The sequence below is a fragment of the Clostridium sp. Marseille-Q2269 genome, from assembly GCF_943736985.1.
Classification (GTDB): domain Bacteria; phylum Bacillota; class Clostridia; order Clostridiales; family Clostridiaceae; genus Clostridium_F.
The window spans coordinates 1-57671 of the sequence record NZ_CALSFS010000002.1 but is presented as its reverse complement, the minus strand read 5'-3'; the positions used below and the strand labels follow the sequence as shown (position 1 = coordinate 57671).

At 28.6% G+C, this 57671-nt stretch carries 43 protein-coding genes, 1 pseudogene and 4 riboswitches (1 of these 48 running past the window's edge); of the genes and pseudogenes, 13 read left to right on the top strand and 31 right to left on the bottom strand.

What is annotated here, in order from left to right:
• Positions 1-211, top strand: partial view of a hypothetical protein gene (locus NGI68_RS04205; protein ID WP_286010079.1) — the end only. Its footprint begins 389 nt before the window's first position; the window shows 211 of its 600 coding nt (coding positions 390-600); its start codon lies beyond the left edge, outside the window; its stop codon occupies positions 209-211.
• Here the strand turns inward: NGI68_RS04205 and rlmD are convergent.
• Both rlmD and NGI68_RS04195 read right to left on the bottom strand, forming a co-directional pair.
• Entirely contained in the window at positions 114-1499 is a 1386-nt protein-coding gene (gene rlmD, locus NGI68_RS04200) for a 23S rRNA (uracil(1939)-C(5))-methyltransferase RlmD (protein ID WP_251860243.1), read from the bottom strand. The genes NGI68_RS04205 and rlmD overlap by 98 nt on opposite strands.
• A 124-nt stretch (positions 1500-1623) precedes the next feature.
• On the bottom strand, positions 1624-2025 hold the full coding sequence (locus tag NGI68_RS04195; protein ID WP_251860242.1) for a DNA-binding protein: 402 nt from the start codon (positions 2023-2025) through the stop codon (positions 1624-1626).
• Positions 2026-2434: 409 nt separating this feature from the next.
• Here NGI68_RS04195 and NGI68_RS04190 point away from each other — a divergent pair, with 409 nt between their 5' ends.
• The gene (locus tag NGI68_RS04190) at positions 2435-3187 is read left to right on the top strand and encodes a sulfite exporter TauE/SafE family protein (RefSeq protein ID WP_251860241.1); all 753 of its coding nucleotides are present in this window, start codon (positions 2435-2437) and stop codon (positions 3185-3187) included.
• A 266-nt stretch (positions 3188-3453) separates the two neighbouring features.
• Here NGI68_RS04190 and ribH read toward each other — a convergent pair whose 3' ends face one another.
• The 5 genes from ribH to NGI68_RS04165 form a co-directional block, all read right to left on the bottom strand.
• The gene (gene ribH / locus NGI68_RS04185) at positions 3454-3918 is read right to left on the bottom strand and encodes a 6,7-dimethyl-8-ribityllumazine synthase (protein WP_251860240.1); all 465 of its coding nucleotides are present in this window, start codon (positions 3916-3918) and stop codon (positions 3454-3456) included.
• Between the two features lie 119 nt (positions 3919-4037).
• Positions 4038-5243 carry a bifunctional 3,4-dihydroxy-2-butanone-4-phosphate synthase/GTP cyclohydrolase II gene (locus NGI68_RS04180; protein WP_251860239.1) on the bottom strand — a complete coding sequence of 402 codons (1206 nt, stop codon included), beginning with the start codon at positions 5241-5243 and terminating at the stop codon, positions 4038-4040.
• Between the two features lie 169 nt (positions 5244-5412).
• Positions 5413-6063, bottom strand: coding sequence for a riboflavin synthase (gene ribE, locus NGI68_RS04175; RefSeq protein ID WP_251860238.1), 651 nt, complete (start codon positions 6061-6063; stop codon positions 5413-5415).
• Between the two features lie 15 nt (positions 6064-6078).
• Positions 6079-7179 (bottom strand): bifunctional diaminohydroxyphosphoribosylaminopyrimidine deaminase/5-amino-6-(5-phosphoribosylamino)uracil reductase RibD, encoded by a 1101-nt coding sequence (gene ribD, locus NGI68_RS04170; RefSeq protein WP_251860237.1) that lies wholly within the window; start codon positions 7177-7179, stop codon positions 6079-6081.
• Between the two features lie 246 nt (positions 7180-7425).
• Positions 7426-7544: riboswitch (FMN riboswitch) on the bottom strand.
• A 61-nt stretch (positions 7545-7605) separates the two neighbouring features.
• On the bottom strand, positions 7606-9042 hold the full coding sequence (locus tag NGI68_RS04165) for an aminoacyl-histidine dipeptidase (protein WP_251860236.1): 1437 nt from the start codon (positions 9040-9042) through the stop codon (positions 7606-7608).
• Positions 9043-9563: 521 nt separating this feature from the next.
• Here NGI68_RS04165 and NGI68_RS04160 point away from each other — a divergent pair.
• Complete coding sequence (locus NGI68_RS04160) at positions 9564-10457, top strand: MBL fold metallo-hydrolase (RefSeq protein ID WP_251860235.1); 894 nt, start codon at positions 9564-9566, stop codon at positions 10455-10457.
• A gap of 859 nt (positions 10458-11316) precedes the next feature.
• Here NGI68_RS04160 and NGI68_RS04155 read toward each other — a convergent pair.
• The 17 genes from NGI68_RS04155 to NGI68_RS04075 all read right to left on the bottom strand — a co-directional run bounded on the left by NGI68_RS04155 (position 11317) and on the right by NGI68_RS04075 (position 36459).
• On the bottom strand, positions 11317-11721 hold the full coding sequence (locus NGI68_RS04155) for an HNH endonuclease signature motif containing protein (protein WP_251860234.1): 405 nt from the start codon (positions 11719-11721) through the stop codon (positions 11317-11319).
• Positions 11722-12019: 298 nt separating this feature from the next.
• Positions 12020-13261: a phosphoribosylamine--glycine ligase gene (gene purD, locus NGI68_RS04150; protein ID WP_251860233.1), complete on the bottom strand. Its 1242-nt coding sequence runs from the start codon at positions 13259-13261 to the stop codon at positions 12020-12022.
• 97 nt (positions 13262-13358) lie between these two features.
• Positions 13359-14858 carry a bifunctional phosphoribosylaminoimidazolecarboxamide formyltransferase/IMP cyclohydrolase gene (gene purH, locus NGI68_RS04145; RefSeq protein WP_251860584.1) on the bottom strand — a complete coding sequence of 500 codons (1500 nt, stop codon included), beginning with the start codon at positions 14856-14858 and terminating at the stop codon, positions 13359-13361.
• A gap of 199 nt (positions 14859-15057) precedes the next feature.
• The gene (gene purN / locus NGI68_RS04140; RefSeq protein WP_251860232.1) at positions 15058-15678 is read right to left on the bottom strand and encodes a phosphoribosylglycinamide formyltransferase; all 621 of its coding nucleotides are present in this window, start codon (positions 15676-15678) and stop codon (positions 15058-15060) included.
• Positions 15679-15815: 137 nt separating this feature from the next.
• Complete coding sequence (gene purM, locus NGI68_RS04135; RefSeq protein ID WP_251860231.1) at positions 15816-16811, bottom strand: phosphoribosylformylglycinamidine cyclo-ligase; 996 nt, start codon at positions 16809-16811, stop codon at positions 15816-15818.
• Between the two features lie 167 nt (positions 16812-16978).
• The gene (gene purF, locus NGI68_RS04130; RefSeq protein ID WP_251860230.1) at positions 16979-18421 is read right to left on the bottom strand and encodes an amidophosphoribosyltransferase; all 1443 of its coding nucleotides are present in this window, start codon (positions 18419-18421) and stop codon (positions 16979-16981) included.
• A gap of 95 nt (positions 18422-18516) precedes the next feature.
• Positions 18517-19221, bottom strand: a complete 705-nt coding sequence (purC, locus tag NGI68_RS04125; protein ID WP_251860229.1) for a phosphoribosylaminoimidazolesuccinocarboxamide synthase — start codon at positions 19219-19221, stop codon at positions 18517-18519.
• Positions 19221-19700, bottom strand: a complete 480-nt coding sequence (gene purE, locus NGI68_RS04120) for a 5-(carboxyamino)imidazole ribonucleotide mutase (protein WP_251860228.1) — start codon at positions 19698-19700, stop codon at positions 19221-19223. The genes purC and purE overlap by 1 nt, the downstream gene beginning before the upstream one ends.
• A 91-nt stretch (positions 19701-19791) precedes the next feature.
• A riboswitch (purine riboswitch) is annotated at positions 19792-19893 on the bottom strand.
• Between the two features lie 409 nt (positions 19894-20302).
• Positions 20303-22858 (bottom strand): selenium-dependent xanthine dehydrogenase, encoded by a 2556-nt coding sequence (xdh, locus tag NGI68_RS04115; RefSeq protein ID WP_251860227.1) that lies wholly within the window; start codon positions 22856-22858, stop codon positions 20303-20305.
• Between the two features lie 193 nt (positions 22859-23051).
• The gene (locus NGI68_RS04110) at positions 23052-24269 is read right to left on the bottom strand and encodes a YgeY family selenium metabolism-linked hydrolase (protein WP_251860226.1); all 1218 of its coding nucleotides are present in this window, start codon (positions 24267-24269) and stop codon (positions 23052-23054) included.
• A gap of 22 nt (positions 24270-24291) precedes the next feature.
• Entirely contained in the window at positions 24292-25620 is a 1329-nt protein-coding gene (gene ssnA, locus NGI68_RS04105) for a putative aminohydrolase SsnA (protein ID WP_251860225.1), read from the bottom strand.
• A gap of 33 nt (positions 25621-25653) precedes the next feature.
• Entirely contained in the window at positions 25654-28671 is a 3018-nt protein-coding gene (gene ygfK / locus NGI68_RS04100) for a putative selenate reductase subunit YgfK (RefSeq protein WP_251860224.1), read from the bottom strand.
• Positions 28672-28720: 49 nt separating this feature from the next.
• Positions 28721-29917, bottom strand: a complete 1197-nt coding sequence (gene ygeW / locus NGI68_RS04095; RefSeq protein WP_251860223.1) for a knotted carbamoyltransferase YgeW — start codon at positions 29915-29917, stop codon at positions 28721-28723.
• A 400-nt stretch (positions 29918-30317) separates the two neighbouring features.
• A complete protein-coding gene (hydA, locus tag NGI68_RS04090; protein ID WP_251860222.1) occupies positions 30318-31709 on the bottom strand; it encodes a dihydropyrimidinase in 1392 nt (463 codons plus the stop codon).
• A 48-nt stretch (positions 31710-31757) separates the two neighbouring features.
• Positions 31758-33146 carry a nucleobase:cation symporter-2 family protein gene (locus tag NGI68_RS04085; RefSeq protein WP_251860221.1) on the bottom strand — a complete coding sequence of 463 codons (1389 nt, stop codon included), beginning with the start codon at positions 33144-33146 and terminating at the stop codon, positions 31758-31760.
• 41 nt (positions 33147-33187) lie between these two features.
• Positions 33188-34399, bottom strand: coding sequence for a diaminopropionate ammonia-lyase (gene dpaL, locus NGI68_RS04080; RefSeq protein WP_251860220.1), 1212 nt, complete (start codon positions 34397-34399; stop codon positions 33188-33190).
• Between the two features lie 290 nt (positions 34400-34689).
• A complete protein-coding gene (locus NGI68_RS04075) occupies positions 34690-36459 on the bottom strand; it encodes a sigma-54 interaction domain-containing protein (protein ID WP_251860219.1) in 1770 nt (589 codons plus the stop codon).
• Positions 36460-36833: 374 nt separating this feature from the next.
• Between NGI68_RS04075 and yqeC the strand changes: the two genes are divergently transcribed.
• From yqeC to NGI68_RS04025, 10 genes are all read left to right on the top strand, one after another.
• Complete coding sequence (gene yqeC / locus NGI68_RS04070) at positions 36834-37571, top strand: selenium cofactor biosynthesis protein YqeC (RefSeq protein ID WP_251860218.1); 738 nt, start codon at positions 36834-36836, stop codon at positions 37569-37571.
• Between the two features lie 11 nt (positions 37572-37582).
• Positions 37583-38161, top strand: a complete 579-nt coding sequence (gene mocA / locus NGI68_RS04065; protein WP_251860217.1) for a molybdenum cofactor cytidylyltransferase — start codon at positions 37583-37585, stop codon at positions 38159-38161.
• Between the two features lie 16 nt (positions 38162-38177).
• The gene (yqeB, locus tag NGI68_RS04060) at positions 38178-39014 is read left to right on the top strand and encodes a selenium-dependent molybdenum cofactor biosynthesis protein YqeB (RefSeq protein WP_251860216.1); all 837 of its coding nucleotides are present in this window, start codon (positions 38178-38180) and stop codon (positions 39012-39014) included.
• Positions 38996-39805, top strand: coding sequence for an XdhC family protein (locus tag NGI68_RS04055; RefSeq protein WP_251860215.1), 810 nt, complete (start codon positions 38996-38998; stop codon positions 39803-39805). The genes yqeB and NGI68_RS04055 overlap by 19 nt, the downstream gene beginning before the upstream one ends.
• 23 nt (positions 39806-39828) lie before the next feature.
• On the top strand, positions 39829-40374 hold the full coding sequence (locus tag NGI68_RS04050; RefSeq protein ID WP_251860214.1) for a nucleoside-triphosphatase: 546 nt from the start codon (positions 39829-39831) through the stop codon (positions 40372-40374).
• Positions 40368-41336: a FecCD family ABC transporter permease gene (locus NGI68_RS04045; RefSeq protein WP_251860213.1), complete on the top strand. Its 969-nt coding sequence runs from the start codon at positions 40368-40370 to the stop codon at positions 41334-41336. Before NGI68_RS04050 ends, NGI68_RS04045 begins: the two co-directional genes overlap by 7 nt.
• A complete protein-coding gene (locus tag NGI68_RS04040; protein ID WP_251860212.1) occupies positions 41333-42121 on the top strand; it encodes an ABC transporter ATP-binding protein in 789 nt (262 codons plus the stop codon). The genes NGI68_RS04045 and NGI68_RS04040 overlap by 4 nt, the downstream gene beginning before the upstream one ends.
• A gap of 18 nt (positions 42122-42139) precedes the next feature.
• A complete protein-coding gene (locus tag NGI68_RS04035) occupies positions 42140-43195 on the top strand; it encodes an ABC transporter substrate-binding protein (protein WP_251860211.1) in 1056 nt (351 codons plus the stop codon).
• A 113-nt stretch (positions 43196-43308) separates the two neighbouring features.
• Positions 43309-43638 carry a hypothetical protein gene (locus NGI68_RS04030; RefSeq protein WP_251860210.1) on the top strand — a complete coding sequence of 110 codons (330 nt, stop codon included), beginning with the start codon at positions 43309-43311 and terminating at the stop codon, positions 43636-43638.
• Positions 43639-43752: 114 nt separating this feature from the next.
• Positions 43753-44325, top strand: a complete 573-nt coding sequence (locus tag NGI68_RS04025; RefSeq protein ID WP_251860209.1) for a GDSL-type esterase/lipase family protein — start codon at positions 43753-43755, stop codon at positions 44323-44325.
• Positions 44326-44488: 163 nt separating this feature from the next.
• On the opposite strand, the gene NGI68_RS04020 is transcribed toward NGI68_RS04025, so the two are convergent.
• From NGI68_RS04020 to mnmA, 7 genes and pseudogenes are all read right to left on the bottom strand, one after another.
• Positions 44489-45085 carry a YdcF family protein gene (locus NGI68_RS04020; protein WP_251860208.1) on the bottom strand — a complete coding sequence of 199 codons (597 nt, stop codon included), beginning with the start codon at positions 45083-45085 and terminating at the stop codon, positions 44489-44491.
• A gap of 535 nt (positions 45086-45620) precedes the next feature.
• The gene (locus NGI68_RS04015) at positions 45621-47060 is read right to left on the bottom strand and encodes an NCS2 family permease (RefSeq protein WP_251860207.1); all 1440 of its coding nucleotides are present in this window, start codon (positions 47058-47060) and stop codon (positions 45621-45623) included.
• A gap of 83 nt (positions 47061-47143) precedes the next feature.
• Positions 47144-47243, bottom strand: a riboswitch (purine riboswitch).
• Between the two features lie 328 nt (positions 47244-47571).
• Positions 47572-48952: pseudogene (locus NGI68_RS04010) on the bottom strand (alanine/glycine:cation symporter family protein).
• Between the two features lie 109 nt (positions 48953-49061).
• A riboswitch (glycine riboswitch) is annotated at positions 49062-49222 on the bottom strand.
• 523 nt (positions 49223-49745) lie between these two features.
• Entirely contained in the window at positions 49746-52028 is a 2283-nt protein-coding gene (helD, locus tag NGI68_RS04005) for an RNA polymerase recycling motor HelD (protein WP_251860206.1), read from the bottom strand.
• 273 nt (positions 52029-52301) lie between these two features.
• Positions 52302-53363: an NAD(P)-dependent alcohol dehydrogenase gene (locus NGI68_RS04000; protein ID WP_251860205.1), complete on the bottom strand. Its 1062-nt coding sequence runs from the start codon at positions 53361-53363 to the stop codon at positions 52302-52304.
• A 218-nt stretch (positions 53364-53581) separates the two neighbouring features.
• On the bottom strand, positions 53582-55480 hold the full coding sequence (locus NGI68_RS03995; RefSeq protein WP_251860583.1) for a sigma-54 interaction domain-containing protein: 1899 nt from the start codon (positions 55478-55480) through the stop codon (positions 53582-53584).
• Between the two features lie 261 nt (positions 55481-55741).
• A complete protein-coding gene (gene mnmA / locus NGI68_RS03990) occupies positions 55742-56803 on the bottom strand; it encodes a tRNA 2-thiouridine(34) synthase MnmA (RefSeq protein WP_251860204.1) in 1062 nt (353 codons plus the stop codon).
• Positions 56804-57671 lie beyond the last annotated feature (868 nt).

Below are 57671 nucleotides of genomic sequence, written 5' to 3'. Positions count from 1 at the left end.
GGTATATGATAAAATCAGCGATGAAGAGAAAAAATCTCTGATTTCTTCGTTAATCAAAGAAATAGAGATTTTCCCATGTGACGAGGCTGAATTGCCTTTGAAGTCTATTTTATTCAATTTTCCTGTTTATAAGGACGGTGGGGGTTTTTGTGGGACAAAAGTACGCACGTCTCCACATGAGGGGTATGTGGAAACATATCCATGCCCTTAACTTTTTCTAATTTATATCCATTGTCTATTAAATATTTTAAATCTTCTACCAAAGTTTTAGGATTACAAGACACATATATTATTTCTTTTGGTTGAAATTTAACTACATATTCTAAAGCCACTGGATGTACACCTGGTCTTGGTGGGTCCAATATAATTATATCTGGTTTATATTTTACATCTTTTATTACTTTTGCAACATCTCCAGCTATAAATTCACAATTATCTAAACCATTTAATTTTGCATTTTCATTTGCAGCTTTCACTGCTTCCTCTATTAATTCTATACCTACCACTTTTTTAGCTCTTGGTGCAACTATTTGGCCTATGGTTCCTGTACCACAATAAAGATCAAAAATCACTTTTGAACTAGCATCACCTAAGAAATCTTTTACTATGCTATATAATTTTTCTGCTCCTTTTGAGTTTGTTTGAAAAAAAGCTTCTGGGGCTATTTTAAATTTTAATCCTAACAACTCTTCTATTATATAGTCTCTTCCATATAGTATTTCTAATTTATCTACTTGCACCACATCAGATAAAGTATCATTTATAGTATGAAGAATACCTTTTATTTCACCTTCATAATCTTCATTTAATAATATATCTACTATTTCTTTAAAATCAAATTCTATCTGAGATGTGGTTACTATATTTACTAATATTTCCCCTGTATTTTTGCCTTTTCTTATAACCAAATTTCTTAGAAAACCTTCATGACTCATTACTCTGTATTTAGGTAATTCCTTTTTATTAAAATAATTAATCACAACTATTAATATATTTCTAAAATCTTTATCCACAATTTCACAATTATCTACAGTTATAATAGAAAAGTTTCTATTTTTAACATGCATGCCTAATGTAAGATCTCCACCTTTTTCCATATCCCCAAAGGTGAATTCCATCTTATTTCTATATTCATATTCTTCTGGACTTTTCTCTACACCTAAAAATTCAAAACCTTCTATGTTTTTATTTTCAAATAATTTTAATAATTGTTTTTCCTTAATTTCTAATTGTTTATCATATGGTATATATTGTGTTGAACATCCTCCACATTGGCCAAAGTGTGGACATTTATTTTCTATAGCATAATCTACATTTTCAATTATTTCTAAAAGTTTAGCCTGAGCATATTCTCTTCTTTTTTTAGTTACTTTTGCCATAACCTTTTGTCCCGGAATTGTTCCCTTTATATAAACCGGTACACCGCCTTTTTGTGCTACGCCTGTTCCTGGGAATTCCGTTTCTTCTATAAGAAATTCATACTCATTACCTTTTCTCATATGTTTATTTTCATCCTTTCAGATCTAATTTATTTTAAATATTATATTTGTATTTGAAAAATTTTTCCATATTAAAAAGAATAATTAAGAGCCAATTTATAGTTACTCTTAATTATTTATGACTCTATTTATTTTTTCTGAAAAATTTAGATTTTATATATGGGTAAAATAAAGATACTATTAAATATACTATAAATAGCATTCCCCAAGCATCTACTACATATAATCCTATTATATACCTTAAAATTAATCCTAATACTGCTAAAACTCCAATAGATACTACAAAAGTTCCTAAAGTATTTTTTATTCCTTCTTTTAAGTATTGTGAAAATCTAAGCTTATCTGTTGAATCATTATTATCTTTTACTGTTTTAATATTTTCTTGTTTATCTTCTTTTATAGAATCATCTATATTATCTGTTTTACTTTTTTCTTCATTAACTTGTTTTGTTTCGTTTTCTCCCTTTTCATTTTTTGTATTTTCTGCTGCTTCTTTTGAAGCTTTTGTTTCATCATTATTTAACATATATTATTCCTCCTCATATTTTACAACTAAGTCAAATTATATTATGCTATAGTATTGTTCTTATGTAAATACGTTATATTCATATAAATTATATGTTTTTAATAAGTTATTATTTTTTTAATAAAAAATCTATATTTCTATAAATTTTAGATTTTATAGTATTTTTATCCTCTTTTTTATTACAATTATTTTATTTATAGTTTATACTATATAAGGATGATTTTTAATTTTACATATAAAATATTAAAATTTATATATATTTATGTTTAATCCATTTAATATTAAGCACAATTGTTATTATAACATATAAAGGAAAGATGAACATAAAAAAATATAAAACATACCTATATAACTATTGAGTTATTATTTTATTTTTATAATTAATTTTATAGATTGGAGATGGATCCTTTTGTTTACTATTTTACTTCTATGTTTTGCAGGATTTTTAGCTGCAATCATAGATGCCATAGCTGGCGGTGGAGGACTAATTACTATACCTGCATATTTAATGGCAGGAGTTCCACCTCACATGGCTTTAGGCACAAATAAACTTTGTGCTACCTGTTCTTCATTAACAAGTTGTTTTAATTTTGCTCAATCAGGAAAGGTTAATTTAAACATATTTAAAATATTAGCTCCCTTTTCATTGGTAGGTGCTATATTAGGTGTAAATGCAGTAATGGGTATTAACGCTAAATATCTAAACATTATAGTTCTTATTTTATTAGTTATAGTAGCACTATTCACTATATTCTGTAAAAATATAGGACTAAAGAATAATTTCCATGGTCTAAATAAAAAAAATATTCTATTTGGAATACTTTTATCTTTCTCTATGGGTTTCTATACAGGGTTTTTTGGTCCTGGTACTGGGGCCTTTATGATGATTGGATTGATTGGAGTTTTTAAATTTGATTTCATAGGAGCTAGTGGAAATTCAAAATCATTAAGTGCTATAAGCAATCTAGCATCTTTAATTCTATTTGCTATTCATGGCCAAATAAACTACAAACTAGCTATACCTGTATCCTTATCCATGATAATTGGTGCTAAACTTGGAACAAAAATGGCTCTAAATAAAGGTTCTAAAATAATAAAACCAGTTTTTACTACTATTTCACTTTTAATAGCTATAAAAGTATTGTATCAAACCATTATATAAAATATTGTTCCAATAATTATACATTAATACATTAGTCTGATTTATTAATAAATAATAAATCTTTATTGTTGAGCTCTAGATAAATTATAATTTAAATGTATAAAGCAAACTGTTAATGAGTATTAAAATAATAAAGCATATATAAGTTAAAATGCAATAAATTTTAACTTATATATGCTCTTTTTTATAATAATTATAAAATTTTTAATTAGCTGTTCTTTAATTAACTTTATATTTCAAAACAAAATTTAGCTAATGTTCTATAGTTAATCCAAAGTCTTCAATAAATTAGCCATTTCTATAGCTGACATAGCTGCATCATATCCCTTGTTTCCTGCCTTTGTACCTGCTCTTTCTATAGCTTGCTCTATAGTATCTGTGGTTAACACTCCAAATATTACTGGTACTTCTTTATCTAAGGATACGTTGGCTACACCTTTTGAAACCTCACTAGATACATAATCAAAATGTGGTGTTGCTCCTCTTATTACTGCACCTAGACAAATTATTGCATCATATTTATCCTGTGATGCCATGTTTTTTGCTATTACAGGTATTTCAAAAGCCCCAGGTACCCAGCATATTTCTATATTTTCATCTTCTCCCCCATGTCTTTTTAAACAATCTATTGACCCTGCCAATAATTTTGATGTTATAAATTCATTGAATCTTGATACTATTATTCCTACTTTTATATCCTTAGCTATTAATTTTCCTTCATATATTTTCATTTTTATTTCCCCCTAATTTTTATTAAGTTTAATGAGATATTTACCTAATAAATAAAACTTTATTTATATAAATATTACTTTTCAAATTTAATTCAAGTCATATAATTAAATTATTATATCTATACTACATCAATTAAATGTCCCATCTTTTCTTTTTTAGTTTTTAAATATCTATGATTATCTTTTTGGCATCCCATATCTATAGGAACTCTATCTACTATTTCTATGTCATAGCCTGAAAGACCTGATATTTTTTTAGGATTATTAGTCATTAGCTTTATATTTTTCACACCTAAATCTTTTAATATTTGTGCTCCTATACCATAATCTCTTAGATCTTCTGGAAATCCTAGTGCTAAATTTGCTTCTATAGTATCCATCCCTTCATCTTGAAGAGCATAAGCTTTTAATTTATTTAATAAACCAATTCCTCTACCTTCTTGCCTCATATACACTAAAACTCCTTTTCCTTCTTCTTCTATTTTAGTAAGAGCTTTAGCTATTTGCTCTCCACAATCGCACCTTAAAGAACCAAAAACATCTCCTGTTAAACATTCTGAATGAACCCTAACAAGTACTGGTTCTTCTCCTTTTACATCTCCTTTTACCAAAGCTACATGTTCTTCTCCGGTTATTAAATTTTCGTAACCTATAACTATAAAATCCCCATATTTAGATGGAAACTTCACTGGTTTTAGAGCTTTAATTAATTTCTCCTGTTTACTTCTATATTTAATTAAATCTGCTATAGTTATTATCTTTAAATTATGTTTCTTTACAAATTCCATAAGCTGTGGAACTCTTGCCATAGTTCCATCTTCATTCATTATTTCACATATGACTCCTGCTTCACAAAAACCTGCCAATCTTGCCATATCTACTGCAGCTTCTGTATGACCTGCCCTAACTAAAACCCCTCCATCTTTAGCTGCCAATGGGAAAACATGCCCTGGCTTTAAAAAATCTTCTTTTTTTGAATCTAAATCAATTATTTTTGATACAGTAAAGGCTCTATCAAAAGCAGATATACCTGTAGATGTTCCTACAGCATCTACTGATACTGTAAAAGCAGTTCCAAAATTATCTTTATTTTTATTTACCATTTGATATATTTCTAGCTCTTCTAGTTTAGATTTTTTTACTGGAGTACAGATGAGCCCTCTTCCCTCTTTGGCCATAAAATTTATAGCCTCTGAAGTAACCTTTTCTGCTGCCATTAAAAGATCTCCTTCATTCTCTCTATCTTCATCATCCACAACCACAATAATTCTTCCTTTTTTCACATCTTCTATAGCTTCCTCTATACTATTAAATTTATAATTCATTTGAATTCCCCCTAAACGTATTATTGAATTTTTATATTCTTCTTACACAAGATGGTAATTGTATTTATATATCTACTGCTCGCTTTAACTTTATAATGATTATCACATTTCATAAATATTTCATTTAAAGTTTATTAATTTTAAATTATTTATTACTAAATAGCTTATATTACAAAAATCCTGTTCTAGTTAGCAAATCTAAACTTATATTGTTGTTGTGAGTTTCTTCTTTTTTTGAATGAATAAATTTATATACATATTTGCCTAAAGCATCACATTCTATGTTTAATATGCTACCTATCTTTTTGTCCATTAATATAGTTTCTTTTTTAGTATGAGGTATTAATGATACTGTAAAACTTTTTTCTTTTATATCTACTAAAGTTAAACTTACTCCATCTAATGCTATAGAGCCTTTAGGCACCATATATGTTAATAAGCTTTCTTTTGTCTTTATTTCTAATAAATTAGCAATACCTTCTTTTTTAATACTTATTATTTCTCCTATGCCATCTATATGTCCATAAACTATATGTCCCCCTAAGGGCTTGTTTAAAGTTAACGCTGTCTCTAAATTTACTAAACTATTTTTTACTAAAGTACCTAAACTGCTTTTCTTTAAAGTTTCTGGCATAACATCTGCAGTAAAGTTATTATTATTAAAATTAGTTACCGTAAGGCATACACCATTTACAGCTATACTATCCCCTAAATTTAGGTCAGTTACAACCTTACTTCCCTCTATGGTTATATGCAGAAAATCCTGTCCTTGTTCTATTTTTAATACTTTCCCAATTTCTTCTACTATACCAGTAAACAATCTAACACCTTCTTTTTACTCATGTAAATAACCTTCAATAAGTATATCCCGTCCTATTTTTTCAATTTTCAAGTTATTTAAATTAAATGAATCTTTTAAATCTTCCACTCCAGTTCCACCTATCATAGATTTTGAATCCTCTCCTCCTATTATCTTTGGAGCAATAAAACACATTACTTTATCCACTATGTCTTCCTTTAATGCAGAAAAATTTAAAGTGCTTCCTCCCTCTAACAAAATACTGTCTATTTCTTCTTTTCCTAAAAGTTTCATTAGTTTTTTTAACGGAACTTTACCTTCTTCATTTTCTTCAAGCTCTAAAATTTTAACTCCTAATTTTTTTAGCTCATTTTTTTTACATAAATTATTATGACTTTTTGTAGTTGCTATATAGATATTTCTACCATTAATGGTTTTTATTATTTTAGCTTCTAATGGAATTCTAAGCTTAGAATCTATTATTATTGCCTTAGGATCTTTTCCACCATCTATTCTAGTTGTTAGCATGGGATTATCTTTTAGAATTGTCCCTATTCCAACCATTATTCCAGATAAATCATTTCTTATGTCATGTACTTTATATCTTGCTTCTACTCCTGTTATCCATTTAGACTCTCCTGTTTTTGTAGCAATTTTACCATCTAATGTAGAGGCTGTTTTTAAAACCACAAAAGGTTCTGTTTTTGTTATATATTTAATAAATACTTCATTTAGTTTTTTACTGTCTTTTTCCATGATTCCTGTTATAACTTCTATATTATTTTCCTTTAAAATATCTATTCCTTTTCCTCTAACTAAAGGGTTAGGATCTTCCATAGCTATTAGAACCTTAGTTATACCTGCCTTTACTATGGCCTCTGCACATGGGGGTGTTTTACCATAATGAGAACACGGTTCTAATGTAACATACAAAGTAGCCCCTTTAGCTTTTGCTCCTGCTTCTTTAAGTGCATAAACTTCTGCATGAGGTCCTCCAAAATATTTGTGATAACCTTTGCCAATTATTTTATTATCTTTAACAATTATGGTCCCAACTTTAGGATTAGGATTAACTTTCCCATCACCTTTTTTAGCTAAGTCTAAGGCTTTTTCCATATAAAAATTATGATCATCCATTTTAAACACACCACCTTATACAACTAATAACTCATATTAAATTGTGCAATTAATTAAATTGTTTATATTATACTAGTATAAATTTATCTATTTTAATATTGAAATTTGATTTGGTATACCATTTTTAAATTAGTAAAATTTTGTAAGATATAGTGTTTATACAATTTTTTATAAAATAAAAAATCTCTAGAGTTTCCTCCAGAGATTTATATGCGAAACAAAATAATAACATAAAAATTATTATTTATAATCCTATCTTTCATCCAGACTTTAACTGTCGGTTTCGGAGTTTCACCGAATCATGCTACAAGTAGCTCGCGGACTTTACCGCCGGTGGGGAATTACGCCCCGCCCTGAAGGATTTATGTTATTAAATTTTACAATTTTAATATACTCTTTTTACTTATCTATGTCAACAATTAATTTTTATTTTATGTTTTTTAATAACTCTACTAAGAATTTCCATATTCTTTCTACTGAAGATATGCTTAAGTGTTCATTTGGTGTATGAACATCATATAAATTTGGTCCAAAGCTTATCATATCAGTATCTTTCATTGTACCTTTAAATAGTCCACACTCTAATCCTGCATGTATTGCTGATACTTCTGGTTTTTCATATAATTTAGTATATATATCAACACATAAATCTTTTATTTTAGATTCTGGATCAAACTGCCATGCTGGATATTTGTCTTCCTTAGTACATTTTGCATTTATTAATGAACATAAAGCTTCTATTCTATCTACAATTTCTAATTGTAAGCTACTTACTGAACTTCTAACAGATATTGTAATTTTAATTTCATCTTCCTTGTTTTCAACTACACCAATGTTTAAACTACTTTCAACTAGACCATCTATATCCTTACTCATAGTTTGTACTCCATAAGGAACCAATGTTAAGAAACTTATTATGCTATCTGTTACTTTTTTAGTAAATTGTTTTTCTTTGTTTTCTATATTTTCAACTACAACTTGTATATTTGGATCCTCTACTCTAAATTCATTTTGGAAGTCTTCTTGTAGTTTATTGAAGAGTTCTTTAACTTCATCTAATTTATTTTCATCTATTGATAATACTGCATTAGCATGTAGTGCAATAGCATTATGTTTTGAACCACCATTTATTGAAACAATGTTAAAATCTATTTTTTTCTTTAATTCATATAATACTCTACCCATTAACTTATTAGCATTAGCTCTTTGTTTAATGATTTCCATACCTGAATGTCCACCATTTAAGCCTTTTATTTCTATATCTATACACTTTCCTGTAACTTTTTCGTATTCTGTAGGTATAGAAACTATAGGATTCACTCCCCCAGAGCAACTAGCTAAAAATATTCCTTCTTCTTCTGAATCAATATTTAATAAAATTTTGCCTTTTAATTTAGATGTATCTAACCCCATAGCACCATTCATGCCTGTCTCTTCTGAAGTTGTTGCAAGAAGTTCTATACTAGGGTGTTCTATATCCTTTGAATCTAATACAGCTAGTCCATAAGCAACAGCAATACCATCATCTCCACCTAATGTTGTTCCTGTAGCATATAGATGATCTCCTTCTATTCTTAACTTTAAAGGATCTTTTTCAAAATCATGATCACTTTCCTTAATTTTTTCGCAAACCATATCCATATGTCCTTGAATAATTACAGTAGGAGCATTCTCATAGCCTTTTGTAGCTGGTTTTCTTATTATTACATTTAAAACTTCATCTTGAATAACTTCTAAATTTCTTTCCTTTGCAAAATTAACTAAATAGTCACTTATTCTTTTTTCGTCCCCTGAACCATGTGGTATTTTAGTTAATTCCTCAAAAAAATGAAATACTGATTTTGGTTGTAAATTTTCCAACATAATAATATATCCTCCTTTTAAAATTAAATTTGAAAATTACCTTGTTGGTGAAATCTATATCTATTTAATGTTAATACGCCACTAACCTCATTCTACTAAATATATAGTTAAATTACAACTTATTTAACCTAATATTGTCTGTTTTTCACTATTTTATAAATAGTTCTACTATTATTGTTGTTTTTTCATTTATAAGGTTACTTATACAAATTTATTATGTTATCTTGTTGTGCTAGTTAAATTGAGCTTACATAATAATATTTTGCACATTAACCCAAAGCTAAATCAACTGACAGTAATATTCACTCAAAGTTTAACTTAGCAAAATATGATTCCTAGAGCTACTTTAACTATCGCAATAGATTATGTTATTATTATTTTGAAAGGCTTATATTTTAGATTTAAAATGAACATATTAATAAACAATTTTTTAAAATTGTGTTAATCTAAAATATATCTAATAATATATATATTACTAATTAATTATTTAATAACAATTATTTTACCAAGGAAGTGATCTTATGAAACTTACTAAAATTAAAGGAAACTCTTACTACATAGACTTTCCTACCAATATTGGAGTGTATACTTTTAAAAATAAAAATTGTTTATTAATTGATACAGGTAAAAATAAATATGATGGAAAAAAAATAGAGGAAGTTTTACTTAAAAATGGTCTTCATCCAAAATATATAGTAAATACACACAATCATCTAGACCATTGTGGAGGAAATATTTTATTTAAAGAAAACTATCCTGGATGCATAACTTATACGTCTTTTAAAGAAAAATTGTTTATGGAAAATCAAAATTTAAATGTTGCTATGCTATTTTCAGCATCACCAATAAAGCTTTTACATAAAAGCCACAAAAATATAGATGTTGATTACATATTAGATTATGGTATAAATAAAATTAATGATGAAAAATTTGAAATTATAAGTCTTAAAGGGCATTCTCCAGAACAAATAGGACTTATAACCCCTGAAAAAGTATGCTTTTTAGGTGATAGTATTTTTAGTGATGAAACAATAGAAAAATACTCATTTCCATATTATTATGATTTAAAAGAATCTATAGAAACCTTAGATATAATAAAAAATATAGAAGCTGATTATTTCGTTATAAGTCATTGTAATAAAGTATTAGAAAAAAATGAAATTCTCAATCTAGTAAATAAAAATAAAGAGAATATAAAAAATAATATAAATATAATTTTAGATCTCTTAGATGAACCTTTAACCAAAGAGGATATATTAGAAAATCTAGTAATACTAGAAGAATTAAAATTAAGCTTTAACCAATATCACTTATATTTAGGAGCATTAAGTGCATTTATAACTTATCTTTTTGATAAGAATCTTATTAATTATTCCATAGAAGATGGTAAGCTTTATTATTTTAAAAAATTATAAGTAAAACTACTAAATCATATGTTGTACAACATAATAAAATTACGACTTAACACCTTTTAAAGCATAAAAATTAAAACAGGGAATATTTTTAGTCAATAGATGGCTATAAAAATAAAGAATACTAATATTTGTATCCTAAGATTTAAGCTAACGGTCTAATGCCACGTCCTGTGGCAACTAGTCCTAAGTAAACGTCCTGTTTACTTTACGCTTAAATCTTAGTTTACAAATAAAGTATTCTAATTATTTTTCTAGATATCTATTTTTCCTAAAAGTATTCCTTGTTTTAATCCATTTAAAGACTGTTATATAAATTTTCAGTTTCATATAAATATTTTAAATTTAAATATAAAACAATTGGCGTAGCCAGGAAATTGATCATACGAATTTTTATTGCTAATGCATAAATATTTAGTATAAAAATTAACATATGTAAATTTTATGAATGATATACTTACTCCGCATGCTACGCATGAATTTTCTAACGAAAATTTTTTTAAAGCCCTTTCTTTTAATGAAAAAATAATTGCAGATTTTACGTAACAAAGAGGAGTAAAATCCTCCTTTTGCACTTCCTATTCCACAGAAAATTACGTTTAAATAGTTATACTATCTTTCCTTAGATTAAAAAATTGGGATATGTGGTGTAAAAGGCATTTGAACAAAATTAGAGATTCTCATTTGTTTTCCCAAAATATATGTATATTCCAAATTATTGTTTGAGCGTTCAGCGAGTTATAATTTGAAATTATATATTTTAAGGAAAAACAAATTAGAATCTCTTATTGAAGTGAATTGCCTTTCAAGCCACATATCCCTTTTTTAATCTAAGGTAGTAACCTTTTACGTCGCAATTTTCTTATATTACACCTAATGCTATAAATTCTTGGCAATGAAATAAATTGTACTCATTATAATGTTTTTTTCCCATAAGTTTATATATTATATCTTTAGATTTATAACCTTCTTTATATAATTTCAAATCTTGTACTATTTTTTTGCATTTGTTTTTATTTATATTTAATATATGCTGAATACTATTGAAAGAATAATATTCTTTTATAAATAACTTTTCCAATGTATTTTGTAATTCTAGTTTATAACTTACATCTATATTATGATCTTTATGAGGACTGTGTTTTCCTCTATGATGTCTTCCACATAAATATTTATAATTTATTTCTAAATCCATTCCGCCTTCACATTTATGAATTATATGATGTATTTCAGCTCCTTCTCTGCCACATACCTCACATTTGGGCAAAATATCTTCACTCCTTATAAATAAAATATCTTAATAATATTATACCATAAATAGCATTATAGATAATTTGAAATTAATTGTATTTTTGTAAATTGAATTCAATTATTTTATCTAGTGTTTTCAGATTATAATTTCTAATATTCTTTATTGAAGGCTTTTAACAATATTAATTTAAGTTCTTCAAATGAAATAAGATATGAACATGGTATAAGTTATTTACTAGTTAAACTTAATTTTTTTAAAGCTAACAGCAGCAGATACATATAAACAAAACTCCTTTATATGTATCTGCTCTTTATTATTTACCTATATCTTTTCTGTAATATATACCTTCAAAATCGATCTTTTCCATATTTTCATACGCCTTATTTATACTTTCATCTAAAGTTTTTCCTATGGCTTGAGTACACAATACTCTTCCCCCATTAGTTACTATGTGGTTATGTTCTAATTTAACGCCTGCTCCAAATACACCTTCTAGATTTTCTATTCCTTTTATTAAAAATCCTTTTTCATAATTTTCAGGATATCCTTTAGATACTGCTACAACACAAGTAGAATATGCTTTTTTCCATACTATATTTGTAGATTTTAATTCTTTATTCATTGCTTTCATTATTAAATCCAATAAATCACTTTCCATTAAAGGAAGAACAGCTTCTGTTTCTGGATCTCCCATTCTTAAATTATATTCTAAAAGATATGGTCCTTTTTTAGTTAGCATTATTCCAAAAAAAATTATACCTGAAAATTTCAGTTGCTCTTTCTCTAATCCCCTTAATGTTGGTTGTAATATATTTTCATTAAAATCTTTTAATACCTCTTTTGTACAATAAGAATTTGGAGCAACAACTCCCATGCCACCCGTATTAGGGCCTAGTCCTCCATCATATATTTGCTTATGATCCTTTGAAGATATAAAAGGTATTATAGTTTCTCCATCTGTTATAGATAATATTGAAGCTTCTGGCCCCTCTAAAAAATCCTCTATAACAACTTTTTTACCTGCTCCTTTAAATTTGTCTTTAATCATAAATTCTTCTAAGGTCTTCTTGCTTTCTTCAAAAGATTTACTTATAACAACACCTTTTCCTGCTGCTAATCCATCTGCTTTTATTACAACTGGATGCTCAACGCTTTCTAAGTAATTTAAAGCTTCTTTTTCTTCTTGAAACACTTCATAAGATGCAGTTTTTATATTATATTTTTTCATAAAATCTTTTGCAAATGCCTTGCTTCCTTCTAATAAAGCTGTTTTTTTATCTGGTCCAAATATGTTAAGTCCATTTTCTTTAAATAAATCTACTATTCCTTCCATTAAAGGAATCTCTGGTCCTACAATAGTTAAATCTATGTTATTTTTTAAAGCAAATGTTAACAGTTCTTCAGTATCAGAGATATTAACATTTTCACACTTATACTCTAGCTCAGTGCAACCATTCCCAGGAGCACAAAATATTTTTTCCACTAAAGGATTCTTACCAATTTTCCATGCTATAGCATGCTCTCTTCCCCCTGAGCCAATTATTAATATTTTCATGCTTTTTACCCCTTTAACATATTTAATTCTTATGCATTAATTTATACAACACTTAGACAAGTCATTTAAAAATACACTTATATAGAAATATCTAAATCTAATGTTTAAAGTGTCTTATTCCTGTGAATACCATAGCAATACCATTTTCATTGCATTCCTTTATAGATTCTTCATCTCTTATAGATCCACCTGGTTGAATTATAGCCTTTATTCCCCATTTTGCTGCTTCTTCTACTACATCTTTAAATGGGAAGAAAGCATCTGAAGCTAAAACTGCACCATGTCCTGCTCTATCTAAAGCTTCTTTTGCTGCCCATATTCTATTTACTTGGCCTGCTCCAACACCTGTTGCCATGCCATCTTTAACTACTACAATTGCATTAGATTTTACATACTTAACTACCTTCATACCAAATATAAGATCTTTCATCTCTTTATCTGTTGGATATTTCTCTGTAACTACTTTTGTATCATCTAATAATTTATTGTCTCCCTGCTGCACTAGTATTCCACCATCTACTTTTGCCATATCCTTTTCCTCTGTAGATTTTTCTTCACATTTTATAACCCTTAGATTTTTCTTTTTCTTTAATACTTCTAGAGCTTCTTCATCAAAATCCGGTGCTACAACTATTTCTAAAAATATCTTTGAAAGCTTTTCTGCTGTTTCTTTATCTACAGTTGTATTAAAAGCAACTATTCCACCGAATATAGATACAGGATCACATTCATAAGCCTTAGTGTAAACTTCTTCTAATGTTTCTCCTATTGCCACACCACAAGGTGTATTGTGCTTTAATGCACAACAAGCTACTTCTTCAAATTCACAAACAGTTTTCCAAGCTATATCCATATCTTTTATGTTATTATAAGATAGCTCTTTCCCATTTAATTTTTCAAAATTTTTCATGGGGTATTTTCCAACAGTAGATGTGTAATAAGCTGCTGTTTGATGCGGATTTTCTCCGTATCTTAAATCCATATTCTTTTTATAAGATAGAGTTAAATATTCTGGGTATTCCTCATCTAATAAGAAATTACTTATAGCTGCATCATAAGCTGACATTAGATTAAAAACTTTCCCTGCTAATTTTTTTCTAGTTTTTATACTAACTTCATTACTTTCTTCTATCTCATTTATTACATTTTCATAATCCTTTGTATCTGTTAACACTACTACATCTCTAAAATTTTTAGCCGCTGCTCTTATCATAGTAGGTCCACCAATATCTATAAATTCTACTTTTTCGTCAAAATTTAAATCTTCCTGTACCTTATTAAAAAATGGATATAAATTAACCACTACCATATCTATAGGCTTAATTCCTTTTTTCTCTATGACCCTCATATGTTCTTCATTATCTCTTATGGCCAATATACCTCCATGAATTAAAGGATTTAATGTTTTCACTCTTCCATCTAACATTTCGGGAAAATTTGTTACTTCTTCTATATCTATTACTTTTATTCCATTTTCTCTTAAATGTTTGTAAGTTCCACCTGTAGATATTATTTCTACACCTTTATTCTCCAAAAATTTTGCTAAATCTAAAACACCTGTTTTATCAAATACACTTATTAATGCTCTTTTTATCAATTTAACTCCCCCAATTTTAATGGTTTTATTATTTATATTTATTTCATAAGGAATTGCCACCAATACATCATCTTTTAAAGAAAACATATAAGTGGCACTATTTTAATGTGTAAATTGCAAACTTTAATATATAAATAATCCAATTATCCTAATAAGATTTTCATTCTTATATGTTAAAGTAATACTTTTAAATTTTATATTATAGGCCTTTATTTATTAAAACTTTTCTTCCTTGCAACTTTACTGTTCCTTCACTTATAAGTTTTACAGCTTCAGGTAATGCTATATGTTCTTTTTCTAAAACTCTTCTTTGTAATAATTCTGGTGTATCATCTTCAAATACTGGTACTGATTTTTGTATTATTATAGGGCCACTATCTGTACCTTCATCTACAAAATGAACAGTGCATCCAGATAATTTCACTCCATATTCTAAAGCTTTCTCATGCACTTTTATGCCATACATTCCATTTCCAGAAAAGCTTGGTATTAGTGAAGGATGAATGTTTATTATTTTATTTTCAAATTTATTTATTAAATCCCCATTTAATATAGACAACCATCCTGCTAAAACTATTAGATCTACCTTTCCATATAAACATTCACATATTTTATTAGATAGACCATTTTTATATACTTTTCTATCTAAAATTAAAGTTTCAATTCCCTTTTTTTCTGCTCTTTCTATAGCATAAATATTAGGTCTATCTCCTATAAATATCTCTATTTTACAATTTTTTATGTATCCATCTTCTATTTTATCTATTATAGATTGAAGATTGCTTCCACCTCCAGAGGCAAGCACTGCAATTTTAAACATGTTATTCTCCTCTAATATAAATAAAAATTTTTCTATATATTCTATAAATAATTAATTCCCCAACTAATTATTTTAAAACTAAATATAATCTACTCCAAATTTTTATTATAAATTGTTTACCTATGTGCTATGATTTTTTAAATCAATTCCACAGATTTATTTCCTTTTTTAACATACCCTATTTTATAAGCCGTTTCTCCCATTTCTATCAGATCTTTTATTATATCTTCAGCATCTTTTTCATCTACACACAGTACAAAACCAATCCCCATATTAAAAGTGTTGTACATCTGATTTTCTTCAATCCCTAGGCTCATTAGATAATTGAATATGCTTGGCATTGGGTAAGATTTTTTATTTATAACTGCTGTAAAATCCTCTTTAAACATTCTTGGTATGTTTTCATAAAAACCTCCCCCAGTTACATGAGCCATACCTTTTACATTATATTTCTCTAAAAGTTTTATTACAGGTTTTACATATATTTTTGTAGGAGTTAAAAGAGTACTGCCTATTTTTTCTCCTTCAAAATCTTTATGTAAATCTTCTACTAGTTTTCTTATAAGAGAATATCCATTGCTATGTGGTCCTGATGATGCTATTCCTATTAATATATCACCATGTTGTATTTTGCTTCCATCTATTATTTCATCTTTTTCTGCTAATCCTACAGCAAAACCAGCTATATCATATTCCCCATCTTTATAAAATCCTGGCATTTCTGCTGTTTCTCCACCTATTAATGCACATTCTCCTTGTACACACCCATTACTAACCCCTTCTACGAGCTGACCTGCAACTTCTGCCTCTAATTTTCCACAGGCAATATAATCCAAGAAAAATAATGGCTTAGCTCCATGACATAATATGTCATTTACACACATAGCTACACAGTCTATACCAACTGTATTATATTTTCCCATTCTAAATGCTATATCCAATTTAGTTCCAACCCCATCAGTACCTGATACTAGAACAGGATTTTTATACTTAGGAAGTTCAAACATACCTGCAAAACTTCCTAAATTATTTAGTACTCCTTTTGTAAATGTCTTTGAAGCATGTTTTTTTATAAGATCTACAGATTTATAGCCTTCTTCTATATTAACTCCCGCTTCTTTATAAGATACCATGAATAACATTCCCTTCTTTGTATTACTAGTTATTCTACAAATTTAAAAAACTATGTTAAATTTAGTATAACTTTGAGATGATTAAAAAATAATCATTTAAATATAAATCAATTTTAGTGCCACCCATTAATCAGTTTTTTTACGCAAATTTACACTACTTAAATTATCTATTCCAAACTATCTTTAGCCATTTCTATAGGAGCTGATATAGGATATATACCATTAAAGCATCCCAAACAAAAACCTTTATCTTTATTAAGTGTTTCTACCAATCCTTCCATGCTTATATATGCTAAGCTATCTGCCCCTATTTTTTCTCTTATTTCTTCAGCACCTAGATGAGCTCCTATTAAATCCTTTCTATAAGGAGTATCTATTCCAAAATAACATGGATATTTAACCATTGGTGATGATACTCTAAAATGTACTTCTTTTGCTCCAGCTTTTCTTAATATTTGTACCAATCTTTTACTAGTAGTTCCCCTAACTATTGAATCATCTATTATTACTACTCTTTTTCCATCTACATTTATTTTAAGTGGATTTAACTTTACAGATACAGCTCTTTCTCTTAATTCTTGAGAAGGTGATATAAATGTTCTTCCTACATATTTATTTTTTATGAATCCTATACCATAAGGTATTTGGGAAGCCTCTGCATAACCAACTGCCGCTGCTATACCTGAATCCGGAACGCCTATAACTATATCTGCTTTAACTGGGTGTTCTTTATAAAGCATTCTTCCTGCTCTAACTCTTGATTCATAAACATTTATATCATCCATAGTACTATCCGGTCTTGCAAAATATATATACTCAAAGGAGCATGTCTGGCATTTTGTCTTTTCTGCAAACTTAATTGAATTTATTCCACTGTCATCTATAATAATTATTTCCCCAGGTTCTACATCTCTTATAAATTCTCCCCCTATGCAATCAAAAGCACAGCTTTCTGAACTCAACAAATAATCATCACCAATTTTGCCCAAACACATAGGCCTTATGCCATGTGGATCTCTTGCTCCTATTAGCTTATCTTTTGTAAGTATAACAATAGCATAAGAACCTTTAATAGCTTGTATGGCATCAACCACTGCTTTATCAATTCCCTTTTTAGCACTTCTTGCTATTAAATTTAATAATACTTCTGTATCTATAGATGTTTGAAAAATACATCCACCATCCTCTAGAAGTTCTCTTATTACTGCAGCGTTAACTAAATTGCCATTATGTGCTATGGCAATAGATCCTAGCTTATAAGTGCCTACTATAGGTTGTGCATTATCAGATTTACTAGCTCCTGTTGTGGAATATCTAACATGCCCTATAGCAGAATTTCCCCTAAGCTCTTCTATAATTTCCTTGCTAAAAACATCTGATACAAGACCCATATCTTTGTGATATTTAAACTTTTCTCTATCAGATACAACTATACCTGCACTTTCTTGTCCTCTATGTTGAAGAGCATATAGTCCATAGTAAGTCATCTCTGCTACTCTAGAATCTTCATTTTTAGAAAATACTCCAAATACACCACATTCTTCCTTAAACTTATCTTGTTCTAAATCAAAGGGCATATTATCACTTAAATCATCTAACATATAGCACATACTCTTTTTACTCCCTACCTAGTTTCTATTTTTAAAATTAAGCATTTTATAAATTATTTTAAACTGTCAACAAATTAATTTTCACCTATAAATCTCTAATTATTAATTCTTTTTAATATTTCCATATAAGCTTCTTTTACATTCCCCATATCTCTTCTAAATCTATCTTTATCTAATTTTTCTCTCGTACTCTTATCCCACAATCTGCAAGTATCTGGTGATATTTCGTCTGCCAAAAGAAGTTCTCCATTAAATCTTCCTATTTCTATTTTAAAATCAACTAAAATTATTCCTTGTTCATCAAAAAATTCTTTTAAAGTGTTATTTACTTTTTCTGCTATGAAATACATTTCTTTTAATTCTTCAAAAGTTGTAAGCCCTATTGCCACTGCATGATGATCATTTATAAGTGGATCATTTAAATCATCATTTTTATAACTTATTTCAAATACAGTAGTATCTAACTTTCTTCCTTCTGAAAGACCTAATCTTTTTGCCATGCTTCCTGCTGCTATATTTCTAACTATAACCTCTAGTGGAACTATTTCTACTTTCTTACAAAGTTGTTCTCTTTCATTTATCTTTTCTATGAAATGTGTTTTTACACCTTTTTTTTCTAAAAGTTCAAATAACATTGAGGTTATAGAGTTATTCATAACTCCCTTATCTTCAATAGCACCCTTTTTTTCCCCATTAAAAGCTGTGGCATCATCTTTATAATAAACAATAACTGTATCCTTATCATATGTTCCAAATATTTTTTTAGCTTTTCCTTCATATAACATATCCTTTTTTTCCATTATAACTCCACTCCCTCTTTATTATCATTTATAAATTTTTCTTTCATAGATTTTCTATACTGTACTAGTTTTTGTTTTAGATCTTCATACTTTAAAGATAAAATTTGTGCCGCAAGCATGCCTGCATTGTAGCTATTATTTATTCCTACTGTAGCTACAGGTATAGATTTAGGCATTTGAACTATTGATAAAAGTGAATCCATTCCTCCAACTGCAGCCTCTATAGGAACCCCTATAACAGGAAGAACAGTGTGGGAAGCTATAACACCAGGTAGATGTGCCGCAAGCCCAGCTCCAGCAATTATACATTCGTAACCTTCATTTTCTAGTTCTTTAATTGTATCCATCAATTTTTCTGGTACTCTATGTGCTGAAAGTATATATGCTTTATATTCTATATTAAACTCTTTTAGAGCTTTAGCTGATCCTTTCATTTTATCAGTATCAGATTGACTTCCAAAGATAATGGCTACTTTCATGTATTAATCCTCCTTAATATTTAAATATAAAAAAAATTCCGCAAAGATTCATATGGAGAATCCTAGAGCGGAACTTAAGCGCACTGCTAAAGCATAGCTAAGATTCATCCATAGACAGGAAATTTATGGTCTCCTCGTAGAAACTCTCAAACCTTATTATTGAGATTATATGGATGATATATTTCTTTATTATATGTACTCATGGTAACATATATTTCTTAATAAATCAATCTGTTTTTATAATATCATTCGTATTTATTTGATTTTTTATCATATTTTTTATAATATAATTCGTAATGGTGCGAATATTATAGATTATCCTGAATTTCTAATATCTTTATAATATATGTATATTTCATCCTGAATTTCTAATATCTTTATAATATATGTATATTTCATATTGAATATATATAATAATTTCTTAATAAATAACATTAAAAAACAGATTAGATTTTATTTAATATAAAAAAACTAAAGTACACTTATAAATCAAATAATGGATTTATAAGTGTACTTTTATATATTCACTGTTGAAATTAAATTTATTTATACATACTCACTGTTTAAATCAAATCTATCTTTTCATATTTTTCTATAAGTAATTACTTTTTTCTTCTATAAGCCGTATTCTCTAGAGGAAGTTTAGTTCTGAATTCACCATCAAACTTTAAGTAAGCTCCTTGAGATGCAGGTGCTGTTGGTATGGTTGTAATTTCTCCTATTCCTTTTGCACCATAAGCTAAGTCATTTGTATTCTTTTCAATTATTATAGGTTCAATTTCAGGTATATCCGTAGCTCTAAATAAACCTAATGTTCCGAATTTAGCAGTTGGAACAGATTTATTTAATGGATAATCCTCTGTAAATGCATATCCAAGTCCCATAACTATTCCACCTTCAATCTGACCTTCCACATTAGTAACATTTATAGCTTTTCCCACGTCATGAGCTGCAATAACTTTGTCTACTTTTCCATCTTTATTAAGTATAACCACCTGTGTTGCATATCCATAAGCCACATGACTTACTGGATTTTTCTTTTTTGAATTAATAGGATCCGTAATTCCTTCATATTGACCATAAAACTCTTCTCCTTCACATTCTTTTAATGTTTTAGTTAAAAGTCTATCTTTAAGCTTTAGTGCCGCTATTTTTGTAGCTTCTCCAGTAAATACTGTCTGCCTTGAGGCTGTAGTTGTACCTGAATTTGGAGTTCTAAATGTATCTGGTGGATCTAATACTACATAACTTGGCAATATATTTGTAGTTTCACATACTATCTGTGTGAGAATTGTTCCTAGCCCTTGACCTATGCACGCAGCACTAGTTTTTATATGCACTTTTCCATTTAGTACTTCTAAATCGCATCTACCTATATCAGGAATACCAACACCAACACCTGAATTCTTCATACAACATGCTATACCTGCATATTTACTGTTTTCATATATATCCTTTACAGCTAATATAGTCTCTTTAATTGCTGTACCTTTATCAGCAATTTGTCCATTAGGAAGTGCTTGTCCTGGTTCTATAGCATTTTTAAATCTTATTTCCCATGGAGATATACCTACTTTTTCAGCTAAAAGATTTAAATTACTTTCTGATGCAAAAACTGATTGAGTTACTCCAAAACCTCTAAAAGCTCCTGCTGGAGGATTGTTTGTATACACAGCAGTACCTTTTATCTGTACATTGGGACATCTATATGGTCCCGCTGCATGAGTACAAGCTCTTTGAAGTACTGGTCCTCCTAAAGATGCATATGCTCCGGTATCTGCTATAATATCTGCTTTAAATGCAGTTAAATTCCCATTTTCATCACAAGCTGTAGTAATAGACATCTCCATGGCATGTCTTTTAGGATGGATTTTCATACTTTCTTTACGGGTTAACGTTATTTTCACAGGTTTTTTAATAATGAAAGCAAGAAGAGAAGCATGATGTTGTACACTCATATCTTCCTTTCCACCAAAACCTCCTCCAACATATTTGCTAATACACCTTACTTTTTCTTTTGGCAATCCTAAAAGCTCAGAAATTTCTCTTTGCTCATCATATATACCTTGGCTTCCTGTATAAATGGTCACTCCATCTCCATCTGGCATAGCTAATGCACTTTCTGGTTCTAAAAAAGCATGTTCTGTAAAAGGAGTGGAATAATGATTAGTAACAACATATTTAGAACTATTTATTGCATCATCTACATTACCTCTATTAACTTTTTCTACTGTTAATACATTCCCATTTGAATGAATTTTGGGCGCTCCATCTACCATTGCCATTTTAGGATTACAAAGTGGCTCTAACTCCTCATACTCTACCTTTATAAGATTAAGTATTTCTCTCACAGCTTTTTTACTTTTTGCTGCAACCAAAGCTACTGCATCACCAACATATCTTGTTTCTTCACCTATACCTATCATAGCTGGCCAATCTTTTACAATATGCCCTATAAATCTATTTCCCGGGATATCTTTTGCAGTAAGAACTGCCTCAACCTGTGGATGTTTTAAAGCTTCACTTATATCAATACTTTTTACTAAAGCTCTAGGATATTCAGATCTCAGGGCAGAACCGTAAATCATACCTTCTATTTTTATATCATCCACATATTTTCCTATACCTAAAATCTTATCTTTTGCATCTATTCTCGGAATATTTTCTCCTATCTTTCCTTTATATTCTTCATCATATGAAATTTCACCATTTCTAAATGCTTCTGCAGCCATTTCAATGGCTTTTATTATCTTAACATATCCTGTACATCTACATACATTTCCTCTAATAGCATTCTTAATTTCCTTTTTATTTGGATTTAAATTTTTATCTAAAAGAGATTTTGCACTTATTATCATCCCTGGTATACAGAATCCACACTGAACTGCTCCAGCTTTAGAAAAAGCCCATGTGAAAACCTTTTCTTCAAATTCTGTTAATCCCTCTACAGTCTTAACCTCTTTACCATGTGCCTTTGCAGTTGTAAATATACATGCTCTGACAGCCTTGCCATCAACCAGTATCATACAAGCTCCACATGCACCCTCTGCACATCCATTTTTTACTGAAGTTAGATCTTCATAATCTCTTAAGTATTCCAGTAAATTAATGTCCTCTGCAACAGATACATTTTTTCCATTTAATATAAATTCATACATAATTATTACCCCCACATATTTATGTACTGACAAATATCTCATTTCATAAGTATATAAACAACAACTATTCTAAAAATATAATTAAGAAATGGAGATAAATGCTCTCCATTTCTCAATTTATTTTTGTTTTTTAGAATATATTAATCTTCTTAAGTTTATGTGAGCATATTATTTTATTATATAATCTAATTTATTATTTATTAGCAAATTCTTTAACATAAGTTATTGGGATTAATGCATACATTGCAGCACATTTTACTAATTCATCTTTCCAAGTTCTTTCGTTAGGTGCATGTGCTTGATCTTCGTGGCCTGGACCAAATCCTATACATGGTATTCCATATCTTCCCATTATAGAAACTGCATTTGTAGAGAATGTCCATTTATCAACTTTTGGCTCACTGTTAAATAAATCTTTATAACATTTAACAGCATTTTGGCATATAGGATGATCTTCTTTTAATACCCAAGTTGGGAAGAAGCATTCTGTTGGATATACTAAATCAGTATATGAAGGTCTTTCATAACTATACATTTCAACTTCAGCCTTTGCAGCTTTAACTGATGGTAAATTCTTAATTTGTTGAATTGCATATTCCCAAGTTTCTCCATCAGTAAGTCTTCTGTCTACTGATATAGTGCATCCATCTGCAACAGCACATCTTGAAGGTGATGAAAAGAATATTTCAGATACAGTTAAAGTACCCTTTCCTAAGAATTCATCATCCTTTAAATTTTCATTTAAAGCTTTCAATTCATTTAATATTGGACCCATTTTAAATATTGCGTTATCTCCTCTTTCAGGTGCTGATCCATGACAACTAATTCCATGAGTTGTAACCTTTATCTCCATTCTTCCTCTATGTCCTCTATATATATTTAATGAAGTTGGTTCTGTAATAACAACAAATTCAGGTTTTATTTTGTCTTCATTAACTATATATTGCCAACATAATCCATCACAATCTTCTTCTTGAACTGTACCTGTTACTATTAATGTATAATCATCTTCTAATTCAAGATCTTTGATTATCTTTCCTGCATATACCATAGAAGCCATTCCACCTTCTTGGTCTGTTACGCCTCTTCCTATTATTATTTCATCATCTTCATAGCCTTCATATGGATCATAATCCCATAAATTTCTATCCCCTATTCCAACTGTGTCTATATGAGCATCCATAGCAATAACATGTTTACCATGTCCTATAAATCCTAATACATTTCCCATAGGATCTATTTCTACCTTGTCAAATCCTACTTTTTCCATTTCTTCTTTTATTCTAAGTATTACCTCTTTTTCTTGACAGCTTTCACTTGGAATTCTAGCCATATCTCTTAAAAATTTTGATATTTCTGGTTTATACTTTTCAGCTAATTTTAATATTTCTTCCTTTTTAATAGTTTCCATTTAAATCCCTCCAATTTTTATATTAAAAACGTTTCCAAACTTCAGTTGCTAATTCTCTACTTCTAGCCATAATTCTTTCTTCATCAATATTAACAAGATTTTTGTTTTCCATTAACACTTTACCATTTATAATAGTTGTATCTACACATCTTCCAGTTATACCAAATAATATATGACTATTAATATTGTTCTCATTTATTGGTGTTGGTGGATTGTAATCTACTACTATTATATCTGCTAGTGCGCCTTCTTTTAAAACACCTACTTTTCCATCTATAAATCTTTCAGTAATCCTTTTATTATTATTAAATAGCATATCCGGAATTTCTCCCCATGCAACAGTTGAATCAGCCTTAGCATGTTTATGAATAATATTTGCTACTTTATAAGACTCAGTCATATCTGAAGTATATCCATCTGTTCCTAGTCCTAATAAAATTCCCTTTTTATACATTTCCAGCACAGGAGAAACGCCTACTGCATTACCCATATTTGATTCAGGATTATGAACTACTATTGCATTTTTTTCTTTAAGCATTTCCATCTCTTCATCTGAAGTATAAATGCAATGTACCGCTATAGTTTTATCTGAAAGAACTCCAGCATCATACCATCTTTGTATAACACCTTTACCATATTTAGCTTTTGAATCTTGCAAATCCTCAATTCCTTCTGCGCAATGAACATGGAATCCTGTGCTTAAACCATTTACTGCTTCTAAACATCTCTCTAAAGTCTTATCAGAAATTGTCATAGATGCATGAAGACCAAACATAGCTTTAATCATGTCATCATTTTTAGAATTACAGTATTTTATAAATTCTACATTTTCATTTATACCGTCATTGGCAATTTTCTCTCCATCTCTATCAGATGTTTCATAACATAAATTGCTTCTTATACCTATCTTTTCTGCTGCTTCTGCAATTTTAAACAAACTTCCTTTAGCTGCATAAGGGCTTGCATGATGATCAAATACAGTTGTTACACCATTTTTTACTTGGTCAATCATTGGTGCAATGGCACTATAATAAACATCTTCCAAAGTTAAAACTTTATCTAATCTCCACCAAAGACCTTTAAGTATATCAGGTAATGATTTTGCTGGTGGACTATCATTAGATATTCCTCTTCCAAAGGTACTGTAATAATGCATATGAGTATTTATAAAACCTGGCATTATTAATTTTCCTTTTGCATCTATGAATTTATGTTCTTTATATTTTTCTTTAAGATCCTTAGTTAAACCAATTTCAATAATTTTATTTTTATCAACAGCAACACATCCATTATCTATAATTGTTCTACCATTATCTCTGGTTATAACTTTTCCATTCCCAATTAATAACATTTATTATTTCTCCCCCCATTTATTACTATCAAGCTATAACATGTAACTGTATTTATTTATAAAAATTTTAATTATACTTTCCATTTCATTTGAAATTATTTCCTTCTGCCCAATAGTATAATCTACTACTTCGCCATCTTCTTTTCTAACCTTACATACCCCTTTATTATTATCTATAACTAAGAAACCTTTATTTGTACTATCTTCAAAATCATCATTTGTCCAGAAAAGTGTTATTTTATCCTTGTATGGATTTCCTTTATAAGGACAGAATATACCACAGTTACCACATTCATTGCACATTCCATCAATATGAACTATTTGATGTGAAGATTCGAATTCTCCCTCCACATTAATAACCATATTAGCTCTGTTCGGACAAACATCTACACATAATTCACATATATTATTACAGGATAAACATCTTTGTGATTCTTCTTCTGAACAACTAGCAGCTTTTAATATTCCCTTTTTGCTATATATGTCTTTTTTATCTGCAGCAATAACTTCTTTATGGAAATCATTACTTAATCCTTCTTTTGATAAAATGTCTTTGGCTACTGCCTTGCCATCAGCTATAGCTTTAACAATAGTGGCTGGTCCTTTTTTCATATCTCCTGCAGCATATACATTAGAAATACTTGTCTCACAGGCATTATTTACTTTAGGACATCCTTTACCATCTAATTCTATTTTGTTCTTTTCAAGTAAATCACTATCTACTTGCTCTCCTACAGCCGAGATGACTGTGTCTGCTTGTAACTCTATATTATTACCAGTTCCAATAGGTCTTCTTCTTCCTGAAGCATCTTTTTCTCCTAATTTCATTTCTTCGCAAGTCAGTTTTCCATCTTCTATTACCATAGGTGAAAGTAATTCTTTAAATAATATTCCTTCTGATTTAGCTAATTCTATTTCTTCAATACTGGCTGGCATATATTTTTCAGTTCTTCTATAAACTATATAAACATTCTCTACTCCTGGTGTTCTCTTGGCAGCACGTGCTGCATCCATTGCTACGTCCCCACCGCCGATGATACAAACATTTTTGCCTAAATCAATATTTCCATTAGTTTCTTTATGTTTTTCAAGGAATGAAATAGCACCCATTGCTTTTTCTTCTCCTTGTGTTAAATGTAACTTACCTGGTTTCCAAGCCCCTATTGCTAATATCAAATAATCATATTTATTTTTTAGATTATCTATATTTAAATTTTCATCTATACCAAATTCAAATTTTACTCCTTGCTTTTTCACAAGGTCAAAATCTTTTTTGATCATTTCAGAAGAAATTCTAAACTCTGGAATAACATATTGTATAACTCCATAAGGCTTTTCTTTCCTATCCATTACAGTTACATCCATACCATTTCTTCTTAAGAAAAGTGCTGATGCTAATCCTGCTGGTCCAGCTCCTACAATTCCTACTTTTTTATTACTTTTGATATCAGCTTCCTTTATACTCTCAATATACTTATCTTCAGCATTTAAAACTGCTATTTTTTTCATATCTCTGATTGAAACTGACTGATCATAATCAAGTCTTGTACATTTATATTGACAATTATGATTACAAATAGTTCCTGTAATTGCTGGTGAAGTATTATCTTTAGCTATAATCTTGAAAGCTTCGTCATATTTTTTTTCACCAACTAAAGCTACATATTCAGGTATTTGCTGATTTATAGGACATCCTATAGTACATGGAGCTATTGCACAATCATAAATTGGAAGTTCTAAAGAAACTTTCCTACTACTTACAGGTCTAAGATCTTTAACATGATATTTATCAGTTATAGAAGAATCTGCTAACTTACTTAAGAATTCTGTATCAATACCACTAAATACACCGCTTAAATGTTCTTCTATTTTTTTTGACATTTGAGTTATTCTTTCATATCCACCTGGTTTTAGTATAGTGGTTGCAAAAGTAATTGGCTGTATGCCTGCTTTCAAAATCTTTTCTACATTAAAGAAATCTGCACCACCTGAATAAGATATTTGTAGATCTCCATTAAATTCTGAAGATAATTTGCTTGCTAAAGTTATTGTAAGAGGGAAAAGAGAACGTCCTGACATATACATTTCTTCTCCTGGTAGTTCGTCATTTAAAATCTTCACAGGTAAAGTATTTGTAAGTTTAACACCCATTTGTAGATTTAACTTTTTAGCCACTGATTTTAAACGAGTAAGCATGGCTATTCCATCTTCATATTGTAGGTCGTTTACAAAATGATTTGGATTAAGAACTATATAATCATATCCCATCTTGTCAAATGTATTCCTAACAAATTCTTCTCCTAAAAGAGTTGGATTCATTTTTATAAATGTATGCAGATTTTTTTCTTCTAAAAGATATTTCCCAATTCTCTCTATCTCCTCTGGAGGACATCCATGAAGTGTAGATAATGTAATAGATGGACAAACTATAGGAGAAATTTTATCTAAATCTTCTCTACTAAATTTAGAGAATAAATCCATATTACAAAGTAAGGTTTCTTTGCACTCATTCCAGATTTTTGTATTAGATGCATTTCTCATTCCTTCTATGTAAGTATCTACCTTAGGAGATTTTATGCCCTCTAAATCGTAACCTACGCTCATATTAAACATAAAATCTCTTTCTTCACTTATATTTAATTCTTTCATTAAAACATGAAGTAAAAACCACGCTTTTATATATTCATTAAACGCTTCTGGTACTGCTAACTCTGTAGACCATTCTACGTTATAGCATTCATCTTGAGCATGAATACATGGTTTAGCTACAGGTAGATCTTCCCCATCAATAACTTGTACTGTTTTCAACTCAATAAAACGGCTTCCTGTAAGGTAAGATGCAACTATGTTTTGTGTCAACTGAGAATTAGGACCTGCTGCTGGGCCAAGTGGAGATGCTAATTTTTCTCCAAATAGTTCTATAAACTTACCACTATTATTTTTATAAAATTTATTTTTATGAATTCCAAATATAGATTCCTTCTCTTTAAGTTCTTTCATAATCCACATAACGGCTTTTTGAAAAGAGATTGGTCGCATCTTATCACTCATATAAAATTCCCCTCCCTAAGGGTATAATATATACCCTACTATATTAAAATTATTTTCCATTAAATCTTGGTTTATTTACTTTCATAAGTTCTTCAAATTTTGCAACTGGATCTTTAATTTTACTTAAAAACATCATTGCTGCAATAATATAAGGTTTATATCCTGCTTCTTTATAAAGTGGGTCACGGTAACGATCAAATACTGATGCAGCTACTTCTCCTTCATCGCAACTAACTCCAGTAATATCAGCTGGTAAGCAATGTAAATATAATGCTTTTTCATCCTTAGTAAGCTTCATCATTTCTTCTGTGCATTCCCAATCTTTATGTTTAGCATTTTCAGCTAATAATTCTTTTTCTAATACATCTATTTCTTTAAACTTACCTTCTCCATATAGATCTGTACGTTTTTCCATGAACGCAAAAGGTGCCCAACTCTTAGGATATACTATATCTGCATTTTCAAAAGCTTCCTTCATTGAATTAGTTTTTGTGAATTTTCCACCACTTACTTCACTATTCTTTTTTGCTACCTCTTCTACTTCTGGCATTAAATCATATCCTTCTGGATGTGCAAGCACAACATCCATTCCCATTCTTGTCATTAATCCTATTACCCCTTGAGGTACTGAAAGTGGTTTACCATAAGATGGTGAATATGCCCATGACATAGCTACTTTTTTACCTTTAAGATTTTCTACTCCACCAAAATAATGGATCATATGTAACAAATCTGCCATACATTGAGTTGGATGATCTATGTCACATTGAAGATTTACAAGTGTAGGACGTTGTTCTAAAACTCCTGATTCATGACCTTCTTTAACTGCATCAGCTACTTCATGCATATATTTATTTCCTTTACCTATAAACATATCATCTCTAATTCCTATAACGTCAGCCATAAATGAAATCATATTTGCTGTTTCACGAACTGTTTCTCCATGAGCAATTTGTGATTTTCCTTCATCTAAATCCTGCACTTCTAATCCTAATAGGTTACATGCACTTGCAAAACTAAATCTTGTTCTTGTTGAATTATCACGGAAAACTGAAATTCCAAGTCCACTATCAAATATTTTTGTTGATATATTGTTTTCTCTCATTTTGCGTAAAATATCTGCTACGGTAAATACTGCTTTTAACTCATCATCAGTTCTTTCCCAAGTTAGAAAAAAATCATTATTATACATTTCCCTAAAATCTAATTTTTTTAATTCTCCAGTTAATTTTTTAATATTTTCCATTACATACGCCTCCTAAATTTTATAATTAAATATTATGTTTGCATACTAAATTATTTAATGTTAAAACTTTATATTTGTATTTATCTTTTATATCCTCCCTCACTATTTTATACAAGCAATATCTATGCCAAAGTAATTTACCACTACAAATGGTTAGTTTATAAAAATTATAGTAAAAAATCCATTATTAAAATGATAATTTTATCATTTTAATAATAATTGTGATAAATATTGATAATCTTTCTTTTAAATTTTCATACCATAATATAATTTATCATTTTGATAAATTATATATAAATACAATGCAAAAGAGCCTCTTTTGAGTTAATATATTAAGTCATCTTCTATAAAAGATACTCTTAACTTTAAACCTACAAAAGAAGGCTCTATAATTATTTAACTATATTGTAGAAAGATCTGCTTTTTTTCTTTTTAAAAACTTTCCATATCCTTTTTCTCCAATAAACTTATTATCCTTAACTATAATCTTTCCTCGGGAAATAGTAACTATAGGATATCCTTGAAGCTTCATTCCTTCATAAGGAGTATAATCCACATTTTCATGAAGCAGTGATTTTGTGATTTTCACTTTTTTATTAGGGTCTATTATAACTATATCACCATCAGCACCAACAGAAATGCTTCCTTTCTTAGGATACAATCCAAATATTTTTGCTGGCTTTGTACTTATTAAATCTACAAATCTATTTAAAGATATTCTTTTTTTCATAACTCCTTCTGAAAATATTAAAGGAACTCTAGTTTCTATACCAGGCATTCCACTTGGGCACTTAGTAAAATCATCTTTTCCCAATTGTTTTTCTACATTAAGATTAAAAGGACAATGATCTGTAGCAATAACTTGTATATATCCATCTTGAATTCCCTTCCACAATCCATCTTGATTAGACTTTTCTCTTAAAGGAGGACTAAGAATGTATTTTAATCCATCATTGTCTTCACCTTTATATTTTTCCTCATCTAAAAATAAATATTGAGGACATGTCTCTGTAAAAATATTTTTTTGTCCATTATCTTTTGCCATTTTTATATAATCTAATCCTAGCTTACAAGAAAGATGTACTATGTATAAAGGAGCATCTCCCGCCATTTTAGCAATATTTATCATTCTATTTATAGATTCAACTTCACAATATATAGGTCTACTTTTTGCATGATACATAGGAGATGTAAATCCATTGGTTGAATAATATTGTCTTAAATAATTAACAACATCATTATTCTCTGGGTGTACAGCAGTAATCATTCCTATTTCCTTAGATTTCATCAGTATCTTAAATACTTCTAAATCACTCAATTTATAGTCATAAGTCAAATAAATCTTATTGCTTGTCACCCCTTCATTGGAAAGCTCTTCAAGCTCTTTTAACATGCCATCGTTTACATATTGAGTAACTGCATGAAACCCATAATCTATAACCGCATTACCTTTAGCATAGCTATGATATATATTTACTTGATGATGTAGATTACATTCTTTAGGACCAAATGCTAAATGATCGACTATAGTTGTAGTTCCACCACATGCGGCTGCTACAGTTCCAGTATAAAAATCATCTGTGGCCACAGCTATTCCTGTATCTAAGTTAAGATGAGTATGAACATCTACGCCTCCAGGAATTATATATTTACCATCTGCATTAATTATTTCTTCAGCATCTTCATATAGGTTCATACCTATTTTAGTTATAATGCCATTATTTATATATATATCTCCTTTAAAAGTCTCTCCTGAAGTAACAATAATCCCATTTTTTATTAAAGTGGCCATATGAAAATACATCTCCTTTTATATATAATAAAAAACACTTTTTAAAATTCATATATTTTTTGCTACTTTTTCTCCATTTTCTATATTTTCTTTTATTATGGAATTCTTACTTTTACCAAGTTCATTGAAAAACAAATTTAAAATTATAGCTGTTAAACTTCCTGTTGTTATTCCACTATGAAATAAAGTTTCTACCCATTGTGGGAATCCACTATAAAAAGTTGGTACTGCTAAGGGAATCATTGAAAGTCCAATACTTACTGCTATTATCATAGCATTTTTAGTGCCTTTAAATTCCACCTTACCAAGAGTGGAAATGCCACCTGATGCTACCATACCAAACATAGCTATACCTGCTCCCCCAAGAACAGGGTATGGTATGGAAGCTACCACAGCTCCTGCCTTTGGGAACAATCCTAGTAATATCAAAATTCCTCCTGAAGTAGCTACTACAAAACGGCTTTTTACTCCTGTTAGATTTATAAGTCCAACATTTTGACCAAAAGCAGTATGAGGAAAAGTATTAAATATCCCAGCTAGCATTGTAGCAAATCCATCTGTTCTAAGACCCCTAGTTAAATTCTTATCATCTATTTTCTTGTCAACCAATTCATGTATAGCCATCATATTTCCTGTGGCTTCTGTCATCATAACTAACATAACTAATATCATTGATATTATAGCTGTTAAATTAAACTTAATCATACCAAAATATAAAGGAATATCTATATTAATCCATCCTGAACTATTAACTCTGCTAAAGTCTGACATTCCTAGCATTGAAGCAACTATAGTTCCTATGATTATTCCTAATAATATAGATATATTCCCTAAGATTCCTTTAAAAAACCTATACATAATCAAAGTTAGTATTAAAACAAATAATGCTAATAATATATTCTTAGGACTTCCAAATGTAGGGGATTTTACATCATTTCCTGCACACCATTTAACTGCCACTGGAAGCAATGATAAACCTATTATAGTTATTACTGTTCCAGTTACTACTTTAGGGAAAAATCTTATTAGTTTTCCGAAAAAAGGTGCCATAATAAAACAAAATAATCCAGCTACAAATGTAGCTCCAAATATTGTTGTAATACCTGTAACTGGATCTCCTGGATAAGTATTTGCAATAGCTATTATTGCTGACACAGATGCAAAACTTGCTCCCTCAATAACAGGAACTTTTGCTCCAATAAAATTTTTCACCCCTAATGATTGTACCAAAGTTGCTATTCCTGAAACAAAGAGATCTGCATTTATAAGAAATATTATCTGATCTGCAGATAATTTCAATGCACCTCCTATTATCAAAGGAACAGCAACTGCGCCTGCACACATTGCTAAAACATGCTGTAGCCCCAAAATAAATAACTGCTGTGGTGGAAGTAACTCATCAACAGGAGCCGTTTCATTATTTACCTTACTATCCATTTTTATACCCCACGTCTTTTCATTTACTATTTTAATAAATTTTAATCAGAGTATTCCCCATTCCAAACGATACTTCTATATTTATCTGGGTCTGTATCTCCTTCAGTACTAAATAAAAGCACTCTTGAATTTTCATCTAATTTTAATTTTTCCCTTAATTCCTTCATATCATCTCTTGTCATTAGAGCCTTTAAAAGTCCCGCCGTTACCGCTCCTGACTCTCCTGATATTACTCTTCTATCTTCCTTAATAGGATTTCCTAACATTCTCATACCATTTGCTGAAACCCAATCTGGACAAGATACAAATACTGAACTATAAGATTTTAAAACTTCCCAACCTATAGTATTAGCTTCTCCACAAGCAAGTCCAGCCATTATAGTAGGCATATCTCCTGTTACTGCTCTTGGCTTTCCATCTCCAGCCACTGCTGATTTATATAAACAAGCTGCCTCATCAGCTTCTACTATTACAGTTGTTGGACATTCATCTTTAAATACTGAAGCAAAATATCCTTGAACGCCACCTGCTAAAGAACCAACGCCAGCTTGCACAAATACATGAGTAGGGCTCTCTACATTTAATTCTTTTAATTGTTCTAATGCTTCTGATGCCATAGTTCCATAACCTTGCATGATCCAAGTAGGAATTTCTTCATATCCTTCCCATGCAGTATCTTGAACCATAACCCAACCGTTTTTTTCAGCATGTGAAGCTGCAAGTCTTACTGCATCATCATAATTTAGATCAGTTATAGATGCGTCAGCTCCTTCTTTTCTTATATTTTCAAGACGTGTAAGTGAAGATCCCTTTGGCATGTAAACTACTGATTTTTGATTTAATTGTGCTGCAGTCCATGCTACTCCTCTACCATGATTTCCATCTGTAGCTGTGATAAATGTTATATCTCCAAGTTCTTTTCTTATTTCTTCTGAAGTAAGCTTTTCATAACTTAATTCTGAAATATCTTTACCTAATTGCTTTGCTAAATATTTTCCCATAGAATATGAACCACCCAATACCTTAAAAGCATTAAGTCCAAAACGATAAGATTCATCTTTTACATATATTCCACCTAATCCTAAATGCTTAGATAAATTATCTAAACTTACTAAAGGAGTTTTTGTAAATTGAGGAAAGCTTTGATGAAAAGCTCTAGCTTTTTTCATTTCTCTCTCCCCCAAAAATTCTACAGATACCTTATTAGACTCATTAGCCATAGTATTTTTCTGCCATTTTATTTTTTTACTCATTCTATTCCCTCTTTTCTTTTTTTGCTTTTTAATAAATAGTTACTAGCAATAGTTGTGCCATAATTTAACTATTAGCTAAAATATATATTTTTATATTCTTCTTAAAATAGCATCTGTTTGAATTTTCTATTTTCTAATTAAATATAAAAATACAAAGCTTATAGGTTGCTTTGTATTTTTATAAAATCTCATCCTTAAAAATATGTAATTTTGTTATCAAAATAATAATTACTTATCATTGTGATAAAATGCTCAGTATTATAACTTACAGTAAATTAAATAACTTAAAATTATAATTTTGATAAATCCTTTATTCCTTCTAGTTTTCTATATAAAGTAGCTATACCTATGCCTAGATGTTTTGCAGCTAATTGCTTACCTTTAGTGTCGTTCCCATATATATCTAATGCTTTTAAAATATACTCTTTTTCTATATCCTTTAAAGGTTTTATATCTCCATTTATACAGCTTTCATGTGTTTGATAATTTTGACTCTCTACTATATTTAATGGAAGCATATCCTTAGCTATTATGCCTGTATCATCAGCCATATTTATCATAAATTCCACGGCATTCTCTAATTCTCTTACATTGCCATACCAAGGATAATTAAGCAAAATATCTTTACACTTTTTATCAATCTCATAAACAGATTTTCCGAATAATCCATTATATTTTTCTATCAGCATTTTCATAAGAAGTTCTATATCTTCTTTTCGTTCTCTTAAAGGTGGTATATTTAGTGGTATAACATTAAGTCTATAATATAAATCTTCCCTAAATTTATTTTCTTTTATAAGCTTCTTAAGATCTTTATTGGTAGCTGCTATAACCCTTATGTCTAAATCAATCAGATGATTTGAACCTATCCTTACTAATTTTCTTTCCTGAAGTACCCTTAATATCTTAACCTGAAGATACAAAGGCATGTCCCCTATTTCATCTAAAAATATTATTCCTTTATTAGCTAACTCAAATTTCCCGACTCTTCCATTTGGATCTGCTCCACTAAAGGCACCTCTAACATATCCAAACAGCTCACTCTCTAAAAGTGCATCCGGTATAGCTCCACAATTTATAGCTATAAATGGATTAGTACTTTTGTCACTTTCACAATGTATAGCCCTTGCAATCACTTCTTTTCCCGTACCACTTTCTCCAGTTATAAGTACAGTAGATCTTGAACAAGAAATCTTTTTAATTCTATTTTTAAGCTGAATCATAGACTTTGATTTTCCAATAATATCATCAACTTTTATAACTTCTCTTCCACCACTAACCTTGCATATTTTAGACTTTAAATGTTTTATTTCTTCAAATACAAATATTCTATCATAAGAAGGTAGTACTGGAAAAACAGGTATAATTCTACCCATAAGTTTAAATTTCTTGTTATTTATGACTACATTATACACATCTCCGCCCATTATATATTCACTGGTGGATGTAATTTCTATTTTTTTATTTATATCATCATTAGGATTAATCTTCAGCTGTCTAGTAGCACTTGCATTCATATGAATTATATGATTATTTTTAGTAACTAAAACTCCTTTATCTACACTATCTATTATCTGCTTTAATAATTCTAACATCATATTATTTCTTTTACTTTCAGAATGTTCATACGATTTAGTGCTTATAAAGTCCGATATTTGATCTAACACCTGCATATATGAATCTAAGTTTTCTATAAAATGATCTCTCTGACTACTTTTTGAACATATAAGCCCTATTACTCCTATAATGTCTTCATTCAAAATAATAGGAGTACATACCAGCATTTTTTCTACACAATTATTCCTGTGGTTACATTCCTTACACAGCATATGGTCACCTGGAGTTTTTATTATCTGCTTTTCTCTAGTTTTTATAACATGGTTGTATACATACCCTTCTTTTGATATATCTTTATTTATTTCGTTTTCATAGATACCAGTACCTGCTATTCTGCATAAATTTTCATCTACAATCTCTACATCCACTTTTATTACGTTTGAAATTATACTTGCATACTTAGCTACTGTATCTTGAATTTGCAATAATGTAGAATTTTTCATTTTATATCATTCCTTAAACAATATTTTTGTTTTTTTCTACAATAGTTCTCAATAAATACCATAATTTAATCTTAACACAATTAAATATAAATTAAAATAATATTTGAGTTAATATTTTTATCAATATTATAAAAATTTTTAATTAGCCATTGAAAACTTAGAGAATAAATGATTTATCAATATTATAAAAATATATCATTTTGATAATTATTATATATCCATATTATTTTTAATATAGTTTATTTTCCAAATACATTATTTTATCATTGTTTGTACCCTATATAATCTTTGATTATGAATACAAAAACCATGAAAATATTTGGCATGGTTGTTGCTTTCATTAATTTTACAAAATAAAAATTATAGAGGTAAAAATGCTTATTTCAAGTATATTAGAATTAACAAAAGGATCTGTGGTATCTATAGTTGGAGCTGGTGGAAAAACCACTCTAATGTTTAATATAGCAAAGGAATTACGGCCTTGTAATAAAGTCCTATTAACAACCACCACCAAAATATATAAGCCGGAGAAATCTTCATATGATTTCATTTGTATTGGTGAAGAAAATTGCTCTATGTATGATACTTTGAAAGTTAATGGCTTATATGTATATGGAAAACTTATAAATCATGACAATAAATTAATAGGTTTAACAAAAGAATTTCTCTATGATAAATTTAATTATTTTGATTACTCTCTTATAGAAGCAGATGGATCAAAAAGAAAGCCCATTAAGGGCTGGCAAGAAAACGAACCAGTTATATGTGAAAACACAACCAATACCATAGGTGTTCTAGATATAACTTGTATAAATAAAATAATAAATGATGTTAACGTTCATAGAGTAAATCATTTTATAAAAATAACTAATGGAAATGTAAATGAAAAAATATCTATACAGATGATAAGTTCCTTAATAACTCATCCTTTGGGACTTTTCAAAAGCTCTAAAGGAGAAAAGATATTATTTATAAATAAGGTAGAAGATAAGTATACTATGCTAATTGCATATAAATTGATACATAATTTGCTTAAAACATCTAACTTATCTATACATAAAATAGTTATAGGAAGCTTAAAAGAAAACAAATATAATTCAATCTGTCTTTAATGGAGGTTCGTATGGTAAACGCTATTATAATGGCATCTGGTAATTCAACTAGAATGGGAACAAATAAATTAACGCTGCCATATAAAGGCAAGTTCATTGTTGAACATGTTATAGATTCTGTAAAACAATGTAATTTCAATAACATTATACTAGTTGGTAAAGAGCAACAAATGTTAGATATAGCTAAAGATAACAATATTTTAACTATTTTAAATAAAGAATCCTATAAAGGACAAAGCCAGTCTATCAAGCTAGGTATTTTAAATACGTGTGCATCAGACGGGTATATGTTTTTCACTGCTGATCAACCATTAATAGACTCCTATACTATAAACTTATTATTAGATGCTTTCATAAACAATAAAAACTCTATAATAATACCTAGGTACAAAAACAAGGTTGGTTCTCCTACTATATTTTCTGCAAAATTCAAAAATCAATTACTTAATTTACAAGGAGATATAGGTGGTAAAACTGTTATACATAATAATATGGATGAAGTTTTATTTGTAGATTTAGAAAGCGGTAGTTGCTTATTAGATATTGATACAATCCAAGATTATGAGTATATATTAAACACAAATTTATAATAAGGATGGGTTAAATATGTATAAAGATATTATAATTGTTAGAGGTGCAGGAGATATAGCTTCTGGTACTATAAATAGGCTTCATAAAAGCGGCTTTAAAATATTAGTTCTGGAAACCAATAATCCTACTTCTATAAGACGAAACGTATGCTATAGCGAGGCTATATATGATGGTAAAATTACTATTGAAAATGCTACAGCTATAAAAGCAAATAATTTTAATGAAATATTAAAGTGTTGGCAAAATAATAAAATTCCTATTACAATTGATCCTCATGGAAAATTTATAGATATGTTAAAACCTAAAGTATTAGTAGATGCTATACTTGCAAAAAAAAATTTAGGTACAAAAATAGATATGGCTGAAATAACAATAGGTCTAGGTCCTGGTTTTGAAGCTGGTAAAGATGTAAATGCAGTTATAGAAACCATGCGTGGACATAACTTAGGAAGAGTTATATTAAAGGGACCAGCAATGAAAAACACAGGAATTCCTGGAGAAATTGGAGGATACTCTAAAGAAAGAGTCATATATAGTCCAACCAAAGGAATTATTAAAAGTATCCGCCAAATAGGAGATTTTGTTTGTGCTGGTGAAATATTAGCTTATGTAGATGATTGTGAAATCAAAACACAAATAAGTGGATTGTTAAGAGGTCTTATAAGAGATGGTAGTAAAATTAACAAGGGTCTTAAAATAGGCGATGTAGATCCAAGATGTCATGAAATAAAAAATTGTTATACCATATCTGATAAAGCACGAAGTATAGGTGGTAGTGTATTGGAAGCTATTTTATATTTTACTAATAAAAATCCTGAAAGGAGGATAAATTTATGGAACAAAATATCCTAAGAAAGATTTATGAAAGCGTTAATAAAGGTGATACTGTAGCTTTGGCTACTATAACTTATATTTCCGGTTCTACTCCTGGTAAAACCGGAGCAATAATGGCAGTATGGAAAGATGGTAAAATTGAAGGTACTGTAGGGGGAGGTAAAGTTGAACATGAAATTATAAAGAAATCCTTAGAATGTATTAAATACAATGAAAACAGTTCCTTTGAATACAGCCTAAATGAAAATGGTGAGTTAGGTATGCGCTGCGGTGGAGAAGCTAAAGGCTTTATAAAAATATTTTCTCCTGAAACTAAACTAATAATAGTTGGTGCAGGTCATATAGCATTTCATCTTCACAAGATAGCTAAAATTTTAAATTTTTATACAGTAATAATAGATGATAGAGAAAATTTTGCAAATAAAGACAGATTTCCTAATGCAAATGAAATAATAGTGGAAAAAGTTGATGAAGCTCTAAATAAATATCCTATAAATAAAAATACATACATCGTTATAGTAACAAGAGGACACAAGGATGATTCTTTAGCTTTAGAGACTGTAGTTTCTAAAGAAGCTGCTTATATAGGTATGATAGGAAGCGCTCATAAAACATCTTATATTATGAACAATTTAGTATCCAAAGGTATTTCTAGAGAAAAACTAAAAAAAGTATTTGCTCCTATTGGATTAGATATAGCTTGTGAAAAACCTGAAGAGATAGCTCTAGGTATTTTAAGTGAAATTTTATTAATTAAAAATAAAGGAACTTTAAATCATGTTAAAGATTTAAATAATATAGTCTTTTAGATTTTAAACAAAGGAGACTTACTATGCATAATTTGTTTCTTACAGCCCCTAGTGGAACTGGTAAAAGTACCATAATAAAAAAAATATTATGTGAATTAAATATTTCAATAGGAGGATTTCAAGTAGAACGTTGCATAAATAATGAAGGCAATATTTACTTCGATATGATATCTGTTAAAGATAAAGAAAATAACAACATAATTGGGGAATGCACAAAAAATAAAAATCCAATTGCAAATATATATGCCTTTGAGACCAAAGGAGTTGAAATATTAAATACCAGCTTAGAAAATAGTGACTTAATAATATTAGATGAAATAGGTTTTCTTGAAGAAACTGCCGAGGAATTCAAATCTTCCATAAGAAAAGTTTTAGATAGTAACAAAATAGTATTAGGCGTATTAAAAGAATTAAATTCTCCCTTTTTAAATGAAATACGTAATAGGACAGATATCTCCATAGTAAAAGTTACTTTAGATAATAGAAATAATATTAAAAACCATATATTAGATATATTAGAAAATTGGATTTCTTCTATAAAACCTAAAAATGAGATGATTTTATGGTAAAAATAAAAAAATATTTAATATTTCCTATAGGAGCTACTTTAATTCTATTATCTATATGTATAGGAAGATATTCCATATCCTTATATGATTTACTCTCCCTAAATGATAAAGCTATGACCATATTTTTCAACTTACGTCTACCTAGAATTATAACTGCTCTATTGGTAGGTGGAGCTTTGTCTACTGCTGGTGCTTCTTATCAGGGCATGTTTAAAAATCCTTTAGTATCTCCTGATATTTTAGGCGCATCCGCTGGTGCTAGTTTTGGTGTTGCCCTAGGAATATTGCTTTCTTTTAATGTTAATCTTATACAAATCTTAGCATTTATATTTGGCTTAATAGCAGTTATAAGCTCCTGGAAAATAAGCAGAAGAATTCCCCATCATGATCCAAGCTTAGTTTTAGTTTTATCTGGCATGTTGGTTCAAGGATTATTTACATCTGCAGTGTCCCTTGTAAAATACATATGCGATCCTTATGATAAACTTCCTGCTATAACCTTTTGGCTTATGGGTGGTTTATCTTCTATAACATCAAATGATTTGCAAATTATGATAATACCTATAATTGCAGGATTGATTCCTCTACTTTTAATAAGATGGAAACTTAATATATTATCTTTTCCAGAAGATGAAGCAAAAACCTTGGGAGTAAATACTGATAGGATAAGAGTCATTGTAATAATATGCTCTACTCTACTTAGTGCTTCAATAGTTTCCTATTGCGGAGTTATTGGATGGGTTGGATTAGTTATCCCTCATTTAACACGTTCAATATATGGTCCTAATTATAAAGTTTTACTGCCAGCTTCTTTTTTCATAGGTAGCTTGTATATGTTATTAGTGGATGATTTAGCTAGGCTCATGTTTCCTGTAGAGGTTCCCCTTGGAATATTAACCTCTTTGATTGGAATACCATTTTTCGCTTACTTATTAATAAATGTAAAGAAGGGTTGGTTATGAAACTAGAAATACGAAAAGCTTCCTTTGGATATGGTGAAAATATACTTTACACTAACTTGTCTTTTAGTTTAAATTCTGGAGAATTATTATGTGTACTGGGTCCTAATGGCATAGGCAAAACTACCCTTTTTAAAACTATATTAATGCTTTTAAAATTAAAATCTGGGGAAATCTTAATAGATGGTAAGAATATAAATACTTTTCCTTATAAAAAACTATACAAATGTATAGCTTATGTACCGCAGGCACATACCCCACCATTTCCTTTTACAGTAATGGATGTAGTATTAATGGGACGTGCCGCTTACATAAAGGATTTTTCATGTCCAAGTAAGATGGATAAGAAAATAGCAGAAAACTCTTTGAATCTTTTAGATATAAGCCATTTTAAAAATAAAATTTATACAGAACTAAGTGGAGGAGAAAGACAATTAGTATTAATTGCAAGAGCTATTGCCCAAGAAGCATCTATAATAATAATGGATGAACCTACATCAAACCTTGACTATGGAAATCAAATAAAAGTTTTAACATTAATAAAATCTCTATGTACAAATAGCAATCAAACTATAATTATGTCCTGTCACAATCCTAACCACGCTCTTTTGTATGGAACAAAGGTTGCTATTATGAAACGAGGAGGTTTATTCTCCTTTGGTGAACCATGCCATGAAATTACTACTGAAGTTATAAAAGATATTTATGGAGTAAATATAAAAATAGTAGAAACTAACATTAATGAAAGCTTAACCAAAAATGTATGTATACCATTTGATTTTAAATAAAAAAGGAGTACTAACAAAATGAGAAAAAAAATTACAAGTCTATTGCTAACTTTAATTATTGTATTTTCTCTTTCTGGCTGTAGTTTTACATCTACGTCTTCTTCCAATAGTTATAAAACTATAACAGACCAAGCTAGAAGAGAGGTAAAAATACCATCTAAAATAGAGAAAATATATTGTACAAGTCCCTTAGGTTCTGTATTTATTTATTCATTATGCCCTGAAAAGTTAGCTGCATGGAATAACAAACTTCCAAAAAAATCTTTGAAATATCTAAAACCAGATACCAATAAGCTTCCTATAGCAGGTAGCTTACAAGGTAAAAAGTCCGGTAATATAGAAGAAATATCAAAATTGAAACCTGATATAGTAATATCTATGGGAGACATAAATGATTTAACTATATCTCAGGTAGAAAAGTTTCAAAAACAATCTAATATTCCATTTATCCTTGTGGATGGTAAAATGGATAAATTACCTTCTGCCTATAGATTTGTTGGAAACTTATTAAATAAAAAAGATGAAGCTGAAAATCTAGCTAAATACTGTGAAAAATCTCTTAAAGACTCAAAAGATGTTATAAAAAATATTAAAGAAAATAAAAAAATAAAAGTCTATTATGCGGAAGGCACCAAAGGATTAGAAACAGATCCAGAAGGATCTCTTCATTCTGAAGTAATAAAATATGCAGGTGGGAAAAATGTAGCAAACTTCCCTGTAAAGCATAAAGAACGAAATGTTATATCTATGGAACAAATTATATCTTGGAATCCTGATGTCATTGTTTCAGATACAAATGTAAATGTGTTTAAAGATAATTCATGGAACCAGATTTCTGCAGTAAAAGAAAATAAACTTTACATAATTCCATCATTACCCTTTAGTTGGTTCGATAAGCCACCATCAATCAATAGATTAATGGGAATAAAATGGCTTCAGTCTTGCTTATATCCAAATTTATATAAAGGAGATATACAGAAAGATACAAAAGAATTCTTTAAATTATTTTATCATAAAGATCTTTCCCAGGAAGAGGTTAATGACCTTTTAAAAACAAATATACCTAATAAATAAATAAAAATCCTGTCCATTTAGTAAATGTGCAGGATTTTCTATTTTTCACATCTTAAATCTGCTATAATAGAGTAAAATTTAATAATAAAACTTTTCATGGAAGGTATGATAAAATGAAATTTTTACCTTTGGTAATTTTTATATTCATATTGATGCTAGCAATGTGGATATCTAGAAATAACTATAAGAATAGGAAAAATGAATTAATAAGTAATCTAGAAGCTTTTAACAAATACATAGAGACTTATTATCATTCTATGGATCAAAATAAAAAGGAAAAATTTATGTCCCTTTTAAATAAAAATTGGAAAGAAAATTTTATAAGTATATTAAATCATAACTTTTATTATGCTAATAATGTGTGGGCTATTCAGCAACAAATAGCAACTCAAGAAGAATTATTTAGTGAACTAAAAAAATTCAATGAAAATAGTAAACAATAATATTTATCACTAATTATAAATATTAAATTATGCTTATATGCTAATTATATAAAGGTAATCTCATCATTGTCATTCACTATAAAAATGAAACAGAATGAAACAGGAGGAGCATAAATGAAACTAATATGTATTGGAGATAGTTTAACCTTTGGATATGGTGTTAATAGAAATCATTGTTGGGTTACTCTTTTAAAAAACATACTACAATATGAAGTTATAAATAAAGGAATAAATGGTGATACAACTACAGGCATTTTAACAAGATCTTATAAAGATATAGTAAAAAACAAACCAACCCATGTTATAATTTTAGCTGGAACAAATGACTTTTTATTAGGTCGCTCCATAGAAGATGTAAAGAAAAATTTAAATTTATTAATTAAAGAATCTGTAGAGAACAATATAATTCCTATTATAGGTATTCCCATGGAAATACAAATTACTATGGCTCAAAAAATTTGGACATCTGATTTAGATTATTTAAGTGTAAATAATAAACTGAGTGAATATAAGAACTATCTCTTAAATCTTTGTATAGAAAATAATTTAAAATATATAGATTTTTTCTCAGCTATTAAAGAACATACATCAAAATGTAATACATCAGAACTATTTGTAGATGGAATTCATCCCACTTCATTAGGACATAAAATAATGTTTAATAAAGCTTATGAGATATTTAAATAATATCTCATAAGCTTTATTAATCTAACTATTTAAATTTTATATTTAATTAATAATATTAATGTCAACATTCTTAATACATTATCTTATTTACATAAATATTATTAGTTATCTTTTCATATTTAAATATTTATTTTTATAAATAGCATTGAATTATTCTATAATTTTAATTTGGTATTTTAAAATAATATACTAAGAATGCAGGTATTTCTCTTATGAATCCTACTATCTCATGAGAGATATATGGTTTAACAAAAACTCCAGAGTAACTTGCTTTTATTCCCTCTCTTTTACATAATATTTCTGCTCTTTTTAAGTGATATTTATTTGATACTATTATAGAAGATTTTAGATTATTAATATCCATTTTATTTTTAGAAAACTTTATATTTTCCAATGTATTTTTTGATTTATCCTCTATTATTATAAACCTCTTATCCACACCTTTTTGTAGTAGATATTTTTCCATTGCTTTTCCTTCACTTATATTTTCCCCTGGTCCCTTTGCACCAGAAACTATTATATATTTCCCATATCCTTTTCTATATAAATTTAAACCTTCATCTAGTCTCCATTTTAAAAAAGGTGTTGGATCGTTTCCTTTAACCTTGCATCCTAATATTATTATACAATCTGATTTTTTAGGCTTGGATTTAATTCCAAAATAAATTGTTTGAAAAGCTATAAAAGCTATTATTAAAAATATTAAAATTACAATAAAAATAATACTTTTAAATATACTATTAACTCTATGATTTATCAAATTGCTCACTCCTTATACTTTATAAATCGCAGAAAAAAATTTTTGTGATTATAATTTATACTCATTAACTTTTACACTTGATTTAAATGCAACATATAAATTAATCTATTGTTCTGGTTAAATTAGCTCTACAAATCATATTTTGCTAAGTTAAACTTTGAGCCAATCTTACTGACAGTTATATTGATGTTTTAAAAGTATCTCTAATTTTTAATATAACATATACTGTGAATTTTTTAAAATTATATTTAGTATTAACAACTATAATAAGTTTAAAATATATAAAAATCCATATAATATAATGGAAATATGATAATTATATTATATGAATTTTTATATTGTATAATATATTTTAAATAATTTTGTGATTATGTGTATAAAATTATTATTATTGGTAAGTATACTAAATGTATTAACCCCCATTATATAAGTCCCCCATATTGCTTTAATTAATATTACATATAACTTCCTTTAATCAAAATAGAGCCTGAACAATTTTTAATAATTGTTCAGGCTCTATTTATATATTTATCTTTTATTTAGGAAGAATTGTAAATCTAATTATAAATAATATTGCTAATATATAAATTATAGGGTGAACTTCTTTTCTCTTCCCTGTAACTACTTTAACTATTGGATAAAATATTATACCCGCTGATATACCGTTTGCTATGCTATAGCTAAATGGCATTATTGCTATAGTAAAGAATGCTGGTAATGCTTCTGTAAAATCATTAAAATCTATTTTTGTTATAGCTCCCATCATTAATACACCTACTATTATAAGTGCTGGTGCTGTAGCTTCAGCTGGAACTATACCTACAAGTCCACTAAAGAACATTGCTAATATAAATAACATAGCTGTAACAAAAGATGTTAAACCTGTTCTTCCTCCCTCTGATACTCCCGCTGTAGATTCTACATAAGTGGTAACAGTACTTGTTCCAATTAAAGCTCCTGCTGTAGTAGCAACTGCATCTGCTAAAAGAGCCTTATTTAAATCTTCCATTTTACCATTTTCATCAACCATTCCTGCTTTTTCTGCAGTTCCAATTAAAGTTCCTATAGTATCAAACATATCTACTAAACTAAAAGATATAACTACTGTTAAAACACTCATTAAAGCTCCAATTATTCCTGCTCCGCCAAAACCTAAAAGTCCTGCTAAATCTAATTTTAAGAAAGTTGGTGCCAAAGAAGGTGGTGCTGATATAATACTTGCTCCAGCCAATTTTGTTACCCCAAAAGGTATTCCTATTAATGTAGTGGCAATTATTCCTATTAATATAGACCCTTTAATATTCTTAGCCATTAAAATAGCTGTTATACAAATACCTATAACAGTTAATAAAGTTTTTGGATCTGTAAAGTTTCCAAAACTTATAAGTGTTGCTGGACTTGCAACCACTATACCTCCTGATTTAAATCCTACTAAAGCTATAAATAAGCCTATACCACCGGATATAGCAAATTTCAAATTTTGAGGAAGAGCGTTAACTATCTTCTCTCTTATAGATGTAAGTGTTATAACTATAAAAAGTAGTCCTGATATAAATACTGCACCTAAAGCTTGTTGCCAAGTATATCCCAATGTTAAACATACACTAAAAGTAAAGAAAGCATTTAAGCCCATACCTGGCGCTTGCGCAAAAGGCAGATTAGCATAAAGAGCCATTATTAAAGTACCTACAGCTGCTGAAATACATGTAGCTGCAAATACTGCTCCGATAACTGGATCATTTACAGCAGATAAACCAGCCTTTATTGCTGCTTCTCCTACAAGCCCCTTAGAATTCATTCCAGCTTGCATTAATATATTTGGATTAACAAATATTATGTATGCCATAGTAATAAATGTAGTAATACCTGCTATAATCTCAGTCTTAACATTACTACCACGTTCTGATAATTTAAAAAATGAGTCCAAAAAACCTTTATTAGGCTTTCCATAATTTTTTTCCTTCTCCATATACATTGTAATAATCCTCCCAAATAAAAAAAGTTTTTGTTTACGGATCATATATGAGTAAATCCAAAACAAAAACTTTAGTATACTAAATAATAAATGGACTTACCCATAGTCAGAGATTTGCGGTCTCTAGTAGAAACTCTTAACCCGTATTATTAAGATTATATGGATAAAAATATTCACTTAACTTACAAATACATAATAACTGATGTTTATAAATTAGTCAATACTTTTGTTATATATTTTCTTTTAATGTTCCTATCAGTTTGAATGTTAAATATTATTTTTATTTTAATAGTTCGTATATTCTTATTCTATTATTTCCATTTTTAACATTTAGCTGTAAAATAAACATGATAAAATAATTTATTATTGTATTTATAAATATAAAATTCAAATATTTATTCATACTATATATAAATGCCAAATATAATCAAAACAAAATTCAGATAGAATATTACTCTATCTGAATCAATATTTATCTTATTTTATTGTTTTCTATTTTTATTTGTATTATTTACATAGCTATATCTTCAATATTTTTCTTTGTATTAAAAAAATCCTTTGTTTCACTGACAATAACTTCTCTTAATCCTATCAATCCTATTAAATTAGGAATTGCCATAAGTCCATTAACTATATCCGCCACTATCCATATTAAATCTAATTTAACGATGGTATTGCACCTAAGGCTACTATAAATATAAATATAAATTTATAATTTTTATTCCTTTAACACCAAATAAATATTCTGTACATCTTTCTCCATAATAATTCCATCCCAGTATAGTAGTAAACGCAAATAATATTAATCCAATGGTAACAATAAATTCTCCAATTCTAGGCATACTAGATATTCCTAGTTGAAAAGCTGTATTTGTAATAGCTGCTCCTTCTAATCCCTTCATGCTCCATGCTCCTGTTATTATTATTACTATACCTGTCATTGTACATACTACTATAGTATCAAAGAAAGTACCCGTCATAGAAATAAGTCCTTGTCTGACACAAGATTTTGTTTTAGCAGCAGCCGCTGCTATAGGGGCACTTCCTAATCCTGATTCATTGGAAAAAACGCCTCTAGATATACCACTTTTAGCTGCCATCATCACTGTAGCTCCTAAAAATCCCCCTGTGGCTGCACTAGTGGTAAAGGCAGATTTTATTATTAAAGATACAGCATAGGGTAATTTATTTATATTAAATAAAATTATGATTAAAGATCCTATTATGTAAAATAAAGCCATGAAAGGTATAAGTTTTTCAGATACTTTTGAAATACTCTTTATTCCTCCTAAAGTTACTAGTATTACTAAAATTGTTATTATTCCCACTGTAACTTGTATAGGTATATTAAAGGATATTTTTATAGTATTAGAAATAGCATTAACTTGAGTTAATGTACCTATTCCAAATAAAGCTACCCCTATGCCAAACAAAGCAAATAATTTAGCTAATATTTTATTATTTAGTCCTCTTTCTATGTAATACATTGGTCCTCCAGACATTTGTCCATTTTCATCTATAGCTCTATATCTTACAGCCAAAAGACCCTCTGCATATTTAGTTGCCATTCCAAAAAAAGCTGCCATCCACATCCAAAAAATAGCTCCAGGACCGCCTGCAGCAACAGCTGTAGCTACCCCAACTATATTTCCTGTACCAATAGTTGCTGATAGAGCTGTACATAGAGCAGCAAAGCTAGATATATCCCCTTCTCCTTCTAGTTCATCTTCATCCTTTGTAAAAATTAACTTTAATGCTAGTGGTAATTTGTAGATTTGAATAGTTCTAAGTCTAATAGTAAGATATATTCCTGTACCTACCAAAAGAATTAGTAATGGTGGTCCCCATAATAAAGAATCAAATTTGTTTAAAATACTAGTGATTTGTTGCATTTTTTATCCTCCTTAATCTAGTTAATAATGAGGACAAAAGAATTGACTAAAACTAAAAAGACCCCTAATGTATAAAAATAGTACATTAAAAGGCCTCTGGTTATGCTTTAACCCGTCCTCTGTCCTTTTACCTGAGAGTTTCATTTATAAATTTATCTTTATAATATTCAATGTTCTAAACACAAAACTGTATATTATAAATATTATAAAAGTAAATTAAATAAACTTGCTCCTTCGGTGCTCTTTAAGAGTCTCTCCAGAGGCCCGTCCAGTAACGGTCTTTATCCTAAAATAGGAAACCTGAAAGATTAACTTCTTCGGTGTACAAAATTGTAACTCTCCCATTACCTTCATCCGAATGACTATATTAAATTATTTTTAGATTATAACATTTAATTTATAGAATAGTCAATAAATTAAGAAATTTTTAATTGTTAAATTATTGACTGCCTTATCTTCTATATGATATTATTAAATTGTTATATGAGTACACTAAAAAGAACTCTAACAAATATAAACCCATTACTCCCCTCCGCATGTAAATGCGGATCTTTTTATTTGCCTAAAATATGCAGTAATACTTAACTTAAGTATTATATTTTATTATAAAAAATTAATCTGTAAGTCTTAAGGTGATAAATTTATATAAAGCTTTTGATAAATTTTTTATAAAATATAAAGTAGAGTTTTTAGGATTTTAATATTTCTAAAATTTAAAATCTCTTCAATATTGTTAAATATTTGTCATAATTTTGTTTATTTATAATAATTTTGTCAATAAGTTTTTATAATTTTATGTTAATAGTTTAGTTATCTTATCTCTATAAAATACATATTCTTCATGCAATGCTCTTGTTAATACTACATATAAAATCTTCTTATCTAATTCATTTTCTCCATAGTTTTCTTGGCTACAATCATAAATTATAGAACAATCGAATTCCAATCCCTTTGTAATATAAGATGGGATAATTATTCTTTTGGGTAATATTTCAGTATTTTTATCTACTATTTCCCATTGTTCTTGATCTTTCAAATATAAAAACTTTTTTAGATTTTTACATTGTTCATAGTCCTTACAAATTATTGCTATAGTCTTGTCTGCTTTTTTTTCTATATATTCAATAACATTATTTAATTTTTTATAAAAATCTTCTTCGTCCTGATATTGAATACTTTCTGGATATTTCCCATGCCTTAATACTGCTTTTGCTGGTTCTAAATTGTTTTTTTGTTTTCTTAATACTTTATTGGCAAAATTCACTATTTCTACTGTAGATCTATAACTTTGTTTTAATGGAATGTATTCTCCCTCTTCATAAACCTCTTTAACTAGTTTGCCCCAGTCTTCTATACCTTTATAATAATATATACTTTGCCCTAAATCACCTACTATAGTGTATCCTCTAGATTTAGAAATCAACTTCAAAACATATAATTCTAAAGGACTATAATCTTGAGCTTCATCTATAACCATATGTGCAAATTTATAATCATCTACTCCATCTATTTTTATCTTTAAATATAAGATGGCTGCTAGATCTTCTTCGTCTATTTTACACTGATCTATTTCTTTTTCTATTTTATTTTTCATATAACTGACTAATACTTCTGGTATTATGCCATTTGTTGCATAATTTAAGTTTTCTTCATCAATGTACATATCTCTATAAACTTCTACCACATCATCAATTAGCCATTCTTTAATGGTATCATTCAATACTAATTCTGCTTCTAATTTTATTTTTTCCTTCTTTTCATCTCTTTCTTCATATAATTCTATAATATTATCCCTTTGCTGTTTTCCTTCATATCGTTCTCTTGTTTTTCTTATTTTTAAAATATAATCTCTATCTATATCATTCCACACATTTTCAATTTTTTCTTCTATTTTATTCTTTAAATATCTTCCTATTTCAATCTTTCTTTTGTTTAACGGAAGATGTTTTAAATCATTCTTATAAAGTCTTACTATTTCTCTAGAAGGGAACAATACATACCCGTCTATTTCTATATCATCTATAAATATATCATTTAATTCCAAATACTTTATATATCTATCTAACATCTTTTTATAAACTAAAGACCCTTTTAATTTACTACTATTAGTTATAAATTTATTTTCTTTATTATTCTTATCTTCTATAATTTTAACTAACTTTTTATCCTTATCTATTATCTCATAATTAAAGTTTAATATTTCTTGAGAAAATTTATTAAAAGTGCTCTGTTTTACTTTATCTACTCCTAAATTAGGAAGAACTTCAGATATATAATCTAAAAACAATTCATTTGGAGCTAATATTATTATGTCTTCTCCTGTAATTTTATTCTTATATTTATACAATAAATACGCTATTCTATGAAGGGCTATTGTGGTTTTACCTGAACCTGCTGAACCTTGTATTATAAGTGGCTTATACATATTTGCTCTTATAATATCATTTTGTTCTTTTTGTATAGTTGAAACTATATCTTTTAATTTATTTCCTCTATTCTCTTCTAAGTTTATCTTTAAAAATTCATCTATTAAAGCTTTTTCTTCATTATCTTCATTAAAATTTAATATAATTTCATTTATTCCTTCATCAAAAGCATCTATTAATTTTTCATTTTTTATAATAAATTTTCTCTTAAGTAAAAGTTCACCTTCTATATTTCCAATAGGAGCTTCATAGGAAGCTTTACCTTGTACTCCACTATAATAAAGATCTGCTATAGGAGCTCTCCAATCTACAACCATCTCTTCTTTGTCATCTTCATCTAATAATCCTACTTTTCCTATATAAAAACTCTCACTATCTCTTAATTTTTCTTTAAAATCAATTCTAGCAAAATAAGGTATAGAAACTGATGAATTATAAGAATCTACATCTTTTTTATTTATTTGTAAAGAATTATACAATGCTTCTACTTCATAATTATATGCTCCCTTAACTTCCTTATTTATTTGATTTATCTTATTTGATATTTCTTCTTCTCTTTCATTTAAAGATGCTATCTTTCCTTTTATCCATTTTATAGTTTTATTAAGATTTTCTTTTTCAATATTAAAATTTTCTTTTTCAATAGCCATAATGCACCTCCTCAAATATAAAGACGACCTTAATATTTTAACATATTTATAAGGATTTTTTCATTTTATTTAACTTTATTATTTTATTATATAGCAATTTATACATTTTAAAATATATAAATTACTATATAATAACTATAATTACAAAGGCTTTATAGCATAATAAATTAATATATCATCATTATAAACAATAAAAAATAGTGCAATAAAAAACTTTATTACACTATAAAATATTATACATTTATTTCAAATTACACAAACTATATTTAAGTTTTATTTATTTAGTAATACTACAGGTTTAATTAAATCCTTTGGTTTATCCTTCATCAGCAGAAGAGCTTTTTCTATATTATCATAACCTTCAAATACATGTGTAACCAATTTGCTTAAATCCACACGATTATATTTTACAAGGTCTGCAAGCATTTGCATTCTGAGACGTCCACCAGGACAAAGACCTCCTCTAATGCTTTTATGAGCCATCCCACATCCCCATTCTACACGAGGTATTGGAAGTGTTTCACCAGTGCCATGATAGTTAATATTTGAAATTGTTCCTCCTGGTTTAACCATTGACACTGCTTGTCTTAAAGTATCAACTCCACCTCCTGCCATAATGACACGGTTAACACCTTCTCCATTAGTCAATTCTAAGACTTGTTTAACTATATCTCCATTTTTATAATTTACAATATCTGATGCTCCATAAAATTTTGCAGCTTCAACACAAACTGGCCTACTTCCTACTCCTATAATTCTAGCAGCCCCTCGTAATTTAGCACCTGCTATAGCCATTAAACCAACAGCACCTATTCCAATTACTACAACACTTGATCCTAATTGTATATCCGCTAATTCTGCTCCATGAAATCCTGTAGTCATCATATCAGTTATCATAACCGCACTTTCCAATGGTATATTATCAGGTAAAGTTGCAAGATTCATATCTGCATCATTTACATGAAATAATTCTGCAAATACTCCATCTTTAAAATTTGAAAATTTCCAACCTGCTAACATACCATTTGAATGTTGATGAAATCCAGCTTGAACTTCTAAAGATCTCCAATCAGGAGTTATTGCAGGAACAATAACTTTATCACCAGGTTTAAAATCTTTTACTTCACTGCCAACTTCAACAACCTGGCCCACAGATTCGTGTCCTAATATCATATTATGCCTATCACCTAAAGCTCCCTCAAAAACGGTATGTATATCTGATGTACAAGGTGATATAGCTAATGGACGTACTATTGCGTCATATGAACCTGCCTTTGGATTTTCTTTTTCAATCCAACCTACTTTATTTATACCTAACATTGCAAAACCCTTCATAATATAATTCCCTCCTAAGTATAATTTTAAAATATTTATATACTTTCATTTAGCAATTAACATGCCAAAGTATTTTTTTAACCTATAGCTTACATTTCACACTAAAATTATTTTATAAAAAAATATTGTTTAAAAAAACAACAGTTTTTCATTAAAATAGTGTTGCTTTTAACAACATTGTTGCTTTTTTAAACAATATTAATATTTCATATTAAATTTTATCTTTTTAAAATTATATTGTATTTTTTTATTTTTGAATATAAAGTACTTCTATTTATACCCAGAATCTTAGAAACTTTAGTAATATTACCATGGCATTTTTGTATGGAATTTATTATTGCTCTCTTTTCTAGTTGTACTAAAGAGCATAATTCAATTTCTAGATTGTTTTTGTCTATATTCTCCCATGTCTTATCCAAAAATTTTGTTTCAAAATCAAAAGAAATATTTCCATCCATATTTACTATGTTTTCAATGCAATTTTCTATTTCTCTAACATTTCCTGGCCATCTGTAATTTATAAGTTCTTCGTATAAATCCTCACTTATATTAGGTATAGGTTTGTTTAATTTTATAGATTTAACCTTTAGAAAATATTCTATGAGTATTTCTATATCTTCTTTTCTTTCTCTCAATGGGGGAACACATATGGGAATTACACTTAATCTATAATATAAATCCTCTCTAAAAGTACCTTTTTTTACTTCAGCTTTTAAATCTTTATTTGTAGCAGCAATTATTCTTATATCTATGTTTATATATTTATTTCCACCTATTCTTGTAAAAGAACCTTCTTGAAGTACCCTTAAAAGATTAACTTGCATATGTAATGGCATTTCCCCTATTTCGTCTAAAAACAAAGTGCCTCCACTAGCAAGTTCAAATTTGCCTACATGTCCACCACGTTTAGCACCAGTAAAGGCACCCTCTTCATATCCAAAAAGTTCACTTTCTATTAGGCTCTTTGGTATAGCTCCACAATTTATAGCTACAAAACTATTATTTTTTCTGTTGCTATTATTATGTATTGAATGGGCAATAAGCTCTTTTCCTGTTCCACTTTCACCTTGAATAAGAACCGTAGAAGGACTATTAGATATTTTCTTGGCTTGTCTTATTGTTGTTATAAACTTTTCACTTTTACCAACTATGTCATCAAAGGTATATGTAGCAATCATTCCTGTATATTTATTAACCAAATTGTATACATTCATCATGTCTTTAAACATTACAACTGCACCTGTTATAGTTCCATTTTTATTCTTTATAGGGTAGGCTGTTATATTAAATCTTTTCTTTTTATTATTATTTGAATATATAATCTCCTTATTTTCATACTTTTTTCCACTGTTAAGTGCATTTAATATATATTCCCAATTACATAAAATATCTTGTGTCCTTATCTTCATAATATTTTCTTTTTTAATATTCAACATTATGCATGCACTGTTATTTATGGATTTTATTAATCCATTTATATCTGCAGCAAACATTCCTGAATTTATAGAATCTATAACTTTATTCAAATATTGATGTGTTTTAAAAAGTTCATTTTCCGATTTTTCTGCCTCTAAACCATTTTCAATAGACTTTACCGCTGCTACAACTAGTCCTAATGAATGAGGATGAACCAATTGACGTCTTCCAGTTAAATTAAGACATCCAATTATACTTCTTTCTTTATTGTGAATGATAGCTGCAGAACATGTCCATACATTATAAGCATAAATGTAATGCTCATCTCCCGAAATTTGAATGGAACGATCTTCTTTAAGAGCAGTACCTATAGCATTGGTGCCTGTACTCTTTTCACTCATATCAGCACCTTCTACAATCCCCATATCTGCCATATCTTTTATTATATCTTCATCCCCTATAATTATAAGTGGAAAACCTGTTTTATCTGTAAGATATAATGCAAATCCAGATCCTTTTAAAAAATCATAAAGTATTTTTATAAAATGCTTTGCAATTTTTATTAGCTCACCGTTTCTTTCCAACAATACTCTTAATTTATCCTCTTTAAGAATTGTTGTAGGAAAAACTTTCTCTTTTTTTATACCATATTTGATACATCTATTGTGAGATTTTTTTATTATCTCATGGTGATTATAAATTTCCAACTTTTAACCTCCTCTCACATTTATAAATAATTTATTGTTATTGATATATAAATTTATTAAATATATATTTACTATAGCACAAAAAAATCTATGATAACTGGTTGTTATTCATAGATTTTTACCATTATTTAAAATTATTGAATAAATTCATATAAATACCATATAAATAAACCTAAAAAGAACCCTTAGTACAATAATAGCTCTTTATAGATAAAAATTTAAAATTAATATTTAAAATTATAAGCAAAGATTTTATTATGCTATCCCTTCTATTATTCCTCCACCAACTAGCATATCTTTATCATAAAATACTACAGATTGTCCCTTTGTTATAGCCCTTTGTTTATGCTGGAATACTACTTTCACCCTATTATCTTCTAATGGTATTATTGTAGCTTTAGATGGCTTACCAGAATATCTTACCTTTGCTTCTAATTCTATTGGTTCTTCCAATTTATCAAAAGAAATAAAGTTTACAGCTTTTGCTATTAATTCTGTATGAAAAATGTCTTTTTCATCTCCTATGACTACTTCATTAGTAACAGGGTTTATATCTATTACATAAGCTGGTTTTCCTAAAGCAATTCCTAACCCTTTTCTTTGTCCTATAGTATAATATATTATACCTTTATGTTTACCAATTATATTCCCTTGTTTATCAGCAAAATTTCCCTGCTTTATTTTCTTTTTATAGACTCTTTTGATAAATGCTCCATGATCATTATCTGGTATAAAACATATTTCTTGACTATCCTTTTTATTATAAACATCTAATCCTATGTCTTCAGCTATTTTTCTTATGTGATCTTTTTTATATTCACCACAAGGCATTATAGTTCTCTCTAGCTGATATTGTTTTAAATTATACATCATATAAGTTTGATCTTTTTTGTCATCTTCAGCTTTAACTATAACTTTTCTTTCATTTCTCTCTTCTATTCTGCAATAATGTCCTGTAGCCATAAAATCCGCTCCAAATTGTTTAGCAGCATTGAAAAAAGCTTCAAATTTTATAGTTTTATTGCAAGCTACACAAGGATTAGGAGTTCTTCCACTTAAATATTCATCTACAAAATAATCAATGACATTATCTTTAAATTCCTTTTCAATATTTATAATGTAAAAAGGAATATTTAATTTATCTGCTACTTTTCTTGCATCCTCTGCTGCAGATTTATTACAATATTCTTTTCTTTCATCTCTCCACAAATCCATATGAATTCCAATTACATCATAACCCTTTTCCTTTAATATATATGCAGATACAGAACTATCTACTCCTCCACTCATAGCTAATGCAACGGTTCCCTTTGACATTTTATCACCTAATTCCCTATTTTAATCTACTATAATTCAATATGATTATTTTATTGTTACCTCATACTTTTGTCAATACTTAAGAAAATTGTGACGTAAAAAGTCACTACCTTAGATTAAAAAAGGATATGTGGCTTGAAAGGCAATTCACTTCAATAAGAGATTCTAATTTGTTTTTCCTTAAAATATATGATTCCAAATTATAACTCGCTAAACGCTCAAACAATAATTTGGAATGTACATATATTTTGGGAAAACAAATAAGGATCTCTAATTTTGTTCAAATGCCTTTTACACCACATATCCCAATTTTTTAATCTAAGGAAAGATAATATAACTATTTAAACGTAATTTTCTATGGAATAGGAAGTACAAAATGAGCATTTTAATCCTCTTTGTTACATAAAATCTACAATTATTTTTATTATTAAAAGAAAAGGCTTTTAAAAAATTTTCGTTAGAAAATTCATGCGTAGCATACGGAGTAAGTGTATCATTGATAAAATTTACCTATATTAATTTCCTGGCTACGCCAATTGTTTTATCCGACGACTACCCCCTCTAGTACTCCCATCGCACTCTGTGAAAGCCATTCGCACCAAATCGAAGATTTGGACTCTCTGCTTTTCTTGAAAGTTGTATAACGATTTTTTCCTAAAGGATAACGACTTATAAGGAGTAAAACTCCCTCTAAAGCCAACAATTCTGTTTATATTTAAATTTAAAATATTTATATGAAACTGAAAAATTATATAACAGTCTTTAAATGGATTAAAACAAGGAATACTTTTAGGAAAAATAGATATCTAGAAAAATAATTAGAATACTTTATTTGTAAACTAAGATTTAAGCGTAAAGTAAACAGGAC

Bases quoted from the DNA above. Each gene is read 5' to 3' on its own strand.
- purE (WP_251860228.1), bottom strand. From the start codon at position 19,700: ATGAAAGTAGCCATTATCTTTGGAAGTCAATCTGATACTGATAAAATG.
- xdh (WP_251860227.1), bottom strand. From the start codon at position 22,858: ATGTATGAATTTATATTAAATGGAAAAAATGTATCTGTTGCAGAGGAC.
- ygfK (WP_251860224.1), bottom strand. From the start codon at position 28,671: ATGAGTGATAAGATGCGACCAATCTCTTTTCAAAAAGCCGTTATGTGG.
- yqeC (WP_251860218.1), top strand. From the start codon at position 36,834: ATGCTTATTTCAAGTATATTAGAATTAACAAAAGGATCTGTGGTATCT.
- purC (WP_251860229.1), bottom strand. From the start codon at position 19,221: ATGGAAAAAAAGGATATGTTATATGAAGGAAAAGCTAAAAAAATATTT.
- purD (WP_251860233.1), bottom strand. From the start codon at position 13,261: ATGAAAATATTAATAATTGGCTCAGGGGGAAGAGAGCATGCTATAGCA.
- NGI68_RS04025 (WP_251860209.1), top strand. From the start codon at position 43,753: ATGAAACTAATATGTATTGGAGATAGTTTAACCTTTGGATATGGTGTT.
- hydA (WP_251860222.1), bottom strand. From the start codon at position 31,709: ATGGCCACTTTAATAAAAAATGGGATTATTGTTACTTCAGGAGAGACT.
- NGI68_RS04180 (WP_251860239.1), bottom strand. From the start codon at position 5,243: ATGAATTATAAATTTAATAGTATAGAGGAAGCTATAGAAGATGTGAAA.
- dpaL (WP_251860220.1), bottom strand. From the start codon at position 34,399: ATGAGTAAAAAAATAAAATGGCAGAAAAATACTATGGCTAATGAGTCT.
- mnmA (WP_251860204.1), bottom strand. From the start codon at position 56,803: ATGTCAAAGGGAACCGTTGCATTAGCTATGAGTGGAGGAGTAGATAGT.
- purF (WP_251860230.1), bottom strand. From the start codon at position 18,421: ATGTGCTATATGTTAGATGATTTAAGTGATAATATGCCCTTTGATTTA.
- NGI68_RS04085 (WP_251860221.1), bottom strand. From the start codon at position 33,146: ATGGATAGTAAGGTAAATAATGAAACGGCTCCTGTTGATGAGTTACTT.
- ribH (WP_251860240.1), bottom strand. From the start codon at position 3,918: ATGAAAATATATGAAGGAAAATTAATAGCTAAGGATATAAAAGTAGGA.
- NGI68_RS04075 (WP_251860219.1), bottom strand. From the start codon at position 36,459: ATGAAAAATTCTACATTATTGCAAATTCAAGATACAGTAGCTAAGTAT.
- mocA (WP_251860217.1), top strand. From the start codon at position 37,583: ATGGTAAACGCTATTATAATGGCATCTGGTAATTCAACTAGAATGGGA.
- NGI68_RS04040 (WP_251860212.1), top strand. From the start codon at position 41,333: ATGAAACTAGAAATACGAAAAGCTTCCTTTGGATATGGTGAAAATATA.
- purN (WP_251860232.1), bottom strand. From the start codon at position 15,678: ATGTTTAAAATTGCAGTGCTTGCCTCTGGAGGTGGAAGCAATCTTCAA.
- ribD (WP_251860237.1), bottom strand. From the start codon at position 7,179: ATGGATGATCATAATTTTTATATGGAAAAAGCCTTAGACTTAGCTAAA.
- purM (WP_251860231.1), bottom strand. From the start codon at position 16,811: ATGGTATCTTATAAAGAAGCGGGAGTTAATATAGAAGAAGGCTATAAA.
- yqeB (WP_251860216.1), top strand. From the start codon at position 38,178: ATGTATAAAGATATTATAATTGTTAGAGGTGCAGGAGATATAGCTTCT.
- NGI68_RS04160 (WP_251860235.1), top strand. From the start codon at position 9,564: ATGAAACTTACTAAAATTAAAGGAAACTCTTACTACATAGACTTTCCT.
- NGI68_RS04035 (WP_251860211.1), top strand. From the start codon at position 42,140: ATGAGAAAAAAAATTACAAGTCTATTGCTAACTTTAATTATTGTATTT.
- ssnA (WP_251860225.1), bottom strand. From the start codon at position 25,620: ATGTTATTAATTGGGAATGGAAAAGTTATAACCAGAGATAATGGTAGA.
- NGI68_RS04050 (WP_251860214.1), top strand. From the start codon at position 39,829: ATGCATAATTTGTTTCTTACAGCCCCTAGTGGAACTGGTAAAAGTACC.
- helD (WP_251860206.1), bottom strand. From the start codon at position 52,028: ATGGCTATTGAAAAAGAAAATTTTAATATTGAAAAAGAAAATCTTAAT.
- ygeW (WP_251860223.1), bottom strand. From the start codon at position 29,917: ATGGAAAATATTAAAAAATTAACTGGAGAATTAAAAAAATTAGATTTT.
- NGI68_RS04030 (WP_251860210.1), top strand. From the start codon at position 43,309: ATGAAATTTTTACCTTTGGTAATTTTTATATTCATATTGATGCTAGCA.
- NGI68_RS04195 (WP_251860242.1), bottom strand. From the start codon at position 2,025: ATGTTAAATAATGATGAAACAAAAGCTTCAAAAGAAGCAGCAGAAAAT.
- NGI68_RS04000 (WP_251860205.1), bottom strand. From the start codon at position 53,363: ATGAAGGGTTTTGCAATGTTAGGTATAAATAAAGTAGGTTGGATTGAA.
- NGI68_RS04015 (WP_251860207.1), bottom strand. From the start codon at position 47,060: ATGTATATGGAGAAGGAAAAAAATTATGGAAAGCCTAATAAAGGTTTT.
- NGI68_RS04165 (WP_251860236.1), bottom strand. From the start codon at position 9,042: ATGTTGGAAAATTTACAACCAAAATCAGTATTTCATTTTTTTGAGGAA.
- NGI68_RS04045 (WP_251860213.1), top strand. From the start codon at position 40,368: ATGGTAAAAATAAAAAAATATTTAATATTTCCTATAGGAGCTACTTTA.
- rlmD (WP_251860243.1), bottom strand. From the start codon at position 1,499: ATGAGAAAAGGTAATGAGTATGAATTTCTTATAGAAGAAACGGAATTC.
- NGI68_RS04055 (WP_251860215.1), top strand. From the start codon at position 38,996: ATGGAACAAAATATCCTAAGAAAGATTTATGAAAGCGTTAATAAAGGT.
- NGI68_RS04110 (WP_251860226.1), bottom strand. From the start codon at position 24,269: ATGGAAACTATTAAAAAGGAAGAAATATTAAAATTAGCTGAAAAGTAT.